This is a genomic window from Micromonospora gifhornensis (assembly GCF_016863515.1).
Taxonomy (GTDB): Bacteria; Actinomycetota; Actinomycetes; order Mycobacteriales; family Micromonosporaceae; genus Micromonospora; species Micromonospora gifhornensis.
In genome coordinates this window covers 1-47,693 of record NZ_BOPA01000007.1, presented here as the reverse complement: position 1 = coordinate 47,693, position 47,693 = coordinate 1, and the positions used below count along the sequence as shown (strand labels likewise).

The following is a 47,693-nucleotide window of genomic DNA, read 5'->3' as shown; positions in this document are numbered from 1 at the left end:
TCGTGAGCGCGAGGAGTGAGCTTGCGAGGAGTGAGCTTGCGAGGAGTGAGCTTGCGAGCCCCGCAGCCGCGAGCGACGCCGATGGTGTCGGGTTCGGCGGTACTCAGCAGGCGATCCACTTCCAGGAGTGGTGGGTGCGGCATCGGGCGCAGTTGCCGACTCACCGGTTCGTCTTCGTCGGGGCGGATGCGGCGAAGCCGGCTCCCGGCGTGACCGAGGCGATCGCCGAGGCGGACGTGGTGCTGATCGCGCCGAGCAATCCGGTGGTCAGCATCACCCCGATCCTGGCCGTGGCGGGTCTGCGGGACGCGGTGGCGAACGGGCCGGCGCCGGTGGTGGGTGTGTCGCCGATCATCGGTGGCGCGCCGGTGCGGGGCATGGCGGACCGGTGCCTGGCGGTGGTCGGTGTGGAGTGCAGCGCGGCCGGTGTCGGCCAGTTGTACGGCGCGCGGTCGGCCGGTGGCCTGCTCGACGGCTGGCTGGTGGCGGAGGAGGATGCGCAGGCGCTGGTACCGCAGGTGTCTGTGCGTGCGGCACCGTTGCGGATGACCGACGAGGCGGCGACGGTGGCGATGGTCCGCGCCGCGGTGGGGATGGCATGAAACTGGAGATCCTGCCGGTGCCCGGCATCGGCCACGTGACTGAGGGCGACGACCTGGCCGCACTGATCGCGACGGCTGCGCCCTGGCTGCGCGACGGCGACGTGCTCGTGGTGACCAGCAAGATCGTGTCCAAGGCGGAGGGCCGGTTGGTGGACGTACCGGCCGACGGCCCGGAACGGCAGGCCGCTCGGGACGAGATTCTCGCCGCCGAGACCGCCCGGGTGGTGGCCACCCGGGGTGCGACCCGGATCGTGCAGACCCGGCACGGCTTCGTGATGGCCTCGGCCGGCATCGACGCCTCAAACGTCGACAAGACGCGGCTGGTCCTGCTTCCCGAGGACCCGGACGCCTCGGCCCGCGCGCTGCGTGCCGGCCTGCGCGACCGGTACGGCGTGGAGGTGGCCGTCATCATCAGCGACACCATGGGGCGGCCCTGGCGCAACGGGCTGACCGACGTGGCTCTCGGCGTGGCCGGGATGAGCGCCATCCGCGATCACCGGGGTGAGGTCGACCCCTACGGCAACGAGTTGGTGCTGACGCAGATGGCGGTGGCCGACGAGTTGGCCGGGGCCGGCGAACTGATCAAGGGCAAGTGCGACCAGATGCCGGTGGCGGTGATCCGCGGCTACCTGAACGCGACGCCGCCCGATGACGGCGAGGGAGCCCGGGCCCTGGTCCGGGACGCCTCGATGGACCTGTTCGCACTCGGTACCGCCGAGGCGACGGCTGCCGGGCTGGCCGCTGCCGCCACCATCGCCGACCGCCCCGGTGACACCGCCCCCGATCCGGTGGCGGTGGATCGGGCGATCGCCGCGGTGGCCGACGTGGTCACCCCCGGTACGGTCTTCACCCAGGTCACCGACAGCGACGTACGCAGTGGTCTGGTCGCCACCGTGGCCGGTTGGCCGGCCGAGGCGACCGCCCTGGTGCTCTGTTCCCCACCCACTCCGGTCGGCCCGGTGCAACTGGTCCGTTTCGGTGCCGACGTGCAGCGCCTGCGCACCGCCCTCGCGGCGCACGGCGTCCCCTCCCAACTCCTCCCACCGCCCGCCCACACCACAGCCGTCGCCGCCCTGGCCCTCTGATCCACGAGGTCGACCGCACGTGGTCGATCGTCGCGAGGCGCAGTCCCGCCGCCGAACGTGGTCAGGTGTTCAGGATGGCGCGGCCCAGGGGGGTGAGGGTGTGCAGGACGGTGTTGCGGTCGCGGTGACTGACCAGCAGACCGGCATTGCGCAGGACGGTGGTGTGCTGGCTGACGGCGGCCGGTGAGATGTACAGCCGGCGAGCCAGTTCACCGGTGCTGCAGCCTTCGTCACTGGCGGCGAGCACCGCCGCGCGGGTCCGTCCGAGCAGTGCGGCCAACGCCGCGTTGGCTTTCTCCGGCTTGCCCGACGCCAGGCCACCCAGCCGGTCCACCGGGTAGACAAGCACCGGCGGCAGTTCCGGATCGAGCAACGCGACAGGCGTGTCCGCGCAGAAGAACGACGGCACCAGCAGCAGGCCGCGTCCTTCCAGGTGCAACTCGCGGCTGTTCGGATAACCGGGGATTTCGAGGATGCCCGAGTCCCACCGCACTCCCGGCCGCAGACCGGTCAGCAGCCCTTTGACGCCACCGTCGAGCAGGGTCCGCGCCCGCCGGGCCCGGTCGGCCTCCACCGCCGCCTGGACGTGCGTCCAGTACGGCCCAAGGGCCAACTCACGGTAGCGGCCCATCGCGGTCGTCAGCTGTTCCAGGGCACCCGGCTCGCCCCGCGCCAGCGCGCCGGCGTCGGCGGGCAGGCTTCGGGTGTTGGCCACCAGGGTGAGGTCGCGGTGCAGCAGCGACACCGGGGTACGCCGGACGGCCTCCATCCCCGCCTCGAACCCGTCCACGCTCTCGTACGGGGTGAGGAAGTCCGGAAAATATCCGCGTGGCGGATTCAGCGCCAGCAACAGCCGCAGGCCGTCGACGTTCTCCTCGCGGTACAGATCACGCAGGACGTCGCGACGCCACCCGGACAGCAACGGGTCGCCGGTACGTTTGGGCAGCAGGTGCAGACTCAGCACCGCTTCCCAGACCGGATTCGCCGCCGGAGCCACCCTGGTCCGGAGGATGTCCTCGCCGGAGAAGTGGATCTTCAGCATGGAGTGTCTCCCCATCGCCTGGTTAGGGACGCCTGGCGACCTGCCGAACTTTACCTGGAGCGTGTCCGACAAGGGATGTTAAGGCTGGGCTAAAAGACCTCGACGCGCTCCGATCGAGTACGCCATAGTTCCCCATGTCGCACGGGTGCGGCGTTCCTCGGACGTGCCGCAGGCACGACCGAGGTGGGGGAAGGGTTGAACGGGCGGCGCCAGACGAGGGTCTGCGGCGGATATATTCCGCAGGGGTGCCGCCCGTTCGCCAACCCCGTGAAGGAAGGGCTCGATGTCAACGCCTCCAGTACTGGCCGGGCCCTCGCTACAGCACGATGACAGCTGGGCGGCGTTGCACGCCGACGCCCTGGCGGTGCTCACCGACTGGGAGCCGACCTCCGCGGAGGCCGCGACGGCCCGCGATCGTACGCTCGACCTGCTGGCGGTCGGCACGATCGCGATGAGCCGGACGCACCGGGCCGGTCATGTCACCGCGAGCGCCCTGGTCTTCGACTCGACCGGCACCGAGGTGCTGCTCTGCCTGCACGGCAAGCTGAGCATGTGGGTGCAGCTCGGCGGGCACTGCGAGCCGGGCGACCGGACCCTGGCCGGGGTCGCGTTGCGCGAGGCCACCGAGGAGTCCGGCATCGACGGCCTGTGGATGGACCCGCTGCCGATCGACGTGGACGTGCACTCGGTCGCCTGCCAGGGCGGATCACTGCACTACGACGTACGTTTCGCCATTTTCGCCCCGCCGGCGGCGGTGGCGCAGGTCAGCGCGGAGTCCGAGGCCCTCGGCTGGTTCCCGCCGGACCAGCTGCCACATCCGCTGGCCGGCGGGACGGCCCGGCTGGTCGCACCGGGCCGGGCCGCGTTCAGACGAGCTTGTCCTCGCCCCGCTCCTTGAGTTCGTCCACGATCGCCTTGACGTCCTGGGCGCGGTCACGCGGGCAGACCAGCAGCGCGTCGGAGGTGTCGACCACGATCAGGTCGCGCACCCCGACGGTGGCCACCAGCCGGCCGGACTGCGGCACCACCACCATGCCGCTGCTGTCGCGCAGCAGCACCTCGGCCTTGTCGTCCATCCCGAGCACCACGTTGCCGTCGGCGTCGGCCGGCAGCACCTCGCCGAGGGTGTGGAAGTCGCCCACGTCGTTCCACCGGAAGTCACCCGGTACGGTCGCCACCCGGCCCGCGCTGGCCGCGCCCTCCATCACCGCGTAGTCGACGGAGATCTTCGGCAACGTGGGCCAGACCGCGCCGAGGACGTCGTCCTGCTCGTCGCTGCCCCAGGCCGCCGCGATGCTTGTCACCCCGGCGTGCAGGGCGGGCTGCTGACGGGCCAGTTCGGCGAGGAACGCCGACACCCGCCAGACGAACATGCCGGCGTTCCACAGGTAACGGCCCGAACGGACGTACGCCTCGGCCACCTCGGCGTTCGGCTTCTCCTTGAACTCGGTGACCGGCCGCATCGGACCGTCCCCGACCGGGTCGCCGGTCTGCAGGTAGCCGTAACCGGTCTCCGGCCGGGTCGGCGTGATCCCGACGGTCATCAACAGCCCCTGCTCGGCGCCTCGGATCGCCGCCTGCACGGTCTGCACCCAGCTCTGCGGGTCACCGATCAGGTGGTCGGCGGCGAACGAGCCCATGACCGCGTCCGGATCCCGTACGGCGATCACCGCCGCGGCCAGCGCGATGGCCGCGCAGGAGTCCCGGGGTGAGGGCTCGACCAGGATGTTCTCCTCCGGTAGCCCGGTCAGCTGGCGGGCCACGGCCGCGGCGTGGGCCGCGCCGGTGACCACCATGGTCTGCTCCGGTGTGGTCAGCGGCGCCGCCCGCTGCACCGTCGCCTGGAGCAGCGAAGCGGACGTACCGGTGAACGGATGGAGAAACTTGGGATGGCCGGCCCGGGACAGCGGCCACAACCTTGTGCCACTGCCACCCGCCGGAATGACGACATAGATCACCAGGACATCATGCCCGAACCGCCCGGAGTGGGCCTCCGGGTTGGCGACCGAGTGGGCCTCGGGTTGGCGACCTCAGGGCCGGGCCCGGGACCAGGCGGCGATGTGCACCTCGGCGCTGGACTCCCAGGTGAACTCCTTCGCCCGGTCGAAGCCGGCCTTGGCCAGCGACAGGCGACGGGGCTCGTCGTCGAGCAGGGCCGCCAGGTCGGTGGCGATCTGATCCGGGTCCTCGCTGGTGTACGCCACCGCGTCGCCCCCGACCTCGGGCAACGACAGCCGGGGCGTGGTGAGCACCGGGGCGGCGCACGCCATCGCCTCCAGGATCGGCAACCCGAAACCCTCGCCGTACGACGGGTAAGCGGCCACCAGGGCACCGCCGAGGAAGCCGGGCAGGTCGGCGTAGCGCAGGTAGCCGGGACGCAGCAGCCGCAGGTGCGACGGCACCTCCGCCACCGCGCGGTCGATGTCGTCGTCGTGCCCCTGACCCCCGGCGACCACCAGGGCCGGCGGGTCCTGCCGGTCGGCCACCGCCCGAGCCCAGCCCCGGATCAGGTTCGGTACGTTCTTGCGCGGCTCCTTGGCACCGAGGAACGCGACGTAACTGCTGCTGCCGAGGCCGAGCCGGGCACGCACCCGAGCCTTCTCCTCGTCGCCGGGGGCGTGGAAGGCGGAGGGATCGACGCCGTGGTACGCCACGTCGATGCGGGTCGGGTCGGCGTCCAGCAGCCGGATCAACTCGTCCCGGGTGGCCTTGCTGGGCACGATCACCCGGTCGGCGCGGCGCAGCGAGGTCTTGATCGCACTCCGGAAGAACGTCCGGCGGGACTTGTCGTAGTGCTCCGGCTCGGTGAAGAAGGTCGCGTCGTGCACGGTGACGGTGACCGGACAACCAGCCCGCAACGGACAGGTGTAGAAGGGCGCGTGCAGCACCTCCGCGCCGACCTGCTGGGCCAGCAGGGGCAGGCCGGTCTGCTCCCAGGCGAGTCGGGCGGGGCGGTGCGCGACAGCGGCCGGAGCAGGGACGATCTCCGCGCCGGGCAGCATCCTGCGATAGCGCTCCAGGTCGGTGCGGAGACTGACGACGACCAGATCCACCGCCGACCCGCACACCTTGCCGAGGGCGCCGAGCAGGCCATCGACGTATCTACCGACGCCGCCACGGTCGGCGGGGACACTCGTGGCGTCGATGAGCACGCGGGGCGGGCGGCCGGCGGTCACGGGGCGACTCCTTGCGATGGCGGGACTGTGGGGAACAACACTTTCGGGCAAGCCTACGCCGGAGCCGGGTACGGACGCTGACTGCGACCCGACCGTACGCCGACTTGTCGTTGCCATCGAGTACGGCCGCCGGCCGCGTATCGTTCGCGTCGATGGCCGACAACATTGCCCGGGTGTTCGCCGACGCGATCGCGACCGACCCGAACCGACCCCTGCTGACCTGGTACGACGACGCCACCGGCGAGCGCACCGAGCTTTCCGGCGCGACGCTGGCGAACTGGGTGGCCAAGACGGCCAACCTGCTCACCGACGAGCTGGCGCTGGGACCGGGTGGCACCGCCGCCGTACTGCTTCCGCCGCACTGGCAGACCGCCGCCGTACTCCTGGGTTGCTGGGCGGCCGGGCTGACCGTGGCCGAGCAGCCGGGTGACGTGGACGTGCTCTTCGCCGCCGCGGACCGGGTCGCCGAGGCGGACACCTGGTCGGCCGACGAGCAGTACGCCCTTGCGCTGCACCCCTTCGCGCTGCCGCTGCGGGAGGTACCGGCCGGCTTCGCCGACTACGTCACCGAGGTACGGGTGCACGGCGACCACTTCGGCGCGTACCCGCCCGGCGGCCCGACGCACACCGCGCTCATCGACAAGGCGAGAGCACGCGCCACCGAGTTGGGCATCTCCCCGGCCGACCGGGTGCTGATCGACGTGGACCGCCACCCGGACCCCCTCGACTGGCTACTGGCCCCCCTGACCGCCAACGCCACACTGGTCCTCTGCGCCCACCCCGACCCCGCCCTCCTCCCCACCCGCCAATCCACCGAACACACCACCCACACCCTCCCCTAACCCCCACCCCCTCCACGCCCACGCCCCCGCCCTCGCCACGCCACGCCACGCACGCCCGCACCCGCGCCCGCTCCCCGCCCTCGCGATCTTGCAGTTTCGGTCGCCGATATGCCCTTTGCGCGACTTATGCCGCGACCAAAAGTGCAAGATCGCGGGGGCGAGGCCGTGGCGCGGGAGGCAGGAGCGAGGGGCGGAGGGCGGGATGGAGTGCGGGGGCGGGATGAGGGCGAAGGGGCGGGGGTGGGTTAGGGGGTGCGGTGGTGGGCGAGGGTGGCGAAGGCGGTGAGGGACTCGGGGTTGGCCAGGGCGCCCTTGGCGGCGGCCTGGTCCACGGGAGTGCCGGTGAGGATCTTCTTGACCGGGACTTCGAGCTTCTTCGCCGACAGGGTGCGGGGGACGGCGCGTACCTGGTGGATCTCGTCGGGCACGTGCCGGGGTGACAGGGCGGTACGCAGCTCCCGGCAGATCTTCCTGCGCAACTCGTCGTCGAGGGTCAGGCCGTCGGCGAGCACCACGAACAGCAGGAGCTCACCCGCGCCGCCCTCGTCGTCCTCCAGGTGCACCACCACCGAGTCGACGACCTCGTCCAGTGCCTCCACCACCGAGTAGAACTCGGCGGTGCCCAGCCGTACGCCGCCCCGGTTGAGGGTGGCGTCGGAGCGGCCGGTGATCACACAACCGCCGCGCGAGTTGACGGTGATCCAGTCGCCGTGCCGCCAGACGCCCGGGTAGACGTCGAAGTACGCCTCCCGGTAGCGGACCCCGTCCGGGTCGTTCCAGAAGCCCACCGGCATGCTCGGCATCGGCTCGGTGATCACCAGCTCGCCGAGTTCACCGAGGACCGGGGTGCCGTCGGCGGAGCGGGCCTCGACCTTGGCGCCCAGCGCGCGGCAGGTGATCTCACCGGCGTACACCGGCAGCAGCGGCACGCCGCCGACGAACCCGGTGCACACGTCGGTGCCGCCGGACAGGGACTGGAGTTGCAGGTCACTGCCGACGGTGTCGTACACCCAGGTGAAGCCCTCGGCGGGCAGCGGCGCACCTGTGGAACCGACCCCGCGCAGCGCGGACAGGTCGGCGATCTCGCGCGGCACCAGGCCCGCTTTGCGGCAGGCCAGCAGGAACGGCGCGGAGGTGCCGAAGTAGGTGGTGCCGGACTCCTGCGCGAGCCGCCACAGCGCGCCCAGGTCAGGGTGGCCCGGGTTGCCGTCGAACAGCACGATCGCCGCACCCACGGCCGGGGCGGAGACCAGGAAGTTCCACATCATCCAGCCGGTGGTGGTGAACCAGAAGAACCGGTCGGCCGGGCCCAGGTCGTGATGCAGGGCCAGCATCTTCAGGTGCTCCAGCAGAATGCCGCCGTGGCCGTGCACGATCGGCTTGGGCAGGCCGGTGGTGCCGGAGGAGTAGAGCACGTAGAGCGGATGGTCGAACGGCACCGGCGTGAAGGTCAACGGCTCGTCGGTCGCCGTCGCTAGCTCGGCCCAGGACAACGCGCCGTCCGGCGCGGGTGCCGCCGGGTCGAGGTAGGAGATGCCGACGGTGTGCCGCAGCGACGGCAGCGCGGCCCGGATCGCGGCCACCTCCGCCGAGCGGTCGACCGGCTTGTCGCCGTAGCGGTAGCCGTCCACCGCGACAAGCACCTTCGGCTCGATCTGCTGCCAGCGGTCGGTGACGCTGCGGGTGCCGAACTCCGGCGCGCAGGAGGAGAAGATCGCGCCGAGGCTCGCGGTGGCGAGCATCAGCACGTACGTCTCGGGGATGTTCGGCGCGTACGCGGCCACCCGGTCGCCGGTGGTGACGCCGAGGCGGCGCAGCCCGGCGGCCACCCGCCGGACCTGGTCGCGTAGCTGCGCGGCGGTCAGCACCTCGGGCTCGCGGGTCTGCCCGTACGCGAGCACCACCGGGTCGTCGTCGGCCCGACCGGGCATCCGCAGCACGTTCTGCGCGTAGTTGAGGGTGGCGTCGGGGAACCAGCGCGTACCCGGCATGTCGCGCCCGGACAGGGTGGCGGTCGGCGGGGTGTGCGCGATCACCTCGAAGTGGTCCCAGATGGAGCGCCAGAAGGCGTCCAGATCGGTGACCGACCACTGCCACAGCGCGTCGTAGTCGGCGAACTCCAACCCCCGGTGCTCGGCCAGCCAGCGCAGGTAAGCCCCGATCCGCGACCGCTGGAGCACGTCCGCCGGCGGCGTCCACAGCACGTCAGTCACTGCTCACTCCTCCCCTGGCCCGGCACGACGCTGTGCGGTGGGCCGTGGCGCCATCTTGCCCTACCCCGAAGCGCCATTCTCCGCAGCCGAACCCCGCGGGCGCATGTGCCCGGCCCACACGAGCGGACCCGGTTCGGTGGGTGCGGGCGAGGAGTCAGCCCGCCCGGTGGGCCTGGATGGCACGGCGGCGGGCCAGTCGGTGCGCCCGGCGGATCTCCGCCTCCCGCCAGCGCCGTTCGTCCTCAGGGGTCTCCGGCAGCACCGGTCGCACCGGCCGTGGCGCGCCGTCGACCTCGACGCCGACGAAGACGAGGTACGCGGTGGCCACCCGTACCGGCTCCTGCTCGGCCGAGTCCCAACGCTCGGCCATCACCCGTACGCCGATCTCCATCGAGGTCTGCCCGGTCCAGTTCACCTGGGCGTACGCGTGCACCAGGTCACCCACCCGGACCGCCTCGGAGAAGACGATCTCGTCGATGGCGGCGGTGACAGCCGTACCGCCGCTGTGCCGGGCCGCCGCCGCGCCGGCCACGTCGTCGACGAATTTCATGAGCACGCCGCCGTGCACGGTTCCGTAGAGGTTCACGTCGATCGCGGTCATGATCCGACTGAGCGTGACGCGGGAGTACGACGTGGGTTTACCTGGCATGGCGGAGAGGTGCTCGGTCATGTCGAAAACGGTACGGTGCGCGGATGCGACATCTGTGGAGCTTCCTCGCCGGTCTGGTGGTGGCGCCGGTCACCTGGGTGTTGGTCACTCTCGGGCAGGACGGGTCGGCCGGCACGGTGAACCGGTGGGTGGAGATCGGCACCTCGAACACGGCCAATCTCATCGAGCCGGCCGTCTACCTCGCGGTCGGCGGCATCGTGCTGGGCCTGCTCGGCACACTGCGCATCTCACCGCTCGGCCCGCTGGTGGCCGGGCTGCTGCTTGTCACTCCGTACATCGGGATGTTCGTCACGCCGTTCGGGGTGCGCGACCGCATCCCGGCGGACCGGGAGTTCCTCGGTGATCCGCTGCCGCTGCGTCTGCCGGTGGAGAACGGCACCCTGTTCCTGATCGGCATGCTGCTGCTGGTGGCGACGTTCAGCGGCCAACGCTGGCGCCGCTGGCCACAGCCGGTCGCCGCACCGATGCCGGCCTCGACCGCACCGCCGGCTCAGGCCGCAGCTCCGGAGCAGACCCTCACCGACTGGTCGCCGGTCGAGTCGAACGAGCAGGACACCGCCCCACTCACCCTCGGCTACCCGGACCCGACCCCGACCGAGCCGCTGCCCCGCCGTACCGGCCACACCTCGCCCTGGTCGGCCCCACCCGGCAACCTTCCCCGCCACGACGACACCCCCCGCTGACCCGGCTGATGAGGTTGGCGGCGATCCGGAGATCCATCCGCCGCCAACCTCATGATCAGCAGGGGCCGGGGTGGGCCCGGGTTCAGTCCTTGAGGAGCTGGCGGGCCATGACGATGCGCTGGACCTGGTTGGTGCCCTCGTAGATCTGGGTGATCTTGGCGTCGCGCATCATCCGCTCCACCGGGTAGTCCCGGGTGTAGCCGTAGCCGCCGAGCAGTTGCACCGCGTCGGTGGTGATCTCCATAGCGGCGTCCGAGGCGAAACACTTGGCCGCCGCACCGAAGTAGGTCAGGTCGGCGTCGCCGCGCTCGGAGCGGCCGGCGGCGGCGTACGTGAGCTGCCGGGCGGCCTCCAGCTTCATGCCCATGTCGGCGAGCATGAACTGCACACCCTGGAACTCCGCGACCGCCTTGCCGAACTGCTTGCGTTCGGCGACGTACCCCTTGGCGTAGTCGAGCGCGCCCTGGGCGATGCCGACGGCCTGGGCGGCGATGGTGACCCGGGTGTGGTCCAGGGTCTGCATCGCGGTGGCGAAACCGGTGCCCTCGGCACCGATCATCCGGTCCGCCGGGATCCGCACGTTGTCCAGGTAGACCTCACGGGTCGGGGAGCCCTTGATGCCGAGCTTCTTCTCGGGTGCGCCGAAGCTCACTCCGGGGTCGGACTTCTCGACCACGAAGGCGGAGATGCCCCGCGACCGGGCAGCGGGGTCGGTGACCGCGAAGACGGTGTAGAACTCCGAGACACCGGCGTTGGTGATCCACCGCTTCACGCCGTTGAGCACCCAGTGATCACCATCACGTACCGCGCGGGTGGTCATCGAGGCCGCGTCGCTGCCGGCTTCCGGCTCGGACAGGCAGTACGAGAACATCGCCTCGCCGGACGCGACCGGGGGCAGGTACCGGCGCTTCAACTCCTCCGAACCGGCCAGCAGCAGCGGCATGGTGCCCAGCTTGTTCACCGCCGGAATGAGCGAGGACGAGGCGCAGGCCCGCGCCACCTCCTCGATCACGATGGCGGTGGCCAGCGCGTCCGCCCCGGCGCCGCCGTACTCTTCGGGGATGTGCGGGGCGTGGAAGTCAGCGGCGCGCAGCGCGTCGTACGACGCCTTCGGAAATTCACCGGTCTCGTCCGCCTCAGCAGCGTGTGGCGCAACTTTCGCCACACAGACCTCGCGAACCGCCTCCCGGATTGCTTCATGTTCCTCGGGCAACCGATATGCGTCGAACGACCGTTCTGCGGCCATGCCGGCCCCTCCCCTTCACGGCTATCATGAGCAGTCTGTAGCGTCACGTGGACGCCCCCCGCGCAGACTGAAGGATAGCGACCACAGTTCAGCCGATGTTACCGGCGCGTAGGCTTGGCCATCACGGTGTACGCCGCCGCTCGGCGATGACAGAACCACAACAAACAACCCCTCCGGCGCCGGCCCGGCGCCGCTGCGGAACGCGACGCGATTGCGCGCCGCCAGTGCGAGCGGAGAGACAGGCGTGACCATCCCGTACCCGAACACCCAGCCGATGCCCGTCATCGCCGCGGTGACACCCCCCTCGGGTTCCTCCCGTCCTCGGGTGACCTTCCTCGGCACCGGTTACCTCGGCGCGACGTACGCCATCTGCTACGCAGAACTCGGCTACGAGGTGCTCGGCTACGACGTCGACCCGGACAAGATCGCCAAGCTGAACGCCGGTGAGGTGCCGATCCACGAGCCCGGCCTCGACGAACTGCTGCGGCGCAACCTCGCCGCCGGTCGGCTGCGGTTCAGCACCGACATCGCCGAGACCGCCGACTTCGGTGACGTGCACTTCATCTGCGTGGGCACCCCCCAGCGCGCCGACGGCATGGGCGCCGACCTGTCGTACGTCGAGGCGTCGGTGACCAGCCTGGCCCAGCACCTGACCCGCAAAGCGTTGATCGTCGGCAAGTCCACAGTCCCGGTCGGCACCGCCGACTGGGTCGAGCAGCTGGTCAGCAAGCACTCCCCCGCCGACCTCGGGGTCGAGGTGGCCTGGAGCCCCGAGTTCCTCCAGGAGGGCTTCGCCGTCGACGACGTGCTGCGACCGAACCGGATCGTGGTCGGCGTCAAGAGCGAGTGGGCCAACGGCATGCTCTACGCGGCGCACAAGGGCGTGTTCGACCTGGCCGCCACCGAGGACCGCGAGGTGCCCCTGGTGGTCACCGACTTCGCCACCGCCGAGCTGGTCAAGGTCGCCGCGAACGCCTTCCTGGCCACCAAGATCTCCTTCATCAACGCGATGGCCGAGGTCTGCGAGGTCGCCGGCGGCGACGTCACCCAACTGGCCCGGGCCATCGGGTACGACCCCCGCATCGGCAACCGGTTCCTCCAGGCCGGTCTCGGCTTCGGCGGCGCCTGCCTGCCCAAGGACATCCGCGCCTTCCAGGCCCGCGCCCAGGAACTCGGCGCCGGTGAGGCGCTGCGCTTCCTGCACGAGGTCGACCTGATCAACCTGCGTCGCCGTACCCGCGTACTCCACCTCGCCGCCGAGCTGCTCGACCGCCGCTACGGGCCCGCGGGCCCCGACCTGTCCGGCACCCGCATCGCCGTGTTGGGCGCGACCTTCAAACCCAACACCGACGACGTACGCGACGCGCCGGCCCTCGCCGTCGCCGCGCTGCTGCGCAAGGCCGGCGCGGACGTGCACGTCTACGACCCGCAGGGCATCGACAACGCCCGCCGGGCGGTACCGGAGCTGACCTACGAGCCGGGCATGGCCGAGGCGGTGACCGGTGCCGACCTGGTCTGCGTGCTCACCGAATGGGCCGACTTCCGCAACGCCGACCCGACCGTCCTCGGTGAGCTGGTCGGCGGGCGGCGGGTGATCGACGCCCGCAACTGCCTCGACTCGACGCTGTGGACGCAGGCGGGGTGGGAGTACCGGGGGTTGGGTCGTCCCTGACCTGACTTCCACGGCCACCGTCGTCGTGCCCTGGTCAGGGATGCGGGGTGGACAGCTGTGGGGGTGACCCGCCGACAAGTGTCGAATTCCGGGGCCGCATTGGGCATGCTGCGACAGTGGGAATCCACAGTGTGGGTGGAGGGGTGTCGTGGCGACCTTTCAGTGCTCCTCGTGCCAGCAGGAGATCAAGCCGGCGGTCCGTTGCCCGCACTGCGGCGCGCACCAGCCACAGTGGGCCGAGCACCTGGCGGAGATCGAGCGGTCCATCGCGGAGATGAAGGCGCGCGAGGCCGCGATCGCCAGCGAACAACGGCAGCTCGCGTCCAAGATGCAGGCCGCCATCTTCCAGCGGGACACCCTGGCGCACGCCGGTAACGTCGGCGACGGTCGGACCCGGCAGGCCGGTCGGCCCCGCCGGGTGCTGCGCCGCCGACCGGCCTACAAGTCGCCTGGTGCCGGCACCGTCCCACCCACCCGGCGCAAGCCGAGCGACGGTGGTCCACCGCCACCACGGGTGCCACGGCAGGGCGCCACCGACGGCGCCGAGGATCTGCCGCCGACCACGCCGATCTGGCTGGACGCCGACAATCCGGAGCATCCGCCGGAGGCCTCCTCGCGGGAGGTCCAGAACATCCCCCTCGGCCTCGGCGCGCTGCTGCTCGGCGTGGCCGCCGTGGTCTTCGCCGTCCTCGCGACCAGTTCGATGGATGCGCTGACCCGCCTCGGCATCCTGCTGCTCGCCACCGTCCTCATGCTGCTCGCCCCGCCGGTGCTCACCAAGCGCGGGCTGACCTCGACCGCCGAGACCATCGCCGCGGTGGGACTGCTGCTGGTGCCGCTCGCCGGGTACGCGCTGTGGGCGGTGAACCGGATCGGCGGCGGCTCCGGAGCCCTCTTCGCCGGTGTCATCTTCGCGGTGACCGCCGCCGTCTCCGTCGGGTACGCCGGACTGACCCGGCTCCGCGCTCCCCGCTTCGCCGCCGTGCTGGCCGCCCAGCCGGTGGTGCCACTGCTGGCATACGAGCGGATCAGCGGCCCCGCCGGTTGGGCGCTGGTGTTGACAGTGGTGGCCGTGCTCGACCTCTGGCTGGCGCGCTCGCCGGTCACCGTGCAACGACCGGCCGTCGACGGGTCGACCGATGCCGCACCGGCTGGGGCGGCCACCCCGCGCCAGCGCACCGCCGACGGGCGGCCCGAGGGCGCGCCGGAGGAGTCCGGTGAGCTGATCGACCCCGTCGTCGGCACCCCCGCCGCTGCACCCGCGCAGCCGGTGCCGGGGCTACGGGAGCTGACCTGGGCGCTGCACGGCGTCGCCGTCGTCCTCGCCCTCGGCTACGCGGTGACCGCCCTGCTGCGCACCGCCACCGTGCCGGGTGCGATCGGCGCCGGGCTGGTGCTGCTGCTCGCCGCCACCGTCTGCCTGGCCGGCACGCTGCTGCTGCGCCGCCCGCCGCTGCCCGACATCGGCGCGGGGGTGCTCACCCTCGCCGTCATCGGCGCCCTCGGCCGCGTCGCCTCGGTGGCGTTGCCCGGCCGCTCGCTGCTGCTGATCGCGGCGGTCATCGCGGCCACCGGTCTGGTGGTGCGGGCGGTGCCCGAGTCGGCCCGTCGCGGCCCACAACTGGCCTCCGCGATAGCGCTCACGGTCAGCGGAGTGGTGGTGGCCGGCAGCGCCCTGCGCGCCGGAATCGCACCCGTCGAGGCCGCGCTGCCGGCCTGGGCCGCCAACCTCGACCGGTACCCGGCCGAACTGGCCGCCGCCGCAGGGCCTGCCGGCTGGCAGCTCGCCGCCAGCGCCTTTCTGCTGACCGTGGCGGCGGTGGTGGCGCTGCCCGCCGAGATACGCCGCGAGTTCGCGGTGACCGGTGCCGCGTTGACTGCCCTCGCCGTACCCGCCTCGTTCGGGTTGAGCTGGTCGGTCGCGCCGTGGCCGATGGTGCTGACCGCGATCGGCATCGGTGCGATCGGGTTGTCCGCCCGGACGACCCGGGCCGCCCGGGCGCACGCGGTGGCGGCTGCCGTCGTCGGTCTGGCCGGTGCCGGAGCGGCGTTGGCCCGGCCCGCGCTGACCGCCGCCGTGCTGCTCGCCTTCGTCGTGGCCGGCGTGCTGATCGCCGTCGCCCCTCGGATCCGGCTCGCGCCGGCCGCCGCCGACGAGATCTCCGCCTGGGCGGCCGGCGGTGCGGCCTTCGCCCTGCCCGGGGCGGTGGCCGCGTTCGTCGCCGCCCTCCGGTACGGCGAACCGACGTTGACTCCGGCGAGCCTGCGCGAGGCGACAGTGCCGGTGCTGGCGGCCAGCTTCCTCGCCGTCTGCGTGACGCTCGGCTACGCCGCGATCGTCCAGGTGTCCCAGCGGCACATTCCGATGCCACTGTCGGTGGGGGCCGGCCTCGGTGCGCTGGTGGTCGCGGCTGCCGGATTCGGGGCACCCGGTGCCACCGTGGCGGACGCCTGGGTCAGCGCGTTGCTGCTGGTCGCCGCCGTACTCCTCTTCCTGGCCCCGTCGATCGACGCGGGACGTCGCTCCGACCTGACGATGGACGGCTCCGACCTGGCCGCCGCGGCGGTGACCGCGGCCCTGGTCGCCACGCTGCTGAGGATCGGCACGGTGCTCGCCCCCGGCGGACAACTCGCCGTCGCCGCGGCGTTGGTCCTGGTGGTCGCCGTCGCCGCGCGGGCGATGCCGGAACAGTGGCGACGCGGTCCGGTGCTCGGCCTCGCGGTCGGCGGTGTGCTGATCGGCCTGCTGGCCGGCTGGATGGCGCTGCGCGGTGGCGTCGGCGTCCTGGCGACCCCCGGTCCGATCTGGAACGGCGACCTCAGCGGGTGGCCGGCCGCACCGACCGGTGGCACCACCTGGCAGGCCCCCATCGCGCTGGCTCTGCTGGCGCTCGCCGCCGCCATCCTGCTGCCGCCGCCGTGGCGCTACGACGTGGCCGGCGTGGCGGCGGTCCTGGCCACCATCGGTGCCCCGGCCGCGTTCGACCTGTCCTGGTGGTCGCCGGTCGTGATCGGCGGCATGGTCGCCGCCGTGTTCGCGATGGCGGCCGTCGCCTCCGTCGACCCCCGCGCGGCCCTGTCCAGGATCACCGTCGCCGGGGTGGTCGCGCTGCATGCCGCCGGTGCGGGCCTGGTCCGCCCGTGGACCACCGCGCTGGCGCTGATCAGCGTCGTGGTGATCGGTGCGGTGGTGGCGGCGTTGGCCCGTTCGATGTCGGTTTCCTTCGTCGAGGACATCCGGGCCGAGGGGATGCCGCCGCACCTGGCGCAGATCGGCGGAGCGGCCGTGGGGGCGGCGTTGCTGGCGTTGCCGGGTGCCACGGCCGCGCTGGCCGCCGAGTTCGGTCACCCGCCGCAGGCCATCCTCACCGCCGGTCTGGCCGCCACCAGTCTCGGCCTGGCCGTGGTCGCCGGGGTCCGCGGGCTGATCCCGCAGTACCTGCCCTGGGCGAGCGCCGGTGTGGTCGGCGGCGCGGTGGTGACCGCGCTGGCCGCCGTACCGCTGGGTCTGCAGGTCGGGGTATACGCGGCCGCGGCTGCCCTGCTCGGGGTGCTCGCCGAGCTGGTCCGTGAGGCGACGGAGCCTCCCGCCGATCCGATCCAGCCGCCGCGCCGCTGGACGGTGCTGCTGGACGGGGCGATCCGGCGGACTCCCGACGACGGTCTGCGTCCCCGCTGGCGGGTGAGCCCGGCTGCGGGGGCGTTGGGTGCCGCCGCTCTGCCGACCCTGTTGGCGGTGATCTCCATCGCGCCGGCGTTGTCGGCTGCCCTGGTCGACCCGATCCGTACGCTCCGCCGGGTCTGGCAGGGGCCACCACCGGAGTTGCTCGACCCACCGGCTGCGGCGGTCAACCCGACGCACGTGCTGACCGCGTTGCTGCTGACTGCGACGGCGGCGCTGGCGGCCACCGGATTCAGCGCCGGTCGACGCTCCCGGGCGGTGCCGGTGGTGCTGCCGGGTGCCGCGATCACCCTGTTGATCGCCCCGATCGCGCTGGGCAGTGGCTGGCCGATGAGCACCCGGGCGGCGCTCGTGGTGTTCACCATCTCGATGCTGGGACTGGCGTTGACGCCGCCACCGTCCCTCGTGGAGCGGGCGCGTTCGCTGCGGCTGGCCCGGGTACTCGTCTTCCTGATCGGCTTGGCGGCCGGCGGGGCGGGCCTGGCCGGCAGCCTCGCCACCCGGGAGCTGACCCTGCTCAGCCTCGGCGGTGCGGTCGGGGTCGGCGTGGTGGCGGCGTTGTTCGGCACCACCTCGCGGGCCCGCATCCTCGGCTGGCTGTTCGCCTCGCTGATGGCGCAACTGTTCGTGCTCACCGTGGGCCTGGTGGCCGGGCTCGCGCCGGTGTGGTCCGCCTTCGGGGTGCTCGCGGTCGGTGCCGCGTTGCAGGTCTTCGCCGCCCGACTGCCTCGGCTGCGTCGCCCCGAGGCACGGGTGGAGGCCGCCACTGTGGAATGGAGCGGCCACGCCGCCGCCCTGATCGCGCTGGCTCTGGCCTTCGACTCGCCGCGGCACATCGCCGCGCTGCTGGCCGGCTGGGGCGCGGTGCTCGGCGTCGCGGCGATGCGGCCGGGGCGTCGACCGGTGGAGCGGCGGATCCTGTTCTGGGCGGTGGTGATCTGCGAGATCACCGCCTGGTGGATCCTGATGTGGGTGGCCGACGTGGCGCTGCCCGAGGCGTACACACTGCCGTTCGCCGCGTTGGCCCTGCTGGTCGGCGTCCTGGAACTGCGGCAGCGGGCCGACATGAGCAGCTGGGTGGCGTACGGTCCGGCGCTGGTGGCCGCCTTCGTACCGACCCTGGCGATCGTGCTGGCCACGGATTCGAGCACGCTGCGTCAGGTGCTGCTGCTGCTCGGTGCGGTGGCCGTGCTGGTCTTCGGGTCGATGAGCCAGCAGCAGGCGCCGGTCATCGTGGGTGCGGTGGTGACCGCCATCGCGGCGGTGCACGCCCTGTTCAGCCTCGGCCCCTGGCTGGCGTTGATCCCGGTCGGGTTCCTGCTGCTGATCCTCGGCGCGAGCAACGAGCGTCGCCGACGCGCCCAGGAACGCCTCCAGACCGCGCTGCGGGGCATGCGCTGACGCCTCTACCGCGCCGCGCGTAGTCGGAGCAGGTGCGCGGCGGTGTGCGCGACGACCGGGTCGGCGTCCGCCGACAGGTCGGCGAGGGCCTGTGCGGCGGTGTCCCCCGGAATGTCCGCCAGCGCCCCCACCAGCCGTCGACGGGTGGCCGCGTCGGCGGCGGCATCGAGGCGTTCGACCAGGCGGGCGGAGATCTGCTCCGCCAGGGCGGCCTCCCCGGCGAGCACGCTCAGCGCGTCGGCCGCGTCGACGTCACCGGCCTCCTCGACGACCATGTCGACGAGGGTGGGAACCGCGTCGGCGACGCCACGGGCCCCGAGCGCCAGGGCCGCGTACCGGCCGACCGCGAGGTCCGCGTTGGCGAGGGCGTCCCGCAACAGTACGGTCGCAGCGTCGCTCGGGATCTCGGCGATGGCTTCGACGGCCCGTCTGCGTACCTCGGCCGTCGGTGCGTCGAGGCCCTCCGCCAGCAGCGCCAGCCCACCCTCGCCCGACTGCGCCAACGCCCAGCGCAGGGCGCCGGCGACGTTCGGATCCTCTTCGCTCAGCACCGCCTCGACCAGCGCCTCCACCGGCATCGCTGCCGCGCGCGGCAGCGACAGGGCGGCGCGTTGACGTTCACCGGCGCTGTCCGACCGCAGCGCCTGAAGGAGCGCCACGATCTGGAGCACCTCCGCCCAGTCGGCGGGTTCCGCGGCACCGACTCGACGAAGTCGGGTGAGCAGATCCGTTTCGGCAGCGATGCGGTTCCGGGTCTGCCGGATGAGGTCGTCCACGAGCGCCGCAGGTGCGAACCCGGGGTCGTCGAGGGCCCGCCGGACCTCCCGCAGCGACAGCCCCAACGACCGCAGGCTCTCGATGTGGAAGATCCGCCGGATGTCCTCGTCCGCGTACTCCCGATAGCCGGACCCGGTCCGACCCGTCGGCCGCACCAGCCCGAGCGCCTCGTAGTGCCGCAGCATCCGGGCACTGACCCCGGACCTGCGGGCCACCTCACCGATCAACACGGCCCGTCTCCCTCCTGCCCGTCACCCGGCATCCTGGTGGGCCGGGCCGAGGGCGACGATGCGTTTCGCCTCCTCGACGGCGAAGTCGAAGCCGGTGTCCGGGTCGCGCCAGAGCCGCTCGGTGGAGATCGCGTGCTGGCGTACCCGCGGGTCGGGATGGGTCGTCGCGGCGCGCAGCACCGGCATGATCACCTCGCCGAGCCCGACCAGTGCCCGGCTGAGGCTCAGCTGCGTCTCCCGCTCGCCGCGCCCGAGCTGCGTCGCCAGCACCGCGACCAACCCGGATTCCGCACCTTCCGGCACGAGTACGACCGCAGCCCGCCAGGCGCTGCGCGCCACCTCGTCGTCGGCGTCGGTCAGCAGCTCGTGAGTGATCGCCGGCCAGGCCCGCCGGTCCCCGATCTTGGACAGCGTGTGCAACGCCTGGCTGCGCGCCTGCCCGGACGCCGAGCGCAGTTCCTCGATCAGCCTGGGAACCGTCACCGAGGCCGGCTGTCGGGTGAGCGCCCAGGTGAGCATCTCGCGCACGAAGAACTCCGGCTCGACCGCGCACCGCTCGACAAGCACGTCCACAACCTGCGGATCCGGGGTCGTCCCGGCCGCCAACGCCACCCGCAACCGCACCGACGAACTACCGTGCGCCAACCCCGCACCCACCCGCCCCGCCTGCGCACCCCGCTCTGTCTGTGCGGCCTGCGTAGCCCGCTCTGACTCGGCCACTGCAAATCACCCCCGCGCCCAGTCCACCCCTTCTCACGATGTCAAGGTCAACCCCACCCCCGTCATCACCGCCGCACCGTCACGCCGAGACGGCAAACACGCAGCAGCAGAACCCCACCATTACGGCATAACGGAGTCGAGAAGAGCTAAACAAACCGGGGGGTCGAGAAGAGCTGAGCCACCAGGACAGCCCGCCCAGGGCAGGGCTGGGGGGCGACCGTCCCCGGCGCAGGGATCAAGCCTGACCGCCCGGAGCCGGGGACGGTCGCCCCCCAGCCCCAACCGCAACCAGCGAAAACCGCAACCAGCGAAACCCGCCAGCAGAAAACCTAAGCCAGAGAAGCCCGCAGAGCCGCGTCCTTCTCCGCGACCAACTGCTCCAGATCGGCCTGGTACGCCGACATCCGGTCGAGCAGGGCCGGGTCGGACGCACCCAGGATGCGGACCGCGAGCAGTCCCGCGTTGCGGGCGTTGCCGATCGACACGGTGGCCACCGGCACACCGGCCGGCATCTGCACGATCGACAGCAGCGAGTCCATGCCGTCGAGGTGCTTCAGCGGCACCGGGACTCCGATCACCGGCAGCGGCGTGACCGAGGCGATCATGCCGGGCAGGGCGGCGGCACCACCCGCACCGGCGATGATGACCTTGAGGCCCCGCCCGGCGGCGGCCCGCCCGTAGTCGATCATCTTGACCGGGGTGCGGTGCGCGGAGACGACCTCGACCTCGTACGGCACCTCGAACTCGGCGAGCACCTCGGCGGCGGCCTTCATGGTCGGCCAGTCCGAGTCGCTGCCCATGATCAAACCAACGGTGCTCACGCCGTTCCCTCCGTGCCGTCGCGCAGCCAGCGCATCGCCCGTGCGGCGCGGGCGCGTACCTCGTCCAGGTCGTCACCGAGCACCGTGACGTGCCCGATCTTGCGGCCGGGGCGGACCTGCTTGCCGTAGAGGTGCACCCGGGCGGTCGGTTCGGCGGCGAAGAGGTGGTGCAGCCGCTCGTCGATGGGCATGCCGCCAGGCTCACCGCCGAGCACGTTCGCCATCACCACCACCGGCGCGGTCAGCGCGGTGTCGCCCATCGGGTAGTCCAGCACCGCCCGCAGGTGCTGCTCGAACTGCGAGGTGCGGGCGCCTTCGATGGTCCAGTGCCCGGAGTTGTGCGGGCGCATCGCCAACTCGTTGACCAGCAGTCGGCTGCCGCTGGACGTCGAGGGGTCGGCGACCTCGAACAGTTCCACCGCCAGCAACCCCACCACGCCGAGCGCGGTGGCCAGGTCGATGCCGAGCTGCTGGGCGGCCACCGCCAGTTCCTCGGGCAGGTCCGGCGCCGGCGCGAGCACCTCGACGCAGATCCCGTCGCGCTGCACCGTCTCCACCACGGGATAGACGGCGACCTGCCCGAACGGGGACCGGGCCACCTGCACGGCCAGTTCGCGCCGCAGCGCCACCCGTTCCTCGACGATCAGCTTGGTGCCGCCGGCGAGCAGCGTCTCGGCCAGCTCGGTGGCCTGCGCGGCGTCGCCGACCGGCCAGACTCCCCGACCGTCGTATCCACCCCGGGCGGCCTTGACCATCACCGGCCAGCCCACCTCGTCGCCGAAGGCCACCAGGTCGGCCGTCGACTCGACGGGCCGCCAGGCCGGGTTCGGGGCGGCCATCGCGTCGAGCCGCTCCCGCATCACCCGCTTGTCCTGGGCGTGCACCAGGGCGTCCGCCGGCGGGTAGAGCTTCACCCCTTCGCCGGCCAGGGCGCGGATGTGCTCGGTCGGGACGTGCTCGTGGTCGAAGGTGACCACGTCACACGCCTTGGCGAAGGTGCGCAGTGCGGCCAGGTCGGTGTGGTCGCCGTACTGGACGTCGGCGGCCACCAGGGCCGCCCCGTCGTCCGGCGTGAGCGCGAGAACGCGCAGCGACTGGCCGAGGGCGATCGCGGCCTGGTGGGTCATCCGGGCCAGCTGGCCACCACCCACCATGCCGACAACAGGCAGACCGGTACGGGAATCCATAGCCGCGCCAGCCTATCGGGGCCGGTCGGGACGCTGCCCGGCGGATCCGGCTCAGGTCAGCTGCGCCACCAGGTCCTCGACCGTGTCGACCGGCCGCTGACAGACGAAACCCCGGCAGACGTACGCGGCGGACCCGCCGTCGAGCAACGGCCGGTCGGCCAGCAGCGGTACGCCGGCCTGGTCCGGCTGCCCGGCCACGATCACCGCGCCGGGCGGGGCGTGCCGGTGCGCCGCCGCGACCAGCGGGTCACCGGCGGGGTCGGCGGTGACCACCGCGATCTCGTACGGCCCGGAGAGCAGCGCCTCGCCCACCGTCGCCGCGTAGCCGGTGAACCGGGCGTGCCGCCCGACGATCGGCGCGACGGTGGACAGGGCCGCCTCGGCGACCTCCCGGTAGCGGGTCTGCCCGGTCAACGCCGAGTACGCCACAAGCGCGGCAGCGATCGCGGAACGCCCCGAGGGGGTGGCGTTGTCGGTCGGATCGGCGGGGCGGGCCACCAGCTGCTCGGCGTCGTCGGCGGTGTCGTAGAACGCGCCACCGGGGGCGGCGAAGTGCGCCAGCGCGGTGTCCAGCAGCTGCCCGGCCCACTCCAGCCATCGTCCTTCACCGGTGACCTGGTGCATGGCGCAGAACGCCTCGGCCACGCAGCCGTAGTCCTCGAGCACGCCGGCCGGCTCGCCGACCCGACCGTCCCGCGAGGCGCGCCGCAGCCGCCCGTCGACCAGGTGCACCCGGGCGAGGTACTCGGCGGTGTCGCGCATCGCACCGTCGGCGACGATGGTGACCCCCTCCAGCAGGTTGGCCTCCCCCTCGGTGCCGATCCGACCGGAGGTCTCGACCAGCCGGACGAACTCGGCGAGCGCGGTGACGGCCAGGCCGTTCCAGGCGGCCACCACCTTGTCGTCGCGGGCCGGCTGCGGGCGGGTGTCCCGGGCGGCGAGCAGCCGGCGTACGACGTCCTGCCAGCGCTCCCGTACGGCCGGGTCGGCGTCGTCGACGTCGCGGGCCAGCTTCAGCACGCTGGTGCCGTGCTCGAAGGTGCCGCTCTCGGTGACGGCGAACAGGTCGGCGGCCCACCGGCCGTCCTCGTCGCCCAGCACCTCGACGAGTTGGGCCGGCGTCCAGACGTAGGTGAGCCCTTCGACGCCTTCGGTGTCGGCGTCCAGCGCGGAGGCGAACCCCTGGCCGGGTCGGTGCAGCTCGTCGGCGAGGAACCGGGCGATGTCCCGGGCCACCCGCAGTGCCAGCGCGTCACCGGTGAGCCGCCACAGCTGGGTGTAGACCCGCAGCAGCAGCGCGTTGTCGTAGAGCATCTTCTCGAAGTGCGGCACGGTCCAGTGCCCGTCCACCGAGTACCGGGCGAAGCCGCCGGCGAGCTGGTCGTGGATGCCGCCCCGGGCCATCGCCTCGCAGGTGTGCCGGACCATCTCCAGGCTCTGCGGCGAGCCGGTGCGCTGGTGGTGGCGGAGCAGGAAGAGCAGGTTCAGGTGCGGCGGGAACTTCGGTGCGCCACCGAAGCCGCCGTTGGTCTCGTCGTACTCGCTTGCCAGTTGGGTGGCGGCGGCGTCGAGCAGGTCGGCGGTGAGCGGGGCGGTGGGGCCGCCGACGGCCTGGGCCCCGCCGACCGCCTCGACCACCGCGGCACCCTGCCGCAGTACGGCGTCGCGCTGCTCACGCCACGCGGTGCCGACCGACTCCAGCAGCCGGACGAAGTTCTGCCGGGGGAAGTACGTTCCACAGTAGAACGGGGTGCCGTCCGGGGTCGCGAAGACCGTCATCGGCCAGCCACCCTGGCCGGTCATCGCCTGGGTGGCGGTCATGTAGACCGCGTCGACGTCGGGGCGCTCCTCACGGTCCACCTTGATCGACACGAAGCCCTCGTTGAGCAGCCGACCGACGCCCTCGTTCTCGAACGATTCGTGCGCCATGACGTGACACCAGTGGCACGCGGAGTAACCAACTGAGATCAGCACCGGCACGTCGCGCCGCTTGGCCTCGGCGAACGCCTCGTCACACCAGGGCCACCAGTCCACCGGATTGTCCGCGTGCTGGAGCAGGTAGGGGCTTGTGGCGTGAGCGAGTCGATTCACCCCCCGACCCTACCCATCCGCCACCGTCCGTCATGAGGTTGGCGGCACAGGTTGAGCGCAGGAGTCAGGAGGCACCGTCGGCGCGCAGCGGGAGGACGTTTGTGGGGGTCTGGCGGGCCAGGGAGTTGAGCACGGCGGCGATCTTGTCGGCGGGCATCGGCTTGAAGAAGTGGTAGCCCTGGGCGGCGGTGCAGCCCAGCTCGGTCAGGGCCGAGCGTTGGGCGGCGGTCTCCACGCCCTCGGCCACCACCCGCAGGCCCAGCTCGTGGGCCATCCCGACGGTGTAGCGCACGATGGCCGCCGCCTCGGGCGACTCACCCATCCGCAGGACGAACGAACGGTCGACCTTGAGTTCGTCCACGGCGACGCGGGCGAGGAAGCTGAGCGAGGAGAAGCCGGTGCCGAAGTCGTCGACCGCCAGTTGGACGCCCATCGCCCGCAGGGCGGAAAGCACCTGGTCGATGACCTCCAGCTCGCTCATCACCACGGTTTCGGTGATCTCCAGGACCAGCCGGCCCGCCGGCACCTGATGCCGGCACAACGCCTCGGCGATCTCGGTGGGCAACCGGGGGTCCAGCAGGCTCCGGGCGGAGATGTTGACGGAGATGGGGATGTCCAGACCCTCGCAGGCCCAACCGGCGGCCACCGCCAACGCCTTGTCCAGTACGTACCGGGTGAAGCTGCCCAGCTGGTCGCTGTTCTCCACCGCCCGGATGAAGTCAGCGGGACTGAGCAGGCCCCGGCGTGGATGTCGCCACCGGATCAACGCTTCCACGCCGGTCGGCGCCCCGGTGGCCAGGTCCACTGCCGGCTGCAACACCAGGACCAGCTGGTCGTCGGTCTGCAACGCCTCACGCAGCTCGGCGAGCAGGGCCAGCTGATCGGTGCTTGCCGCATCCCGCGTGCTGTCGTACGTGGCCACGCTTTCGCCACCCGACTTGGCCTGGTACATCGCGATGTCGGCTCGGCGCAGCAGCTCGGTCAGGTCGGCGGTGCCGGCGGCGGCGACCACCACCCCGACGGACACCTCGACGGACATCCGCACCCCGGCCACCTCGGCCGGCGCGGCCAGCCGCTCGGCGACCTCCCGCGCCTGACGCAGGGCGTACGCCAGCGCAGCGGTGTGGTCCCCCAGCACCGGCACCGACGTCAGCAACAGCGCGAACTCGTCTCCGCCGAGCCGGGCCAGCAGGTCACCGGGGCGGGTCAGGGCGGTGAGCCGGTTCGCGGTCAACCGCAGCAGCTGGTCGCCGGCCGCGTGCCCGAGCGTGTCGTTCACCTCTTTGAACTGGTCGACGTCGAGCAGCAGCAGCGCGACGGGATGATCGTGCGCGAGCTGCCGCAGCGCCTGATCACCCTGGCTGAGCAGGGCAGCCCGGTTGACCAGCCCGGTCAGCGGATCGTGTACCGCCTCGTACGACGAACGCGCGGTGACCAGTCGCAGCTCCCGGTGCGTCGCCGCGTCGTGCAGCGCGGCGGCCAGCGCGTCGGCGTACGCGGCGAGGGCGTCGCGTTCCCGCCCGCTGGACGGGGCGGTACGCGGCAGACGCACCCGCAGCCGACCCACCCGGGTGTCGCCCACCGACAGGTCACGGACCAGTTCTTCCGAGTCGGTCACGTCCCTGGGCGGCGGTATCTCGCGGTCGACCAGTCGCCCACCGGGATCACCCCGGTAGCGCCACCAGCGTCCGTCGGCCCGGGCCACCTCCACGTCGACGATCTCCGCCTCGAACAGCGCCAGCGCGCCGGTGACCCCCGCCACCGCCACCCCGCGCTCGTCGAGTTGGTTGAGCGCTGCCGTGGCCTCGGCGAACGACCGCCACGTGCGTCGTTCGCGGTCGTCGCGCAGCCGCTGCCGGTAGGTCTGCTGAAGCAGCCAGAGCGCGACGGGCAGCAGCAGCAACCACCGCAGGTCGATCTCGATGAGCACCACGACGAGTACGCCGACCACCAGGTTGCCGACGAACATCAGCAGCTTGCCGCGCACCGCGGCGAGCAGCGGGCGACCGATCGGCATGCCGTGGCGCACCGACAGCATGAACCCGCCCAGCGCCGCGCCCGCCAGCAGGTAGGTGACCGCCCCGGCGGTGACCGCGAGCGCGAGTGCCGGCGTCAGGGGTGCCAGCAGCGGCTGACCGATGGCGGTGGTGACCGCGACCGCCAGCGCGACGGCGGCCGTCTGAGCCCCGGCGATGCGGGCGACCTCCCAGGTGGTCCGGCCTTCGTCCACGATGGTCATGGCCGTCCAGGCCAGCGCGACGCCGAGCATGGCCGCTGCGGGCAGCCACCCGGGCGGCACCAGGTGCAGGCAGACGATCAGCGCCGCCTCGGCCCAGGTGACGCTGACGACGCCGGCGGCGGCCCGGAACCGCAACCGGGCCAGCTGCGACAGGGCGAAGGCGGCCACCGCGATGCCGAACCGGGCCGGCCCACCGAGCGGGTCGTCGACCGGTAGCCGCGCGGGGAGACTCAGACCGACGACGGCCGCGACAAGTGCGGTGCACAGGACTGCGGCCGTGAGCAGATGCAACCCGAGTGGGGTTCCACGGCCATCGGGCCGATCGATCGAGTGACCGGCCCTGCCGGAGGTCACCGACCTCCTCCTGCCGGCCGACGGGAGGACACGTGAGCGGCGGACACGATCGCCATGCTCATCGACGCCCCCTCCCGCGCAGCTTGAGGACTTCCGGTCCCCCGGCGGAAGGCTAAGCCAAACGCGGTGGTCGCAACAGGGGGCGACCATCCGGTTCGACGTGAATCATGCCCCGCTCAACCGTCCCGGTGCTGCTGGTGCCGGTTGGCGGCGTCCACGGATGAATCCGCCGTGACGGTCCCATCTGTCGGATCACTGACCGTCCGGCCCGCGGCGTGCCGGCGCACTTCGGGCTGCTGGGCGGGGAACTCGTCGGGCAGCCTGCGCAGGCGGGCGTTCATGTTACGGATCAACAGCACGGTCGCGGCGCCCAGAACCAGGATGAGGAACAGGCCCATCGGACCGGCCAGACCACCCGTCCGGGTGTCCCCGAAGTTGTTCTGCGCGAGCACCTGGACAGCGGTCAGCATGGAATTCCTCCGAAATGCGGTATCCGGCCAGGATAACCGGCCGGCAGGTCAGCGGGCATGGGCCGTCTGCCGTACGCCCGCGAACAGGTCGGACTCGGGCAGCGGGCTGTCGACCAGCGACCGGGCCAGCTGGAAGTCCTCCGTCGGCCAGGCCCGCTGCTGAAGCTCCATCGGCACCTGGAACCAGAAGCCGTCCGGGTCGACCTGGGTGGCGTGGGCCCGCAGCGCGTCGTCCCGGACCGGGAAGTATTCGGCGCAATCCACCCGGGTGGTGATCCGGGGACCCTTGTCGATGCGGCCCTCCCAGCGGGTCAGCCACTCCTCGTACGGGGACTCGGCCCCGGTGGCCAGGATGGCCTCGTGCAACGCCAGGATCTTGCCCTTGGAGAACCCGATGTCGTAGTAGAGCTTCAGCGGCTGCCACGGCTCGCCCAGCTCGGGGTAGCGCTCCGCGTCACCGGCCGCCTCGAAGGCCGCCACGCTGATCTTGTGGCACATGATGTGGTCGGGGTGCGGGTAGCCACCCTCCTCGTCGTACGTGGTGACGACGTGCGGGCGGAACTCACGCATCAGGCGCACCAGCGGACCGGCGGCCACCTCGACATCCTGCAGGGCGAAGCAGCCCTCGGGCAGCGGCGGCAGCGGATCGCCCTCGGGCAGGCCCGAGTCGACGAAGCCCAGCCAGGCCTGCTCGACGCCGAGGATGGCGCGAGCCGCGTCCATCTCGGCCCGGCGGATGTCGCCGATGTTGGCCCACACCTCCGGTCGATCGAGCTTGGGATTGAGAACACTGCCGCGCTCGCCGCCGGTGCACGTCACGACCAGCACGTCCACACCCTCGGCGACGTACTTCGCCATGGTCGCGGCGCCCTTGCTCGATTCGTCGTCGGGATGTGCGTGGACGGCCATGAGTCGAAGTTGCTCTGCCAACGTCGGCGCTCCTCGTCTCTGCCCAGTGATCGTCCACCCGCCGGGCCACCCTGGCCTGCGGGATTCCTGCCCGTCGCGGTGCGGGCCCGCGCCAGCCTGTCATATTTGACGTCAGCCATCATTGGCACCAGGCACTCTTGACGCCACGGAACCCAGAAGAACCGGGCCGCCACGAGAAGCCGAGCAGCCATGAAGACCGAGCAGCCATGAAGACCGAGCCGGGCAGAAGGACGAACCTCCGCCATTCTTGCCCATACCGCCGACAACAACGCCAGGAGATACCCGCCGGTGACCGAGACGCACGCCACAATCCCACCGGGCGCGCCCGTGTTCCCGCCCGGCCGGTACGGACGCCGCCGGGAGCCGGGCCGCCGTCGACCCCTGCTGACCGTCCTTCTGGTGGTCGTTTCGGTGGCCGCGCTCACCGCCGTCTCGGTCCGGCTCTACCGGCAGTACGGTGACCCGACGTACGACGCCCAGGTGATCACCTACACCGACATCACGGACAACCAGGTGGTGGTCGACTTCCGGGTGAACCTGCCGGAGGGCGGGTCGGCGGTGTGTCTGCTGCGCGCCCGCGACAACGCCGGCGCGGAGGTCGCCCGCGAGGAGGTCCCGGTGACTGCGACCGAAGGGCAGCGCCAGGTCACCGTCCGGCATCGGCTGACCACCACTGCACGCCCCTTCATCGGCGAAGTGGTCCGCTGCCGCCCGCCGGCCTGAGGCCACCGGGTCCGTCCGGCCGCCCCCCGTCGGTCCGCCCGGCGGCCGAGGTGGGCGACGTGATCGCCGACACTCCTTGTCGTACGACACTGGTAACTTAAAGGTTCACCTGTCAGCCAGCACGCACAACCGAGGAGGACCGCCTGTGTCCAATGGCAACGAGGCGCCCGCCACCTGGCTGTCCCAGGACGCGTACGACCGCCTGAAGGCCGAGCTCGACGAGTTGATCGCCAACCGGCCGATCATCGCCGCCGAGATCAACGCCCGGCGCGAGGAAGGCGACCTGCGCGAGAACGGCGGCTACCACGCCGCCCGTGAGGAGCAGGGCAAGGCCGAGGGACGCATTCTTTACCTGAAGGAGCTGCTCCGCACGGCCCAGGTCGGTGAGGCACCGACCGTCGACGCGGTGGCCCCCGGGATGGTCGTGACGATCTACTTCGACGACGACGCCGACGACACAGAGACATTCCTGCTCGGCTCCCGCGAGATCGCCTCGACCACCGATCTCACGGTCTACAGCCCCGAGTCGGCGCTCGGCAAGGCGATCCTGGGCGGCAAGGCCGGCCAGACCTGCACCTACACCGCGCCCAGCGGCGCGGACATCAAGGTGACAGTGGTCAGCTTCGAGCCGTTCTCCGGCTGACTCCCACCCGGCGTCGCGACCGCCGGCACCCGCGTTACGGAGGCGTGACACCCCACGGTGTCACGCCTCCGGCGCGATGGTCACCTGATAGCCGCTGTCCCGCAGGGCACCGATCAGCTTCACGGAGTGCTCCACCCCCCGGGTCTCCACCGACAGGGCCACCTCGACCTCGCCGAGGCCCAGGCGCGGGTTGGCCCGCTGGTGCACGACGTCGACCACGTTGGCCCGGTGCTCGGCGATCTCACTCAACAGTGAGGCCAACTGCCCCGGCCGATCCGAACAGCGCACCGTGATCCGCAGATAACGACCGGCCGCCGCCAGTCCGTGCTCGATGACCCGCAGCATCAGCAGCGGATCGATGTTGCCGCCGGAGAGCACCGCCACCACCGGGGTCTGCACCTCGACCACACCGGCCAGCAGGGCGGCCACCCCCACCGCACCGGCCGGTTCCACCACCTGCTTGCCGCGCTCCAGCAGCATCAGCAGCGCCCGGGAGATGTCCTCCTCGGTCACCGTGACGACCTCGTCGACGAGCTTGCTGACGTGGGCGAAGGTGATCTCGCCGGGTCGGCCCACCGCGATACCGTCGGCGATCGTCGCGAAGGCGGGCAGGCGTAGCGGCTCGCCCGCCTTCAGTGACGGCGGGAAGGCGGCGGCCCCGGCCGCCTGCACCCCGATCACCCGCACGTCCGGGCGCAGCGCCTTGACCGCCACCGCCATCCCGGAGATCAGTCCACCGCCACCGACCCCGGTGACGATCGTCTTCATCTCCGGGCACTGCTCCAGGATCTCCAACGCCACAGTGCCCTGTCCGGCGATGACGTCCTGGTGGTCGAACGGATGGATCAGCACCGCGCCGGTCCGCTCGGCGTACGCCTGTGCGGCGATCAGGGACTCGTCGACGTTGGCGCCGACCAGTTCGACCTGGGCGCCGTACCCCTTGGTGGCGGCGACCTTCGGCAGTGGCGCGTTCACCGGCATGAAGACCGTGGCCCGGGCGCCGACCAGCCCGGCGGCCAGGGCCACCCCCTGGGCGTGGTTGCCGGCGCTCGCGGCGACCACCCCGCGCTCCCGCTCCGCCGTCGACAGCCGCGAGATCCGCACGTACGCGCCCCGCACCTTGTACGACCCCGCCCGCTGCAGGTTCTCGCACTTGAGCCAGGTCGGTCCGCCGAGCGCGGCGCTCAGCGGACGGGACGGCTCCAGCGGGGTGGTACGGGTGACGCCGGCGATCAGTTCCCGCGCTGCTCGCACGTCGTCCAGGCTGACAAGTTCCGTCATGCCCCGATCGTGCCACCCAGCCCGTGGGATGCCGGCAGCGCCCGGCACGCCCGCGGCTCACACCGCCGCGCGCGGTGGGTGGGTCACGCGGTGGCCGGCGAGCCGGTGCCGACCCGGGGATAGCCGGGGGCGTGCCGGGACCAGGGGGCCTCCATCTCGAACTGGCCGGCGACGCCGAGCAGGAGCAGCTCCGAGCCGGGTGGCCCGACCAGTTGCACGGCCAGCGGCAGCCCGTCCGGGCGGCGGCCCACCGGCACCACCAGGGCGGGCAGCCCGGCCACGTTCCAGGGCGCGGCGTACGGGGCGTACCTGATGCTGGCCAGCATGTTCGCCTGCCAGGACCGGGCCGACCAGCTGGTGGCCGGCGGCGGTGCGGCGGCCAGCGCCGGGGTGAGCAGCAGGTCCACCGAGTGGTCGGTGAAGAAGCCGACGGAACGCTCACGCCAGGCGAGCCGGTCGGCCTCCCGGACGTACCCCCGTCGCAAGGCCCATTCGCCGAGTGCCACGTGTCGCCGGCTGCGCGGTTGCAGGCTGCGTCGCTCGACTCCGGCGGCCCGCACGTCCGCAGCGGCGGCGGCGAACCAGGTGGCGATGCCCTGCAGGCCGAGCGCGGTCGGATAGACCGGGTCGGCGGGCACGGTGTCGTGCCCGGCGGCGGCGAGCAGCCGGCCGGCGGCGGCCACCGCGTCCCGGTTCGGAGCGTCGGCCGAGACGCCCCGCACCGGCGAGCGCAGCGAGACGCCGACGCGCAGCCGCTGCGGCGGAACCAGCTTCTGCTGGGCGCGGCCGGCGAGCACCTGGAAGCCGACCGCCGCGTCGGCGACTGTGGTGCTGAGCATGCCGTGCTCGGTCAGCCCGAACCAGTCCTCCGCGCCGAGTTGGCAGGGCACCACGCCACGGCCGGGCTTCAGGCCGACCAGACCACAGCAGGCCGCCGGGATCCGGATCGAACCGAGCCCGTCGTTGCCGTGCGCGATCGGCACCAGCCCGGCCGCCACGGCCGCCGCCGCGCCACCGGACGAGCCGCCGGGGGTACGCGTCAGGTCCCACGGGTTGCGGGTGACCCCGGTGTCGTCGTCGGTCACCGCCCACAGGCCCAGCTCCGGCATCCGGGTCACCCCGAGGATCACCGCGCCGGCACCACGCAGTCGGCGGACCACCTCGTGGTCGGCCTCGGCCACGGAGGTACGCACCGTCGCGGAGCCGTTCCAGGTGGGCACGCCGGCGACCGCAGTGTTCTCCTTGACCGCCACCGGCACCCCGGCCAGCGGCAGGTTCGCCAGGTCCTCCTGCTCGTCGACCTTCTCCGCCTCGGTGACCGCCTCCCCGCCACGCACCGTACGGAACGCGGCGAGGTCGGCGTCGGCCTTCGCGATGTGGTCGAGATGGTCGGCCAGCACCTGGGTGGCCGAGACGTCTCCTCGGCGTACCCCTCGGGCGATCTGTTTGGCGGTCGCCCCCACCCAGGTCGGCATGATGTCCTGCACGGCCACCCTCCCAGCCAGCGGTCAGCCCAGCGCCTGCTCCAGATCGGCGAGCAGGTCTTCGACCGTCTCGATGCCGACAGACAGTCGCACGAGATCGCCGGGAACTTCAAGCGGCGAGCCGGCAGCACTCGCGTGTGTCATCCGGCCCGGGTGCTCGATCAGGGATTCCACCCCGCCGAGCGACTCGGCGAGCACGAAGAGCTTGGCCCGGTTGCAGATCTCGACGGCGTGCTCCTCGCCGCCGGCGGCCCGGAACGAGATCATCCCGCCGAACCGGCGCATCTGCTTGGCCGCGACCTCGTGTCCAGGGTGGCTGGGCAGCCCCGGGTAGAGCACCTGGGCCACCTTGGCGTGCCCGTCCAGGTACCCGGCGATCCGCTCGGCGTTGTCGCAGTGCCGGTCCATCCGTACACCGAGGGTCTTGATCCCGCGCAGGGTCAGCCAGGCGTCGAACGGGCCGTTTACCGCGCCCATCGCGTTCTGGTGGTAGCGCAGTTCCTCGCCGAGCGCGGCGTCGGCCGCCACCAGGGCACCGCCGACCACATCGGAGTGTCCGCCGATGTACTTGGTGGTGGAGTGGACCACCACGTCGGCGCCGAGGGCGATCGGCTGCTGCAGGTACGGCGAGGCGAAGGTGTTGTCGACCACCAGCAGCGCGCCCGCGTCGTGCGCCACCGAGGCGAGGGTGGCGATGTCGGCGATGCCGAGCAGCGGGTTGGTCGGCGTCTCCAACCAGACGATCCTGGTGCTGCCGGGCCGGATCGCGGCCCGCACGGCATCCGGGTCGGAGACCTTCGCCGGGGTGTACGACAGTCCCCACCGCTCGGCCACCTTGGCGAAGAGCCGGTAGGTGCCGCCGTACGCGTCGTCGGGGATGACCACGTGGTCACCGGGGACGCAGACGGTACGCAGCAGGGCGTCCTCGGCGGCCAGGCCACTGGCGAAGGCCAGCCCGACCGGCCCGCCCTCCAGCGCGGCCAGGCACTCCTGCAGCGCGTCGCGGGTCGGGTTGCCGGAACGGCTGTATTCGTAGCCCTGTCGGGGCGCACCGACGGCGTCCTGGGCGTACGTGCTGGTCTGGTAAATAGGTGGGATCACCGCGCCGGTGCGGGCCTCCGGGTCCTGGCCGGCGTGGATGGCGAGCGTGTCGAAGCCGTGACTCATGCCCGGAACGTTAGTCGTCCAGTCCGTCCCAACGGACGGAACCCGTCACCCGCGCGGCGGCGCGATCCCGGGCGACGGCGACTTCACCGGGGGCACCGCCATCCCGATGCCCGTCGGCCTGTGGTGAGCGACGGGATCGGAGAGTTGCCCTAGCCTGGGGCGATGGCGGGCTGCGTGTTCTGCGGGATCGTGGCGGGCGAGATGCCCGCCTTCCGGGTCGTGGACGAGCCGGCCGGGTTGGCCTTCCTGGACACCCGGCCGGTGTTCAAGGGACACGTGCTGGTGGTGCCCCGCACCCACCTGGTCACCCTCGCTGACCTGCCGCCCGAGTCACTGGCCGACTACTTCGGGCTGGTCCGGCGGCTCGCCGTCGCGGTCGAGGCCGGGCTGGGCGCGGGCGGCACCTTCGTGGCGATGAACAATAAGGTGTCCCAGTCCGTCCCCCACCTGCACACCCACGTGGTGCCTCGCACCAAGGGGGACGGCCTGCGCGGCTTCTTCTGGCCGCGGACCCGCTACGCCGACGACGCCGAAGCCACCTCGTACGCCGACCGGATCCGTGCCGCCCTGCCCTGACGACCCCGGCCTCGTACCCCGAAATTGTTCGTTCAGGTTATTTCCCCGCTGCCGAACAAATTCGATTCCAGGAGTACGCGGAGACACGTTGGCGGCGGGAGCGGGCCTGACCGGCGGCGGGGCGGGTAAGGAAGTACGGTCCGCCGGTGTTGCACGCGGGGAAGGGTACGAAAGGAGTCCCATCGTGTTCCTCCGCCGCATGAAGGCCGAGATGATCTCCCCTGACCGGGCGCTGCCCGGCCGTCCGATAGCCATGCCGGTCGCCGACCGGCACGAGGTGCTCGGCACCCCGCTGAAGGGCCCGTTCCCCGAGGGGTCGCAGGTCGCGGTCTTCGGTATGGGGTGTTTCTGGGGCGCCGAGCGGTTGTTCTGGACCCTGCCGGGCGTGTTCACCACCTCGGCCGGTTACGCGGGTGGCTACACCCCGAACCCGACCTACGAGGAGGTCTGCTCCGGGATGACCGGGCACGCCGAGGTGGTCCAGGTCGTCTACGACCCGGCCCGGATCAGCTACGAGGACCTGCTCAAGGTCTTCTGGGAGAACCACGACCCGACCCAGGGCATGCGCCAGGGCAACGACGTGGGCACCCAGTACCGGTCGACGATCTACGCCACCACCGACGACCAGTTGGCGACGGCCGAGGCGTCCCGCGACGCGTTCGCGCCGATCGTGGCGCGCGCGGGCAAGGGCGAGATCACCACGGAGATCGACCGGCTCGGTGACTACTACCTGGCCGAGGACTATCACCAGCAGTACCTCGCCCCGACCAAGAACCCGAACGGCTACTGCAACCATGGCCCGAACGGGATGAGCTGCCCGGTCGGCGTGGCCAGGACGGCCTGAGCTTGCGGTAGTTCTGGCGCGGGTCCACGGGATCCGCGCCAGAACTGCCAACCTGGGCCGGGGCCGGCGAGGCCCCGGGCGTTGTCTCGGGGGCGGTATTGCTGCACGCTTCCCCTATGCGGACGATGGGCTACCCCGGCGAGTTTCGCGACGCGCCGTGGACGACGATCGAAGCCCGACTCGCCGAGTGGTGCGCCCGGTCGCCGCAGATGCGACCCATGCTTGACATCGTCAGGAGCGTCCTAGCCTCAGGAGCCGATGCCCACCTGGCCGGGTTGTTGTCCATGACGGACCTGGTCGTGGTCCCGACCCCGGTGATCAGCCCGCCGTACGACGAAGTGATCGTCCGGTACCAGGACCCATGGATCACGGTCGAGACGCTGACCCACAACGGCAGGAACGACCGCATCCGGCGCCCGGCCGAGGACGCTGTCCCCCTGTTCTGGCGCTTCATGATCGAAAAGTTTGGAATCCATCCGTCACCCAGCGGGGCGCCACCGGACGAAGAACTGGCCCGTACCGCCGGCTGAGCACGACCAGTAAGCGAAAAGGGGCCCGGTCTCACCGACCGGGCCTCTCGCTACGCGCCGGGTATTAGGGCGTACGTCACAGTGCGAAGAGCCAGCCGACCCGGGCATCCGGGCACGATGCGGCAGCCGACGCCCGAGGTCACGAACGAGGGCGCAGGCAGGTTACGCGGGGCGCGGATTCTAGCAAGTCTGTTACAGGACTGTCATTGTCTCAACAGGCAGACTGCAACATCCTCTGGCAGCATGTTCTGACATGTGCGGACTGGCTGGGGAATTCCGAACGGACGCGACGCGCGCAGATGTCATCGCGGTGGAACGGATGGCCGCCACGATGTGCGACCGCGGGCCTGACGGCAGCGGAGTGTGGTCGAACGGCCCGGTCGCGCTCGGCCACCGACGCCTGAAGATCATCGACCTTTCGGCGGCCAGCGGTCAGCCCATCGTGGATTCGACCACCGGGCTGTCGGCCGTCTTCAACGGCTGCATCTACAACTACCGCGAGCTGCGCGCCGAACTGTCGGCCAAGGGCCACCAGTTCTTCTCGACCGGGGACAGCGAGGTCGTGGTCAAGGCGTACGCCGAGTGGGGGCTCGACTTCGTCGACCACCTGATCGGGATGTTCGCCGTGGCGATCAGCGAGCGGGACAGCGGTCGCCTGGTACTCGCCCGGGACCGGCTCGGCATCAAGCCGCTCTACCTCGCCGAATCAGCAGGTGTGCTGCGGTTCGCCAGCACCCTGCCCGCCCTGCTGGCCGGCGGCGGCGTGGACACCACGATCGACCCGGTCGCGCTGGCGCACTATCTGAGCTTCCACAGCATCGTGCCGCCGCCGCGCACCATCCTGCGCGGGGTCAGCAAGCTGCCACCGGCCACCGTCCGGGTCTACGAGCCCGACGGCCGCAGCCACGAGCGGATCTACTGGAACCCGCCGTTCCTGCGCCGCGACGAGCACGCCGACTGGTCCGAGAAGGACTGGCAGGACGCCCTGCTCGAATCCCTGACCACCGCCGTACGCCGACGGATGGTGGCCGACGTGCCGGTCGGCGTGCTGCTCTCCGGTGGCTTGGACTCCAGCCTGGTGGTCGCACTGCTGGCCGGCGAGGGACAGCGGGGACTGTCCACCTTCTCCATCGGTTTCGACGCGGTCGGCGGCCGGGAGGGTGACGAGTTCCGCTACTCCGACGTGGTCGCCAAGACCTTCGACACCGACCACCACCAGATCCGGGTCGCCGCCCAGGATCTGGTGCCGCCGCTGGAGGCCGCCGTCGCGGCCATGAGCGAGCCCATGGTCAGCCACGACTGCGTGGCGTTCTACCTGCTCAGTCAGGAGGTGTCCCGGCACGTCAAGGTGGTGCAGTCCGGCCAGGGCGCCGACGAGATCCTCGGCGGCTACCACTGGTATCCGCCGCTGCACCGCATCGACCGCGAGCAGGCCCTCGACACGTACGCCCGGGCGTTCTTCGACCGGGACGCGGCCGGCCTGGCCCGGGTGCTCAACCCGGACTGGCTGGCCGAGGGGGACCCGGCGCGGGAGTTCGTCGCCGCGCACCTGGCCGCCCCCGGCGCGCAGACCGCCGTCGACGCCGGCCTGCGTATCGACACCCAGATCATGCTGACCGACGATCCGGTCAAGCGGGTCGACAACATGACAATGGCGCACGGGCTGGAGGCCCGGGTGCCTTTCCTGGATCACGAGTTCGTGGAACTGGCCGCCGCCTGCCCGCCCGAGCTGAAGCTCGCCCAGGGCGGCAAGGGCGTCCTCAAGGAGATCGGCCGCCGGGTGCTGCCGCACGAGGTGATCGACCGGCCGAAGGGTTACTTCCCGGTGCCGGGCCTCACCCACCTGGAGGGCAAGCTCCTCGACCGGGTACGGGACGCGTTGCACGCGCCCGAGGCCCGTCGCCGCGACCTTTTCCGCCCCGATTACGTCAACGCCCTGCTCGACGCACCCAACGCCGAACTGACCCCGTTGAACGGAAACAAACTGTGGCAACTCGGACTCCTGGAAATGTGGCTCCAGAGCCACGGAATCGACTGACCGTGACCGACACCCTGGCCACCGGGGTAGCTCGGACCGACCGGGGCCGCGGACGGCGGTACGAGCGGGTCGGCCCGGGCGGTGATCCGATCGCCGCAGGCGGCAGCGCCGACCCCGGCGAGGACGCCGAACGCCCGCGCGACGACGCAGGTGTCGTGCTCGACTGCGGCTGGGGGCGGCTGGTCTTCGGCCAGACCTTCCATGACCAGGCTGCGGTCGCCGACATCCTGCGCTCCGAGGCGGCCGGCGCCCGCGACATCTGCATCTACCTGCGGGATCCGCACGTGTTGGTGTCCCGCCTGCCCGACGAGTTGTTCATCGACCCGTCGCTGACCTACCGGCTGCCGCTGTACGGCCCCCGGGCCGACACCGGCACCGGCGAGCAGACCGGCAGCGCCGGCACCCCGGCGCTCACCGGCGGCCCACCGGAGCTGCCGGGGGTGCGCATCCGTCGGCTGCGCGACGCCGCCGACGCGGACGCGGTCAACCGGATCTACGCGTCCAACGGCATGGTCACCGCACCGGTCGAGGTGCTCGTGGACAACGCCGCCACCGACCGCTTCCTGCACCTGGTGGCGGAGGTGACGACCGGCGAGATCGTCGGCACCATCACCGGCATCGATCACGTCGCGGTCTTCGACGACCCGGACAACGGTGCCAGCCTCTGGTGCCTGACCGTCGACTTCAACCAGGCGCCGCCGGGCACCGGCCAGGCGCTGATCACCGAGCTGGCCGCCCGGCTGGTCGCCCGGGGTCGGGCGTACGTCGACCTGTCGGTGCTCGCCGAGAACGTCGGCGCGATCCGCCTCTACGAGCGGCTCGGCTTCTACCGCACCGCGACGCTCTGCGTGAAGCGCAAGAACCCGATCAACGAACGGCTGTTCCTGCCCGCCATGCCGGAGGGGTACGACCAGCTCAACCCGTACGCGAAGATCGTCGCTGACGAGGCGATGCGGCGCGGCATCCGGGTGGAGGTGACCGACCCGCAGTGGGGTGAGCTGCGGCTGTCCACCGGTGGCCGGACGATCCTCACCCGCGAGTCGCTGTCCGAGCTGACCTCGGCGGTGGCGATGAGCCGCTGCGACGACAAACGGGTCACCCGCCGGATCCTGGCCGAGGCCGGGCTGTCCGTGCCGCGCGGACGCACCGCCACCGGGGACGCCGCCGACGCCGAGTTCCTGGCCGAGGTGGGCGAGTTGGTCGTCAAGCCGGCCCGCGGCGAGCAGGGCAACGGCATCACCGTCGGGGTCAGGACGCCCGAGGCGCTGGCCGCCGCGGTCGAGCTGGCCGCACGGTACTGCACGGAGGTGCTGCTGGAGGAGCTGTGCGCCGGTGAGGACCTCCGGGTAGTCATGATCGATCACGAGGTGGTGGCCGCTGCGGTCCGCCGTCCCGCGTCGGTCACCGGTGACGGGGTGCACGACATCGCCGAGCTGATCGAGCGGCAGAGCCGTCGTCGGGCCGCCGCCACCGGTGGCGAGTCCCGCATCCCGCTTGACGACATGACCCGCGACGTGGTCGCCGAGGCCGGGTACGCGCTGCACGACGTCCTGCCCGAGGGGCAGGTGCTGGCCGTACGCCGCACCGCGAACCTGCACACCGGCGGCACCATCCACGACGTCACCGGGGAGTTGCATCCGGTGATCGCCGAGGCGTGCGTGGCCGCCAGCCGGGCCCTGGACATCCCGGTCACCGGTCTGGACCTGCTGGTACCGGCACCGGATCAGCCCGAGCACGTCTTCATCGAGGCCAACGAGCGGCCCGGGTTGGCCAACCACGAGCCGCAGCCCACCGCGGAACGGTTCGTGGATCTCCTCTTTCCCGGGACGCGGGCACCGCAACGGCTCTGGACCCCGGCGGGTGCGGCACCATCTGGGGCATGACCGTACGCAAGACCATTCCGCTGCCGCTCGACCTGGACTACCTGCACCAAGTGCTGCTCGAACTGCTGGACATCCCCAGCCCTTCGGGGCGTACCGACCACGTGCAGCAGTACGTCGGCGAGCGGTTGTCCGCGCTCGGCATCCCGTCGACGTTGACCCGCCGGGGTGCGCTCAGCGCCTGCCTGCCCGGCCCTCGGGAGCACGGGGCGGACCGGGCGATCGTGGTGCACACCGACACCATCGGCGGGATGGTCAAGCGGCTCAAGGAGAACGGCCGGCTCGAACTCAAGCCGATCGGCACGCACAGCGCCCGGTTCGCCGAAGGGGCCCACGTCCGGATCTTCACCGACGACCTGGAGCGGGTGATCACCGGTCAGGTGCTGCCGCTCAAGGCCAGCGGCCACCGCTACAACGAGGCGGTCGACGAGCAGGGCATCGGCTGGGAGCAGGTCGAGGTACGCGTCGACGAGCCGGTGGAGGACATCGACGGCCTGCGGGCGCTCGGCATCGACGCGGGCGACTTCGTGGCGTTCCTGCCCAACCCGACCGTCACCCCCAGCGGGTACGTCAAGTCCCGTCACCTGGACGACAAGGCCGGGGTGGCCGCGGTGCTCACCGCGATCAAGGCGATGGTCGACGCGGGGGTGCAGCCGGCCGTCACCGCGCACCTGCTGATCACCGTGACCGAGGAGATCGGCCACGGTGCCTCGCACGGCCTCGACCCGGACGTCGCGGAGATCGTCTCGGTCGACGCCGCGGTGGTCGCCCCCGGGCAGCAGTCCCGGGAGGACGCCGCCACCCTGGCCATGGGCGACGGGGTGGGCCCGTTCGACTACCACCTCACCCGCAACCTGGCCGCCATCGCCCGGGAGCACGGCGTGGAGCTGGTCCGCGACGTCTTCGACTACTACCGCTCGGACGTGGCGGCGGCGGTGGAGGCCGGCGCGCACGCCCGGGTGGCGCTGCTCGGCTTCGGCGTCGACGCCACCCACGGCCACGAACGCACCCACCTGGAGGGGCTGCGGCAGTTGGCCCAACTGCTCTGCCTCTACCTGCAGAGCGACCTGGTCTTCCCGGAGTGGGACGCCGAGCCCGAGGGTGACCTGGCGAACTTCCCGTCCCTGTCGGTGCAGCCGGCCAGCGAGGACGGCCCCCGCGAGGGTCCGATAGGTATCGCCCCCGGCTCGTGACCCGCCGGCCCCGGCATTCCCGGGGCGGCTGTGATCGAAATCCGTTGCCGCCGGCTTCGGCGCTGGATAGCGTGGCGGTACACGGGAAAGGAGGTGGTCCAGACTTGTATAGCAATCGGACTCGTGAGGTGGCTGTCCGCTAGCCGCTGTCCTCGACAGTGACCGTCTGATCCCAGGCGGGCAGTAAGAAGTCGTCGAGACCGTGTGGCAGCGGTGCGGCGAAACCACGACAAGCCACCCGACCCCCGGGGTGCCGACCCAGTCCAGTCGGCCCGCGTTCGCGCGGAAGCCCCGGGGGTCGCTTCATTCCACGGGAGGCCGCCGTGTCGATGCGTGAGCTGGTGGTGCTCGGTACGGCCAGCCAGGCCCCGACCCGGGCCCGCAACCACAACGGGTACGTGCTGCGCTGGGACGACGAGGTGATCCTCTTCGACCCGGGAGAGGGCAGCCAGCGGCAACTGCTGCACACCACGGTCACCGCCACCGACCTGACCCGGATCTGCATCACCCACTTCCACGGCGATCACTGCCTCGGCCTGCCCGGCACCATCCAGCGGCTCTCCCTGGACCGGGTCTCCCGCCCGGTGGCGGTGCACTTCCCGGCCGAGGGTGCCGAGTACTTCGCCCGACTGCGGCACGCCAGCTCCTTCTACGAGACCGCCGAGCTGGCGGTGACGCCGATCGAGGCGGACGGGCAGCGCATCGCGTTGCGCTGCGGCACGCTGGAGGCCCGTCGACTGCGGCACCCGATCGACACGTACGGCTATCGGCTGGTGGAGCCGGACGGCTGCCGGATGCTGCCGGAGCGGCTGGCCGCGTACGGCATCGGTGGGCCGGCGGTCGGCGAGTTGCAGCGCGTCGGCCACCTCGACCTCGACGGGCGACGCGTCACCCGCGACGAGGTGAGCGTGCCGCGACCGGGGCAGCGGTTCGCCTTCGTGATGGACACCGGCCTCTGCGACGGGGTGTACGCGCTGGCCGAGCAGGCCGACCTGCTGGTGATCGAGTCGACCTTCCTGGAGTCGGAGGCGGCGCTCGCCGCCGAGGTAGGCCACCTGACCGCCGGCCAGGCCGCGCGGGTGGCGGCCGAGTCGGGGGTACGCCGTCTCGTGCTCACCCACTTCTCCCAGCGGTACGCCGACCCGCGCCGTTTCGCCGACGAGGCCCGCGCCCACTTCGACGGCGACCTGGTGATCGCCGAGGACCTCACCACCGTGCAGGTCCCACCCCGGCGGGTACCCTCGGCTGGGTGACTGTCACGCTGCGTGCCGCGACCGCTGACGATATCGCCGCGGTGGGCCGGCTCCACCAGCGTTCGCGGGTCGCCGCGTACTCGTCGATCCTGCCGCCCGAGGCACTTGCCGACCCGACGCCGGAGGCGATGGCCGAGTACTGGACGCTCCGGTGGAGCTATGAGCGGTCCGACCATCGGATGACCGTGGCCGAGCGGGACGGCACCCTGGTCGGTTTCAGTTACCTCGGGCCGGACGACGAGGACGACCCGCACACCGGCCTGCTCAACGCCATCCACCTGGAGCCGGCCGAGCGTGGTCGCGGCGTCGGCCGGACCTTGATGATCGACGCGCTGGCCGCCATGGGGCGGCGCGGTTGGCGGCGCGCGGTGCTCTGGGTGCTGCGCGACAACGCGCACGCCCGCCGCTTCTACGAGCGCGGCGGCTGGCAACGGACCGGGCTGGAACGCGACGAGACGGTCGGCCCGTTCCCCGTCCGCCAACTCCGCTACACCCGCGACCTGATGTAAGGAAGGGCACCCTCTTAACGCCTGCGGTAGAGGAAGGGCCCCCTGTTAACACTCGGTCCCGCAACGGGCGGGCGGGTGTTAACAAGGGGCCCCTGCTATGCATAGGGCGTTAAAAGGGTGCCCTTCCTTACACCTCAGCGGGCGCCGAGGTGGGCGAGCAGGTCCTGACGGGTGAGGACGCCCTTGGGCTTGCCGTCGATCAACACCAGGGCGGCGTCGGACTTCTCCAGCAGGTTGACCGCCTCGCTGACCGGCTGGCCACCACCGACCATCGGCAGCGGCGGTGCCATGTGCCGCTCGATCGTGTCGTGCAGCTGGGCCTGGCCAGTGAACAGGGCGTCGAGCAGGTCCCGCTCGGCGATCGAGCCGGCCACCTCGCCGGTCACCACGGGCGGCTCGGCCTTGAGCACCGGCAACTGCGAGACGCCGTACTCGCGCATGTAGTCGACCGCGTCCCGGACCGTCTCGGTCGGGTGGACGTGCACCAGCTCGGGCAGGCCACCCGGCTTACCGGCCAGCGCCTCGGCCACGGTCGGCTCGGAGCCGGAGTTGTCGAGGAAGCCGTACCGGGCCATCCAGGTGTCGTTGAAGATCTTGGAGAGGTAGCCCCGGCCGCCGTCCGGCAGCAGCACCACGACCACGTCGTCCGGGCCGGCGGAGCGGGCCACCTCCAGCGCGGCCACCGCCGCCATCCCGCAGGAGCCGCCGACCAGCAGGCCCTCCTCGCGGGCCAGCCGCCGGGTCATCTCGAAGGACTGCTTGTCCGACACCTCGATGATCTGGTCGGCCACGCTGCGGTCGTACGTCTCCGGCCAGAAGTCCTCACCGACGCCCTCGACCAGGTACGGACGGCCGGTGCCGCCGGAGTAGACCGAGCCCTCCGGGTCCGCGCCGATGACCTTCACCGTCCCGCCGGAGGCCTCCTTGAGGTACCGGCCGATGCCGGAGATGGTGCCGCCGGTGCCGACGCCGGCCACGAAGTGGGTGATCCGCCCCTCGGTCTGCTTCCACAGCTCCGGGCCGGTCACCTCGTAGTGCGAACGCGGGTTCGCCGGGTTGGAATACTGGTTGGGCTTCCAGGCCCCGGGGATCTCCCGGGCCAGCCGGTCGGAGACGTTGTAGTACGAGCGAGGGTCCTCCGGCGCGACGGCGGTCGGGCAGACCACCACCTCGGCGCCGTACGCCCGCAGCACGTCCTGCTTGTCCTGGCTGACCTTGTCGGGGCAGACGAAGACGCACTTGTAGCCCTTGAGCTGGGCCACCAGGGCCAGCCCGACGCCGGTGTTGCCGCTGGTCGGCTCGACGATGGTGCCACCGGGCTTGAGGATGCCCGCGGCCTCCGCGTCCTCCACCATGCGCAGCGCGATCCGGTCCTTCACCGACCCGCCGGGGTTGAGGTACTCCACCTTCGCCAACACGGTGGCCTGGATGCCCTCGGCCACGTTGCGCAGCCGCACCAGCGGGGTGTTGCCGATCAACTCGACGACGTTGTCGTAGTACTGCACCTCGTTGTGCCCTTTCCTTCGACGCCGGCGCCGCAGGCCTGGCGAGGTATCTGGCGTGAAATTCCCGCGCCAAGGGTACGTGGATCAGGGCACCACGTGACCAGGGACCACGGTGCTGGTGCGGGCCTCCCACTCCAGGAACCGCTCGGTCTCGGCGAGCACGGCCCCGGCCAGCCAGGTCACCATCACCGCATCGTCGATCAACCCGAACACCGTCAGGAACAACTCCGGGACCGCGTCGACCGGGGAGACGATGTACGCCGTCGCCGCCGTCATCATGGCCAGTCGAAGGCCCCCGTCGTACCGGCCGCGGGCCGTGGCGGCGATCATCCTGGGCAGCGCGCCGATCCGCGCGCCGAGCGACGGTCCGCCCCGCGCGCCGGCGGTCAGTGCCCTGCCCAGGGCCACGAAGGCGGCACCCCGCTTCAACGTCCTAGCCATCGTCTTGCTCCTCTCCACGTGCAGCGTGACGACCCGACGCAACACCCTGCAATCAAATACCCAGAGCTGTCAGTTTCCAGGCCAACGGGTGCAGTTGGCGAGCACCGCGGAACGTCGTACCGGCGCGCTAATGTCGCCCTATGGGGGCCGTTGGTTCTGTCGTACCGGACCGTCCGCGTTTGCAGCGCGCCTGGCGGGTGGCCCGACTGGCCGCGTTCGGCACCGGCGCCACCGCGGCGGCTGCGGCCGCCGCCACCGGCATTCTGCTCGGTCAGGCCCGTCAGGCCCGCCGCACCATCCCGATGGCCGAGGCACCGCCACCGCGCTGCGACGGGGTCTACGGGGCCAAGTGTCCCGGCCCGGCGCTCAACCTGGTCGTGCTCGGCGACTCCTCCGCCGCCGGCTACGGCGTGCACCGCCGCCGGGAGACGCCCGGCGCACTACTGGCCACCGGCCTGTCCCGGCGGCTGCAACGCCCGGTGCGGCTGCGCTGCTTCGCGGTGGTCGGTGCCATCTCCGCCGGCCTCAAGTTCCAGGTCGAGGCGGCGCTGGAGGGCGACCCGGACATCGCGGTCATCCTGATCGGCGGCAACGACGTGACGAACCGTGCCCCCCTCGGCCTGGCCGTGCGACACCTCGTCGAGGGGGTCCGGGCACTGCGTGCGGCAGGTGCCGAGGTGGTCGTCGGCACCTGCCCTGACCTGGGCACGATCCGCCCCATCCAGCCACCGCTGCGCTGGCTGGCCCGCCGGTGGAGCCGCCAACTCGCCGCCGCCCAGACCGTGGCCGTGGTCTCGGCCGGCGGCTGGACGGTCTCCCTCGGCGATCTGCTGGGGCCACGTTTCACCGCCGAGCCGGGGCGAATGTTCGCCTGGGACCGGTTCCATCCCTCCGCTGAGGGGTACGCGGTGGCAGCCGCCGCCATTCTGCCCACCGCACTGGCCGCACTCGGCCATGGAGCGGAACGCAGGCCTTCGCCAACCCGCGTCGAAGGCGTACGGTCGTTGCCGAAGGCCGCTCACGAAGCGGCGAGGCATCCGGGGACGGAGGTCAGCGGCACGCAGGTCCGTGGCAGCGAGAGCGGTCCGGGCGGCCGCTGGGCGCAACTGCGTCGCCGAGGGCTGTTCGGTGTCGGTGCGGTGTCACAACCGGCCGGTGCCGACTCACCCGCAGTGGAGGAACTCAGATGACCGAGCGGACGATGCTCCCGTTCACCCGTGCTACCCGGGCCGGGGCAGCACGATGAACAGCACCCCCGGCGGCCGGCTCGCCGGCTGGCTGGCCCGTACGGCCGCAGCCTCCCTGCTCGCCGGCACGATCGGCGGCGCGGCGGTGCTCGCCGGGCAGGCCGTGGTGGCCCGCAGCCGCCGCTACGCCCAGCCCGAGCTGGGTCTGGCGCTGCGTGCCACGGTCGGCCGGACCGGGGCCCCGCCGCTGCGGCTGGTCCTGCTGGGTGACTCGTCCGCCCTCGGGGTCGGCGTCGATCGACTCGGCGACACCATCGGCGGGCAGTTGGCCGAGCTTCTCGCGGAAGGTGCGGCGGGGCGTCAGGTGCGGCTGTCCAGCGTCGGTGTCTCCGGGTCACGCTCCACAGACCTGGCGACCCAGGTGGCCCGGGCGCTGCTCGGCGAGCAGCCGGACGTGGCGGTCATCCTGATCGGGGCGAACGACGCCACCACCCTGCGCCGCCCGACCGACGCCGCCGCCTACCTCGGCGCGGCAGTGCACCGACTCCGTCAGGCCGGCGTCGAGGTCGTCGTCGGCACCTGCCCGGATCTCGGCGCGGTACGCGCCATCGCTCCACCGCTGCGGCAGATCGTCGGCTGGGTCGGCCGCCAGGTCGGCCGCGCCCAGACCAAGGCGGTCCTCGACGCCGGCGGGACGGTGGTCGATCTGGCCGCCGAGACCGGCCAGGTGTTCCGGGCAGACCCCGGCACGTTCTGCCACGACGGCTACCACCCCTCCGCCGACGGCTACCGCGTCTGGGCGCACGCGCTCCTGCCGGCGGTGGCCGCCGCAGCGGCCGTCTCTCCCCGCCGCTGACCGCCACCGGCCGCTTCCCTCACAAGTTACTGGCGGGTTAACGTTGGGTCATGCCGATTGAGTCGCCACGCGATGCCGTGATCGTCGCCACCGCCCGCTCGCCCATCGGTCGGGCACACAAGGGCTCCCTCCGTGACCTCCGCCCCGACGACCTCGCCGCCACCATCGTGCAGGCCGCCCTGGACAAGCTCCCCCAGCTCGACCGGCAGGAGATCGACGACCTCTACCTGGGATGCGGTCTGCCCGGCGGCGAGCAGGGCTTCAACATGGCCCGCGTGGTCACCATCCTGATGGGCCTGGACCAGGTGCCCGGGGCGACCCTCACCCGCTACTGCGCCTCGTCGCTGCAGACCACCCGGATGGCGATGCACGCGATCCGGGCCGGTGAGGGCGACGTGTTCATCTCCGCCGGGGTCGAGGCCGTCTCCCGGTACGCCCGGGGCAGCTCCGACGGCCTGCCGCCGGAGGCGCAGGCCCTCGTGGGCCGCTGGGAGAACCCGCGCTTCGCCGAGGCTCGCAAGCGCTCCAAGGCCCGCTCCGAGGGCGACGCACCGGTCTGGACCGACCCGCGCGACGAGGGCGCGCTCCCCGACGTCTACCTCGCCATGGGGCAGACCGCGGAAAACCTGGCCCAGGTGTACGACATCTCCCGCGCGGACATGGACGAGTTCGGCGTACGCAGCCAGAACCTGGCTGAGAAGGCGATCGCGGACGGCTTCTGGGCCCGCGAGATCACCCCGGTGACCACCCCGGACGGCACGGTGGTCAGCACCGACGACGGCCCGCGTGCCGGGGTGACCCTGGAGGCCGTCTCCGCCCTCAAGCCGGTCTTCCGGCCGGACGGCCGGATCACCGCCGGCAACTGCTGCCCGCTCAACGACGGGGCCGCCGCCGTGGTCATCATGAGCGCCCAGCGGGCACAGGAACTGGGCATCACCCCACTTGCCCGGATCATCTCCACCGGCGTCACCGCGCTGTCCCCGGAGATCATGGGACTCGGCCCGGTCGAGGCGAGCCGGCAGGCCCTCAAGCGGGCCGGCATGACCATCGACGACGTCGACCTCGTCGAGATCAACGAGGCGTTCGCCGCCCAGGTCATCCCGTCGTACCGCCAGCTCGGTATCCCCGAGGAGAAGCTGAACGTGATGGGCGGGGCGATCGCCGTCGGCCACCCGTTCGGGATGACCGGCGCGCGGATCACCGGAACCCTGCTCAACGCCCTCCAGTGGCACGACAAGACCATCGGTCTGGAGACCATGTGCGTCGGCGGCGGACAGGGCATGGCCATGGTCCTGGAACGCCTCAGCTGAGAGCTCGCGGCTCGGCGCTCGGCGCTCGGCGCTCGGCGGCTCGGCGCTCGGCGCTCGGCGGCTCGGCGCTCGGCGGCTCGGCGCTCGGCGCTCGGCGCTCGGCGGCTCGGCGCTCGGCGCTCGGCGCTCGGCGGCTCGGC

Annotated in this window: 39 protein-coding genes; 20 read left to right on the top strand and 19 right to left on the bottom strand. The window is 71.9% G+C overall.

Annotation, left to right across the window (positions count from 1 at the left end):
- Both Vgi01_RS03925 and Vgi01_RS03920 read left to right on the top strand, forming a co-directional pair.
- On the top strand, positions 1–602 hold a 602-nt coding region (locus tag Vgi01_RS03925), incomplete at its 5' end, for a 2-phospho-L-lactate transferase CofD family protein (protein ID WP_239088790.1).
- Entirely contained in the window at positions 599–1,687 is a 1,089-nt protein-coding gene (locus tag Vgi01_RS03920; protein WP_102660722.1) for a coenzyme F420-0:L-glutamate ligase, read from the top strand. The genes Vgi01_RS03925 and Vgi01_RS03920, both read left to right, overlap by 4 nt.
- A 61-nt stretch (positions 1,688–1,748) precedes the next feature.
- On the opposite strand, the gene Vgi01_RS03915 is transcribed toward Vgi01_RS03920, so the two are convergent.
- Positions 1,749–2,729 (bottom strand): ArsR/SmtB family transcription factor, encoded by a 981-nt coding sequence (locus Vgi01_RS03915; protein ID WP_102660723.1) that lies wholly within the window; start codon positions 2,727–2,729, stop codon positions 1,749–1,751.
- A gap of 283 nt (positions 2,730–3,012) precedes the next feature.
- Between Vgi01_RS03915 and Vgi01_RS03910 the strand changes: the two genes are divergently transcribed.
- A complete protein-coding gene (locus Vgi01_RS03910) occupies positions 3,013–3,627 on the top strand; it encodes an NUDIX hydrolase (RefSeq protein ID WP_102660724.1) in 615 nt (204 codons plus the stop codon).
- On the opposite strand, the gene Vgi01_RS03905 is transcribed toward Vgi01_RS03910, so the two are convergent.
- Positions 3,596–4,687 carry a mannose-1-phosphate guanylyltransferase gene (locus tag Vgi01_RS03905; RefSeq protein WP_102660725.1) on the bottom strand — a complete coding sequence of 364 codons (1,092 nt, stop codon included), beginning with the start codon at positions 4,685–4,687 and terminating at the stop codon, positions 3,596–3,598. The genes Vgi01_RS03910 and Vgi01_RS03905 overlap by 32 nt on opposite strands.
- Positions 4,688–4,759: 72 nt before the next feature.
- Positions 4,760–5,905 carry a glycosyltransferase family 4 protein gene (locus tag Vgi01_RS03900; RefSeq protein ID WP_013731677.1) on the bottom strand — a complete coding sequence of 382 codons (1,146 nt, stop codon included), beginning with the start codon at positions 5,903–5,905 and terminating at the stop codon, positions 4,760–4,762.
- A gap of 152 nt (positions 5,906–6,057) precedes the next feature.
- Between Vgi01_RS03900 and Vgi01_RS03895 the strand changes: the two genes are divergently transcribed.
- Positions 6,058–6,747, top strand: coding sequence for a TIGR03089 family protein (locus Vgi01_RS03895; RefSeq protein WP_204290146.1), 690 nt, complete (start codon positions 6,058–6,060; stop codon positions 6,745–6,747).
- 245 nt (positions 6,748–6,992) lie between these two features.
- Here the strand turns inward: Vgi01_RS03895 and Vgi01_RS03890 are convergent, their stop codons facing one another.
- Together Vgi01_RS03890 and Vgi01_RS03885 are read right to left on the bottom strand one after the other, a co-directional pair.
- A complete protein-coding gene (locus tag Vgi01_RS03890) occupies positions 6,993–8,960 on the bottom strand; it encodes an acetoacetate--CoA ligase (protein WP_204290145.1) in 1,968 nt (655 codons plus the stop codon).
- 154 nt (positions 8,961–9,114) lie between these two features.
- A complete protein-coding gene (locus tag Vgi01_RS03885) occupies positions 9,115–9,630 on the bottom strand; it encodes an acyl-CoA thioesterase (protein WP_102659654.1) in 516 nt (171 codons plus the stop codon).
- 23 nt (positions 9,631–9,653) lie between these two features.
- Here Vgi01_RS03885 and Vgi01_RS03880 point away from each other — a divergent pair, with 23 nt between their 5' ends.
- Positions 9,654–10,313, top strand: a complete 660-nt coding sequence (locus tag Vgi01_RS03880) for a hypothetical protein (RefSeq protein ID WP_102659655.1) — start codon at positions 9,654–9,656, stop codon at positions 10,311–10,313.
- 82 nt (positions 10,314–10,395) lie between these two features.
- Here Vgi01_RS03880 and Vgi01_RS03875 read toward each other — a convergent pair whose 3' ends face one another.
- Positions 10,396–11,559 carry an acyl-CoA dehydrogenase family protein gene (locus tag Vgi01_RS03875; RefSeq protein WP_204290144.1) on the bottom strand — a complete coding sequence of 388 codons (1,164 nt, stop codon included), beginning with the start codon at positions 11,557–11,559 and terminating at the stop codon, positions 10,396–10,398.
- Between the two features lie 244 nt (positions 11,560–11,803).
- On the opposite strand from Vgi01_RS03875, the gene Vgi01_RS03870 reads away from it, so the two are divergent.
- Both Vgi01_RS03870 and Vgi01_RS03865 read left to right on the top strand, forming a co-directional pair.
- Positions 11,804–13,231, top strand: coding sequence for a UDP-glucose dehydrogenase family protein (locus Vgi01_RS03870; RefSeq protein ID WP_102659657.1), 1,428 nt, complete (start codon positions 11,804–11,806; stop codon positions 13,229–13,231).
- Positions 13,232–13,379: 148 nt separating this feature from the next.
- Positions 13,380–18,314 (top strand): SCO7613 C-terminal domain-containing membrane protein, encoded by a 4,935-nt coding sequence (locus tag Vgi01_RS03865; protein ID WP_204290143.1) that lies wholly within the window; start codon positions 13,380–13,382, stop codon positions 18,312–18,314.
- A 5-nt stretch (positions 18,315–18,319) separates the two neighbouring features.
- On the opposite strand, the gene Vgi01_RS03860 is transcribed toward Vgi01_RS03865, so the two are convergent.
- From Vgi01_RS03860 to mca, 8 genes are all read right to left on the bottom strand, one after another.
- Positions 18,320–19,321, bottom strand: coding sequence for a MerR family transcriptional regulator (locus Vgi01_RS03860; RefSeq protein WP_204290142.1), 1,002 nt, complete (start codon positions 19,319–19,321; stop codon positions 18,320–18,322).
- A gap of 21 nt (positions 19,322–19,342) precedes the next feature.
- Positions 19,343–20,041 (bottom strand): HEAT repeat domain-containing protein, encoded by a 699-nt coding sequence (locus Vgi01_RS03855; protein WP_373306852.1) that lies wholly within the window; start codon positions 20,039–20,041, stop codon positions 19,343–19,345.
- 329 nt (positions 20,042–20,370) lie between these two features.
- A complete protein-coding gene (gene purE / locus Vgi01_RS03850) occupies positions 20,371–20,862 on the bottom strand; it encodes a 5-(carboxyamino)imidazole ribonucleotide mutase (protein ID WP_102659661.1) in 492 nt (163 codons plus the stop codon).
- A complete protein-coding gene (locus Vgi01_RS03845; RefSeq protein ID WP_204290141.1) occupies positions 20,859–22,049 on the bottom strand; it encodes a 5-(carboxyamino)imidazole ribonucleotide synthase in 1,191 nt (396 codons plus the stop codon). The genes purE and Vgi01_RS03845 overlap by 4 nt, the downstream gene beginning before the upstream one ends.
- Before the next feature lie 51 nt (positions 22,050–22,100).
- A complete protein-coding gene (locus Vgi01_RS03840) occupies positions 22,101–24,140 on the bottom strand; it encodes a thioredoxin domain-containing protein (RefSeq protein WP_102659663.1) in 2,040 nt (679 codons plus the stop codon).
- Positions 24,141–24,204: 64 nt separating this feature from the next.
- Entirely contained in the window at positions 24,205–26,706 is a 2,502-nt protein-coding gene (locus Vgi01_RS03835; RefSeq protein WP_204290147.1) for a putative bifunctional diguanylate cyclase/phosphodiesterase, read from the bottom strand.
- Between the two features lie 203 nt (positions 26,707–26,909).
- Positions 26,910–27,203, bottom strand: a complete 294-nt coding sequence (locus tag Vgi01_RS03830; RefSeq protein WP_204290140.1) for a hypothetical protein — start codon at positions 27,201–27,203, stop codon at positions 26,910–26,912.
- A 48-nt stretch (positions 27,204–27,251) separates the two neighbouring features.
- Positions 27,252–28,112: a mycothiol conjugate amidase Mca gene (gene mca / locus Vgi01_RS03825; RefSeq protein ID WP_199180281.1), complete on the bottom strand. Its 861-nt coding sequence runs from the start codon at positions 28,110–28,112 to the stop codon at positions 27,252–27,254.
- Positions 28,113–28,421: 309 nt separating this feature from the next.
- Here mca and Vgi01_RS03820 point away from each other — a divergent pair, with 309 nt between their 5' ends.
- Positions 28,422–28,856, top strand: a complete 435-nt coding sequence (locus Vgi01_RS03820) for a DUF4307 domain-containing protein (protein ID WP_204290139.1) — start codon at positions 28,422–28,424, stop codon at positions 28,854–28,856.
- A 145-nt stretch (positions 28,857–29,001) separates the two neighbouring features.
- Positions 29,002–29,499, top strand: a complete 498-nt coding sequence (gene greA, locus Vgi01_RS03815) for a transcription elongation factor GreA (protein WP_102659667.1) — start codon at positions 29,002–29,004, stop codon at positions 29,497–29,499.
- Between the two features lie 60 nt (positions 29,500–29,559).
- Here greA and ilvA read toward each other — a convergent pair whose 3' ends face one another.
- The 3 genes from ilvA to Vgi01_RS03800 all read right to left on the bottom strand — a co-directional run bounded on the left by ilvA (position 29,560) and on the right by Vgi01_RS03800 (position 33,431).
- Positions 29,560–30,780 (bottom strand): threonine ammonia-lyase, encoded by a 1,221-nt coding sequence (ilvA, locus tag Vgi01_RS03810; protein WP_204290138.1) that lies wholly within the window; start codon positions 30,778–30,780, stop codon positions 29,560–29,562.
- A gap of 83 nt (positions 30,781–30,863) precedes the next feature.
- Positions 30,864–32,273 (bottom strand): amidase, encoded by a 1,410-nt coding sequence (locus tag Vgi01_RS03805; protein ID WP_102659669.1) that lies wholly within the window; start codon positions 32,271–32,273, stop codon positions 30,864–30,866.
- A 15-nt stretch (positions 32,274–32,288) separates the two neighbouring features.
- On the bottom strand, positions 32,289–33,431 hold the full coding sequence (locus tag Vgi01_RS03800; RefSeq protein ID WP_204290137.1) for a cystathionine gamma-synthase: 1,143 nt from the start codon (positions 33,429–33,431) through the stop codon (positions 32,289–32,291).
- A gap of 162 nt (positions 33,432–33,593) precedes the next feature.
- Here Vgi01_RS03800 and Vgi01_RS03795 point away from each other — a divergent pair, with 162 nt between their 5' ends.
- From Vgi01_RS03795 to Vgi01_RS03760, 8 genes are all read left to right on the top strand, one after another.
- On the top strand, positions 33,594–34,007 hold the full coding sequence (locus Vgi01_RS03795) for an HIT family protein (RefSeq protein ID WP_102659671.1): 414 nt from the start codon (positions 33,594–33,596) through the stop codon (positions 34,005–34,007).
- Positions 34,008–34,191: 184 nt separating this feature from the next.
- Positions 34,192–34,851 (top strand): peptide-methionine (S)-S-oxide reductase MsrA, encoded by a 660-nt coding sequence (gene msrA / locus Vgi01_RS03790; RefSeq protein WP_102659672.1) that lies wholly within the window; start codon positions 34,192–34,194, stop codon positions 34,849–34,851.
- A 116-nt stretch (positions 34,852–34,967) separates the two neighbouring features.
- Positions 34,968–35,381, top strand: coding sequence for a hypothetical protein (locus Vgi01_RS03785; RefSeq protein WP_204290136.1), 414 nt, complete (start codon positions 34,968–34,970; stop codon positions 35,379–35,381).
- A gap of 253 nt (positions 35,382–35,634) precedes the next feature.
- Complete coding sequence (locus Vgi01_RS03780) at positions 35,635–37,419, top strand: N-acetylglutaminylglutamine amidotransferase (RefSeq protein ID WP_102659674.1); 1,785 nt, start codon at positions 35,635–35,637, stop codon at positions 37,417–37,419.
- Between the two features lie 2 nt (positions 37,420–37,421).
- On the top strand, positions 37,422–39,302 hold the full coding sequence (ngg, locus tag Vgi01_RS03775; protein ID WP_102659675.1) for an N-acetylglutaminylglutamine synthetase: 1,881 nt from the start codon (positions 37,422–37,424) through the stop codon (positions 39,300–39,302).
- On the top strand, positions 39,299–40,492 hold the full coding sequence (locus Vgi01_RS03770; protein ID WP_102659676.1) for an osmoprotectant NAGGN system M42 family peptidase: 1,194 nt from the start codon (positions 39,299–39,301) through the stop codon (positions 40,490–40,492). The genes ngg and Vgi01_RS03770 overlap by 4 nt, the downstream gene beginning before the upstream one ends.
- A gap of 323 nt (positions 40,493–40,815) precedes the next feature.
- Positions 40,816–41,745, top strand: a complete 930-nt coding sequence (locus Vgi01_RS03765; protein ID WP_102659677.1) for a ribonuclease Z — start codon at positions 40,816–40,818, stop codon at positions 41,743–41,745.
- The gene (locus Vgi01_RS03760; RefSeq protein WP_204290135.1) at positions 41,742–42,254 is read left to right on the top strand and encodes a GNAT family N-acetyltransferase; all 513 of its coding nucleotides are present in this window, start codon (positions 41,742–41,744) and stop codon (positions 42,252–42,254) included. Before Vgi01_RS03765 ends, Vgi01_RS03760 begins: the two co-directional genes overlap by 4 nt.
- Positions 42,255–42,388: 134 nt before the next feature.
- On the opposite strand, the gene Vgi01_RS03755 is transcribed toward Vgi01_RS03760, so the two are convergent.
- Positions 42,389–43,759: a cystathionine beta-synthase gene (locus tag Vgi01_RS03755; protein WP_102659679.1), complete on the bottom strand. Its 1,371-nt coding sequence runs from the start codon at positions 43,757–43,759 to the stop codon at positions 42,389–42,391.
- Between the two features lie 84 nt (positions 43,760–43,843).
- Positions 43,844–44,200: a YkvA family protein gene (locus tag Vgi01_RS03750; RefSeq protein ID WP_013731647.1), complete on the bottom strand. Its 357-nt coding sequence runs from the start codon at positions 44,198–44,200 to the stop codon at positions 43,844–43,846.
- A gap of 140 nt (positions 44,201–44,340) precedes the next feature.
- On the opposite strand from Vgi01_RS03750, the gene Vgi01_RS03745 reads away from it, so the two are divergent.
- Genes Vgi01_RS03745 through Vgi01_RS03735 form a run of 3 tightly spaced genes read left to right on the top strand, consistent with a single transcriptional unit; the run spans position 44,341 to position 47,553 of the window.
- Entirely contained in the window at positions 44,341–45,390 is a 1,050-nt protein-coding gene (locus Vgi01_RS03745; protein WP_102659680.1) for an SGNH/GDSL hydrolase family protein, read from the top strand.
- 52 nt (positions 45,391–45,442) lie between these two features.
- Entirely contained in the window at positions 45,443–46,243 is an 801-nt protein-coding gene (locus Vgi01_RS03740) for an SGNH/GDSL hydrolase family protein (protein ID WP_204290134.1), read from the top strand.
- 50 nt (positions 46,244–46,293) lie between these two features.
- Complete coding sequence (locus Vgi01_RS03735; protein WP_204290133.1) at positions 46,294–47,553, top strand: acetyl-CoA C-acetyltransferase; 1,260 nt, start codon at positions 46,294–46,296, stop codon at positions 47,551–47,553.
- Positions 47,554–47,693 lie beyond the last annotated feature (140 nt).

What these genes read in the sequence shown, in the direction of transcription:
- Vgi01_RS03920 (WP_102660722.1), top strand. Translation starts at nt 599, where the DNA reads ATGAAACTGGAGATCCTGCCGGTGCCCGGCATCGGCCACGTGACTGAG.
- Vgi01_RS03915 (WP_102660723.1), bottom strand. Translation starts at nt 2,729, where the DNA reads ATGCTGAAGATCCACTTCTCCGGCGAGGACATCCTCCGGACCAGGGTG.
- Vgi01_RS03910 (WP_102660724.1), top strand. Translation starts at nt 3,013, where the DNA reads ATGTCAACGCCTCCAGTACTGGCCGGGCCCTCGCTACAGCACGATGAC.
- Vgi01_RS03895 (WP_204290146.1), top strand. Translation starts at nt 6,058, where the DNA reads ATGGCCGACAACATTGCCCGGGTGTTCGCCGACGCGATCGCGACCGAC.
- Vgi01_RS03885 (WP_102659654.1), bottom strand. Translation starts at nt 9,630, where the DNA reads ATGACCGAGCACCTCTCCGCCATGCCAGGTAAACCCACGTCGTACTCC.
- Vgi01_RS03880 (WP_102659655.1), top strand. Translation starts at nt 9,654, where the DNA reads ATGCGACATCTGTGGAGCTTCCTCGCCGGTCTGGTGGTGGCGCCGGTC.
- Vgi01_RS03875 (WP_204290144.1), bottom strand. Translation starts at nt 11,559, where the DNA reads ATGGCCGCAGAACGGTCGTTCGACGCATATCGGTTGCCCGAGGAACAT.
- Vgi01_RS03845 (WP_204290141.1), bottom strand. Translation starts at nt 22,049, where the DNA reads ATGGATTCCCGTACCGGTCTGCCTGTTGTCGGCATGGTGGGTGGTGGC.
- Vgi01_RS03830 (WP_204290140.1), bottom strand. Translation starts at nt 27,203, where the DNA reads ATGCTGACCGCTGTCCAGGTGCTCGCGCAGAACAACTTCGGGGACACC.
- mca (WP_199180281.1), bottom strand. Translation starts at nt 28,112, where the DNA reads ATGGCCGTCCACGCACATCCCGACGACGAATCGAGCAAGGGCGCCGCG.
- ilvA (WP_204290138.1), bottom strand. Translation starts at nt 30,780, where the DNA reads ATGACGGAACTTGTCAGCCTGGACGACGTGCGAGCAGCGCGGGAACTG.
- Vgi01_RS03800 (WP_204290137.1), bottom strand. Translation starts at nt 33,431, where the DNA reads ATGAGTCACGGCTTCGACACGCTCGCCATCCACGCCGGCCAGGACCCG.
- Vgi01_RS03795 (WP_102659671.1), top strand. Translation starts at nt 33,594, where the DNA reads ATGGCGGGCTGCGTGTTCTGCGGGATCGTGGCGGGCGAGATGCCCGCC.
- Vgi01_RS03785 (WP_204290136.1), top strand. Translation starts at nt 34,968, where the DNA reads ATGCGGACGATGGGCTACCCCGGCGAGTTTCGCGACGCGCCGTGGACG.
- Vgi01_RS03780 (WP_102659674.1), top strand. Translation starts at nt 35,635, where the DNA reads ATGTGCGGACTGGCTGGGGAATTCCGAACGGACGCGACGCGCGCAGAT.
- Vgi01_RS03770 (WP_102659676.1), top strand. Translation starts at nt 39,299, where the DNA reads ATGACCGTACGCAAGACCATTCCGCTGCCGCTCGACCTGGACTACCTG.
- Vgi01_RS03750 (WP_013731647.1), bottom strand. Translation starts at nt 44,200, where the DNA reads ATGGCTAGGACGTTGAAGCGGGGTGCCGCCTTCGTGGCCCTGGGCAGG.
- Vgi01_RS03745 (WP_102659680.1), top strand. Translation starts at nt 44,341, where the DNA reads ATGGGGGCCGTTGGTTCTGTCGTACCGGACCGTCCGCGTTTGCAGCGC.
- Vgi01_RS03740 (WP_204290134.1), top strand. Translation starts at nt 45,443, where the DNA reads ATGAACAGCACCCCCGGCGGCCGGCTCGCCGGCTGGCTGGCCCGTACG.
- Vgi01_RS03735 (WP_204290133.1), top strand. Translation starts at nt 46,294, where the DNA reads ATGCCGATTGAGTCGCCACGCGATGCCGTGATCGTCGCCACCGCCCGC.